This window comes from uncultured Sphingomonas sp., from assembly GCF_964250165.1.
In the GTDB taxonomy this organism is placed as follows: domain Bacteria; phylum Pseudomonadota; class Alphaproteobacteria; order Sphingomonadales; family Sphingomonadaceae; genus Sphingomonas.
On the sequence record NZ_CAXUEK010000014.1, the window covers coordinates 1 to 55,011 of the forward strand.

Genomic DNA, 55,011 nt, shown 5'->3' on the forward strand with positions numbered 1-55,011 from the left:
GATGAGCAGGACGGCCGACCGCTCCAGCGGCCCGCCTGCCAGCGTCGACCAGAGCAGCCAGGCGATCGGGACCAGGATCGCGAGCGACCCCGCCGCGACGATGCCGATCGGCAGGTCGCGCTCCTCCAACGCCAGCGTCTCGCCGGCACCGCGCGCGCGGCTCGCCGCCAGCGCGGAGCGGATGCCGCCGATCACCGGGCCGGCGATCCTGAGCAGCGTCCACACCGCCGCGACGCCGATCACGCCCGCGCCGAAGAAGCGGATGTCGGCCTTGAATACCGTGTTGGCGAGCGCCTCCGCGGTCGCGCCTGCGGCCGGGTTGCGCGCGGTGAGCACGGGCAGCAGCAGCCACCAGCCGGTGACGAGCCCGACGAACTGCGCCAGGCCCACCGAAAGCCCGACGAGATGGCCGACCCCGAACAGCGCGAAGGAGAGGCCGCCCGACACGCCGGTCGCGCCCGCGCCGGTGCGGAACCAGATCGCCGCCTCCTCGACCGCGAGCCTGGTCTTGGTGAACAGCGCGAAGCCGGCGGAGACGAGGCTGCTGGTCACGAGCAGGCGCAGCCCCGCGGCGCTTTCCTCGCCGCCCTCGCGGCTGGCCGAGCCGACCTCCAGCACCTCGGCGGCGGCGCGGCCCTCGGGATAGGGCAGGTCGGTGTCCACCACCAGCGCACGGCGCAGCGGCACGGAGAACATGACGCCGAGGATGCCGCCGGTCGCGGTGATCGCGGCGGTCGTCACGAACGGGAAGCCGTGCCACCAGCCGACGATCACCAGCCCGGGCAGCACGAAGATGATCGCCGCCAGCGTGCCCGCCGCCGACGCGATCGTCTGGACGATGTTGTTCTCCAGGATGGTCGAGTCGGGAAACAGCCGCAGCACCGCCATCGAGATCACCGCGGCGGGGATCGAGGTGGCAAAGGTGAGCCCGACCTTCAGCCCGAGATAGACGTTGGCGGCGGTGAACAGCAGCGTGATGAGCCCGCCCAGCAGGATGCCGCGCAGGGTCAGCTCGGCGGGGGACGGCGTGGTGGCGGCGTTCATGGCGGGAGCATGGCGGAGCGCGGGCCGGGAGGAAAGCCTCGCCGCATCGGCCACCGCGCGTTTACCGGATGCGCACCCTTTTGCGGCTACCGTGCGGCCATGGTGCCCAAAAGCAACGCTCTTCCCCAATGGCTCGCCGCGGATCACCGGACGGCGGCGCGCTGGCCGATCGATCTGCCCGCCGAGCTGGCGGTCCGGGACCGACCAGGCGCAGTCGCGGTGCGCGTGGGCGACATCTCCGCGCTCGGCTGCCTGCTGGTCGTCGCGAACGAGGCCGTGGCGGTCGGACGGTTCGTGACGGTGGCGTTGCCGGGCCATGCCCCGCTGGAGGGCTGGATCGCCTGGTGCAAGCAGGGTCATGCCGGCGTCGACTTCGCCCAGCCGCTTGACGAGGCCAAGGTGGACGAGATCATCACGGGGTGACGGTCAGGGCTACGGCGCGATCGGCTCTCCGAACATCAGCGCGCGGACGTAGCGGACCGGCGGCGAGCCGTGGGCGAGGACGGCGTCGTTGTAACGCTGCAGATCGAAGTCGCCACCCTCGCGTCGCGCGGCATCGCGGCGCAGGTCCTGATGCTCCAGATAGCCGGTGAAATAGTTGAGCAGCTGCGTCGACGACAGCCGCGCGCGCGTCCATTTGCCCGCCGCCTCGCGCTCCTGCTGGAAGGCGCCGCGCGTCATCAGGGCCATCGCCTGCGCCTCCGTCATCCCCTCCGCATGGATGCCGATGTCGAGCAGCGTGTTGGTGATCGAGCGCAGCCGCATCTTGAGCACGGTGAGCCGGAACAGTGGATCACCCAGATAGTCGGCATCGGCCATCATCCCTTCGGCATACACCGCCCAGCCTTCGATGAAGGAGCCCGAAGCCAGCGTCGCGCGGAGGGTCGACTGGCCGGCATTGGCATGGGCGAGCTGGAGATAGTGGCCGGGCATCGCCTCGTGGACCGCCAGGTCCTGGATCATGTAGCCGTTATATTCGCGCAGGAAGGACCGGGCCTGCTCTGCGCTCCACCCGTCCGGGATCGGCGAGACGGCCACGAACGTGCCGAGCTGCTGCTCCAGCGGCCCGGGGCTGTCGCAATAGGCGACCGCGACGCCCTGCCGGAACTTGGGCATCTCGATCACCTGCACCGGATTGTCGGGGACGCCGACCAGGTGATGTGCGCGGACGAAGGCGGTCGCCCGGCGGAGCGCGGCGGTGGTGGTGGCGAGCAGCTGGTCGCGCGGGGGCGCGGTGGCGTAGGTCAGGTCCAGCGCCGCCTCGATCGCCGCCTGCTGCTCGGCCGCGCTGGGGGCGACGGGGGTCGGCGACGCGCCGGCCTTCCCGGCCAGCACCTGGCGCGCGATAGCGTACATTTGCGCGCGCGTCTCGGCGACGGCGTTCACCGCGCGTGCCTTGATCTCGGCGCGGGTGAGATTGGTGTCTAGCGCGAAGGCGAGCTTCCGGTCGTAAAGCTGCGGGCCGAGGCGGAAATCGCCCTTGGCCTGGGGCAGCAGCACCGTGTCGAGCCAGTGCTGCTGGTCCGCCACCGCCGCCTTGAGGCCGGCGAGCGCGGTGTCGAACCGGGCGGCGTCGGCGGGCGGCAGCTCGGCGCGGTGCGGGGCGAGCATGGCTTGCGCGATCTGGAGCGTGCCGGCGTTCTGGTCGGACACGGTCTTGGCGAAGATCTGCGGCACGCGCGCGGGATCGAGGCTGGCGCGCATCTGCCCGTACATGGCGGGGATGCGCTCCATCCGCGCGGTGGCGGCGCGGAGGCGGACGGGCCAGGGCGCGAAGTCGCGCGCGGCGAGGCCGTAGAGGCTGCCGGAGATGTCGCCGTTCGCCTCCTGCGGGTCCCACCGCCAGGGCTCCAGCACTTCCAGCGTCCAGAGGCGATACCGGAGCGAATGCCCGAGCAGTGCCGCGTCGACCTGGTTGTCGCGGCTGAGGCCTGCACGTGGAATCCCGGCGAGACGGGCGAGATAGCGGCGCAGCATGGCGGCGTCGCGCGCGCGGCCGACCGCGGACAGGTCGTCCACCTCGCCGTCATGGCTGTGGTCGCCGAGATGGGTGGCATAGCCGGGGTGCGCGGCGGCGAGATCGCGCAGGAAGTCGCGGCCGAGCTGGGCGAAGCGGGCGTCCTCACCCGCCTGTTGCGCGACCGGGAGCGGCGCGGCCCCGAGCAGCGGCACGGTGGCGGCGAGCAGCAGGGCGGCGAGGCTGGGGCGCATGGACGTCTCCGATCGGGTCTTGCTAAGGTGTAGCGGGTCGGGTCGCCTTCACAACCGGGGAGCGCCGAGGGGGGCAGATCATATGGCCGAACCGTTGCGGGTGGCGCTGGCAGGGCTGGGCACGGTCGGCGCGGGCGTGGTGCGGCTGCTCGACGCGAATGCGGAGCTGATCGCGCGGCGGGCGGGGCGGCGGATCGAGATCGTCGCGGTATCGGCGCGGGATCGGGCGCGCGACCGGGGCATCGACCTCGCGCGCTTCCGCTGGACCGACGACAGCGCGGCGCTGGCGCGCGACGATGGCGTCGACGTGGTGGCCGAGCTGGTCGGCGGCGCCGACGGGCCGGCGCTGACGCTGGCCCGTGCGACGCTGGGCGCGGGCAAGAGCCTGGTCACCGCCAACAAGGCGATGCTGGCGCATCACGGGCTGGAGCTGGCGGGGCTGGCCGAGGCGCAGGGCGTTGCGCTCAAGTTCGAGGCGGCGGTGGCGGGCGGCGTGCCCGTCGTGAAGGGCCTGCGCGAGGGCGCGGCGGCGAACGCGATCGCGCGCGTCTATGGCGTGCTCAACGGCACCTGCAACTACATCCTCTCGACCATGGAGAGCACCGGTCGCGAGTTCGCCGACGTGCTCGCCGAGGCGCAGGCGCTGGGCTATGCCGAGGCCGACCCGGCGTTCGACATCGACGGCGTGGACGCGGCGCACAAGCTGGCGATCCTGGCCAGCCTGGCGTTCGGGAGCCGGCCGGCGTTCGGCGACGTCGCGGTGGACGGCATCCGCCATGTCCTTGCCGCCGACATCGCCGAGGCGGCGGCGCTAGGCCATCGCGTGCGGCTGGTGGGCGTGGCGGAGGCGGACGGGCCCCGGCACGAACCGCGCCTGTTCCAGCGCGTCCACGCGCATCTGGTGCCGGTCGATCACCCGCTCGCACACGTCACGGGCGCGCTCAACGCGGTCGTGGTGGAGGGCGACTTCGTCGGCCGGCTGCTGTTCCAGGGCGCGGGCGCGGGGGCGGGGCCGACCGCCAGCGCGGTCGTCGCCGACCTGATCGACGTCGCGCGCGGTGAGTTCGGGCCGCCCTATGCGATGCCGGCGGCGTCGCTGGCGGCGATGCCGCCGGCCGATGCGGGCGAGCGGCGCGGGCGCGCCTATCTGCGTTTCGCGGTGGCGGACCGGGTGGGCGTGCTGGCCGAGATCGCGGCGGCGATGCGCGACGCGGGTGTCTCGATCGAGAGCCTGATCCAGCGCGGCCCGTCATCCGATCTTGGCGCCGACGGCGCGGTGCTCATCGCCATCGTCACGCATGAGGGCCCGGAGCGCTGCGTCGCGGCGGCGCTGGAGCGGCTGCGCGGCTCGCCGAGCCTGGTGGGGCGGCCGCTGTGGATGCCGATCCTGGGCTGATCCCTCTCCCCTGAGGGAGAGGGATTATGGTTCCAGCTTGCCGGTCGGCGCGGGTGCGTCGAGATCGATCGCCTGTCGCCTTGTCCCGTCCGCCGCACGTGCCTTGGCCCAGCGATGGTCCTTGCGCGCGTCGCCCACCGCCTTGGCGGCGGCGCCGAGCGCGCGATAGGCGAGTGGCGCCTCGGTCAGCACGGGGCAGCTGCCGATCTGCGTGGCGCAGGGCGCCGCGCCGCCGGCATTGTCGCGATAGTCGCGGCTATCGGGCTTGACGTAGCCGGGCGTGGGCGGTGCGTCGGCGGGGAGCGGCAGGCGCTCGGAATGGACGCCGTCCTTGGCGCAGACGACCACGTCCTTCGACGAGGCGGGCGCGGCGCAGGGCTGATAGAGGATCGAGAAGCGCGGCGGCGGCGCGGCGCTGGCCGCGGTCGTCGAGGCAGCCTGCGCCAGCGCGAAGAGAAGCGGCGCCATGGTGCTCAGGGCGCGAGCGGGCGCAGGCCGGCGACCCGCGTGCCGGCCGCGCCGCCCGCCGTCATCCGCACGCCCACCATGCCGCCGCCGACCAGGAAGGGCGACAGGTCCTGGAGCGGCGTGGTCCGGTGGAGCAGCCGGTCGCGTTCGGCGGCGACCGCCTCGTAGCGGGGATCGCCGGCGTCGTGCGTGAGGAAAGGCACGCGATAGCGATCGGCATGACGCAGCCCGCACACGGTCACGTCGGTCGCCGCGGCGTCGTATACGCAGCGCGGCCTCGCGACCGCGTCGCGCGCGGCCGCCATCATCGCGGCGGCGTCCGGCGCCTGGGCCAGCAGCAGTAGCGCGGGAATCGTCATGGCGATGAGGCTGCGCCCCGATTGCGGCGCGACTTAGGCGGCGATGCGCGCGACGCCCAGGCGCGGGATGTCGATGGCGGGGCAGCGGTCCATCACCACCTTCAGCCCCGCCGCTTCGGCGCGCGCGGCGGCGGCGTGATCGACGACGCCGAGCTGCATCCAGACCGCCTTGGCGCCGACCGCGATCGCCTCGTCCACCACCTCGCCGACGGCGTCGGAGCGGCGGAAGATGTCGACGATGTCGATCGGGTCGCCCAGCTGGTGGAGGTCGCGGAACACGAACTCGCCGCCGAGATGCTCGCCGGTGATCTGCGGGTTGACGGGGATGACGCGGTAGCCGTGGCCCTGCAGGAAGCGCATCACGCGGAACGACGGCCGGTCGGGCCGGTCGGATGCGCCGACCATCGCGATCGTGCGCGCGTCGGCGAGCAGGTCGCGGATGTCCTCGTCGCTGGTCAGGGGCATGGGCATTCTCCGCTTCGCGAGGAGAACGCGCTGCGGGAGGAGGGGTTCACCCGGTCGCTCGGGCGCTTGTCGGACGCCAGCGCGGTGCCGGGCGCCCACGGGTCACAGCAGCGTGCCGTGCAGGATCACCGCCGCCACGCCGAAATAGATGACGAGGCCGGTCACGTCGACCAGGGTCGCCACGAACGGCGCCGACGCACTCGCGGGATCGAAGCCCAGCCGACGCAGGCCGAACGGCAGCATCGAACCGACGAACGAGCCGAAGGTGACGATGCCGACCAGCGCCGCGCCCACCGTCACCGCGACCAGCGACCAGTGCTGCCCATAGTCATAGAGGCCCAGCCACTGCCACAGCGTGATGCGGACGATGCCGATCACGCCCAGGATCGCGCCCAGCGTCAGGCCGGTCGGCAGCTCGCGCAGCGCCACCCGCCACCAGTCGCGCAAGCTCACCTCGTGGAGCGCGAGCGCGCGGATGACGAGCGAGGTCGCCTGACTGCCCGAATTGCCGCCCGAACTCATGATGAGCGGGATGAACAAGGTGAGCACGATCGCCTTCTCCAACTCGCCCTCGAAGCCCTGCATGGCCGACGCGGTGAGCATTTCGGACAGGAACAGCGCGCACAGCCAGCCCGCCCGCTTGCGGATCATCGCCCAGAAACCGATGCGCAGATAATCCTCGTCGAACGCCTCGACGCCGCCGAAGCGATGCACCTCGGTGGTCTGGCGCTCGATCATCGCGTCGATCACATCGTCCACCGTGACGATCCCGGCGAGGTGCCCATGCGCGTCGATCACCGGGATCGCGAGCAGGTCGTATTTGGAAATCAGCCGCATCGCCTCCTCGCGGCGGTCGTTCGGGCCGATCGTGACCGGCTTGCGTTCCGGCGCGGCGGTCAGCACGTTCGCATGCGGGTCGCCGGAGATCAGCCGCCGCAGCGTCACCGCCTGCACCAGCGTGTGCTTCGCCGGATCGGTGACGTAGACCGAATACACCGTCTCGCGCGTCCGCTCGACCATGCGGATGTGGTGGAGCACCTGCGCGATCGTCCAGTCCGCGGGCACCGCCACGAACTCGGTGGTCATGATCGAGCCGGCGCTCGCCTCCGGATAGCCGAGCAGCCGCTCGACGATCGTCCGGAGATCGGGGGTGACGCCCGCCAGCAGCTCCGAGCGGGCCGGTTCCGTCAGCGAGCGGAACAGGTCGGCGGTGCGGTCCGCGGACATCGCGTCGAACAGGCGCACGGCGAGCTCGCGCGGCAGCAGCGCGATGATCTCCTCGGCATCGTCGATGCCGGGCTGGTCGAACGCCTTGACCGCCTCGTCCAGCGGCAGTCGCTCGACGATGGCGGCGGCCTCATCGGCGTCGTATGAATCGAGGGCGTCGGCGATGTCGGCGCCGCGCGCGCCGATCAGGGAAGCGGCTACGGACCCGGCATCGAAGGTCGCGTCATGGTCGATGACGTTCTGCATGGCTCACCTCGTTTGATCCGCCGCGCGCGGACCGGAGGCGAACCCCAAGGGTCAGGCCACCGACACCGCGAACGGCAAGGACGATCGACTGGTACTGTCGCTCGGCATGGATTGATGGCTCTCGGTTTGATGCGTCGCAGGCGAAGATCGCCCGCGGGCGGGGCGCGTGTGCGCTGGGTCGTCACGACTGTCAAGGACGACGAGATGAGGTCCGCAGGCGTCGACGACGATGCTCCGGCGCTGATCGGCCGCCTGCGGATCACGGCGCCTGACCTCAGTGGGCGTCGAGCCAGTCCGCGACCTGGGCCGCGATCGGCGCGAACACCGCGTCCTCTCCCGCCGCCGGGGGATTGCCGGCGTCGGAGGCGGTGCGGATGCCGATGGTCAGCGGCACGCGGCCGAGAAAGGGCAGGCCGAGCCGCGCCGCTTCCGCCTCCGCACCGCCGCGGCCGAACGGGTCGGACACTTCGCCGCAATGCGGGCAGGCATAGCCGGCCATGTTCTCCACCACGCCGATGATCGGCACGCCGGCGGTCGCGAACAGGTCGGCGGCGCGCGTGGCGTCGATCAGCGCCAGGTCCTGCGGGGTCGAGACGATCACCGCGCCGGCGGGCTTGTGCTTCTGGATCATGGTCAGCTGCACGTCGCCGGTGCCGGGCGGCAGGTCGACGATCAGCGTGTCGGCCATTCCCCAGTCGGCCTCGACGAGCTGGCCGAGCGCGCCGGCCGCCATCGGCCCGCGCCAGGCGATCGCGCGGCCGGGATCGACCAGCTGTCCCATCGACAAGAGCGGCACGCCGAAACGCGTCGGGACGGGATCGAGTCGCTGGCCCTGCGCGGTCGGGCGCGTCCCGTCCACGCCCATCAACCGCGGTTGCGACGGGCCGTAGATGTCGGCATCGACCAGTCCGACGCGCCGTCCGCCGCGCGCGAGCGCCACCGCCAGGTTGGCGGCGAGGGTCGACTTGCCGACGCCGCCCTTGCCGCTGGCGATCGCCACCAGCCGCCGTCGCGGCCGTTCGGCGGTGGCGAGCACGCGCACCTCGCCGACGCCGGGCAGCGCGGCGGCGGCGCGGATGCGCGCCTCCAGCGCCGCGCGGGCGGCGGAATCGAGCCCGGCGGCATCATAGATTATGCCGACCCGCTCGCCCTCGATCCGTACGCTCGCGCGCGCACCGGCCACGGCCGCCACCGCCGCTTTCACCTGTTCCACATCCATATGGTCCGCCTAGAGCGCCCTACTGTTTTTCACGAGGGGGCAATCCTATACTGGCGCAATGACCTCCTATTCGGGCGGACCCCGGCCGCCCCGCGTTCAGCGGATCGACACACCCAAGAGCCCGTGGGGCGATGGCGGCGGGGGCGGCGGCGGGAGCGACGGCAATGGCGGCGGCGGGGGCGGCAGCGGCCCGCGCAACCCGTGGTCGGTGCCGCCCGGCGGGCGCAAACCGCCGCAGCGCCCGACCGCGCTCGACGAGTTCCTGCGCAAGGCGCGCAATGCGGGCACCGGCGGGGGTGGCGGCTTCGGCGGCCTGCCCGGCGGGGCGAATGCCGCCGCGCTGTGGAAGATCGGCGCGGGATTGATCGTGCTGCTCTGGCTGCTGCTCACCTCGATCCACGCGATCGGACCGCAGCAGCGCGGCGTCGTCACCTATTTCGGTCGCTACGCGGGCACGCTGGAGCCCGGCTATCGCCCGACGCTGCCCGCGCCGATCGCGGCGGTGACGGTGGTGGACGTGAAGAGCAACCGGCTGGAAGATTTCCCGGAGAGCGGCGGCGAGAACCTGGTGCTGACCGGCGACCAGAACATCGTCGACCTCAGCTATTCCGTGCGGTGGACGATCGCCAACCCGCGCGACTACGTCTTCCAGATCGCCAACCCGCGCGACACCGTGCGCGCCTCGGCCGAGAGTTCGATGCGCGAGGTGCTGGCCAACGTCACGCTCGATCAGGCGCTGACCAACGGCCGCGCGCTGATCGAGGCGCAGGTGCGCGAACGGATGCAGCGCATCCTGGACGACTATCATTCGGGCATCAGCGTCTCGGGCGTCGCGCTGAAGCAGGTGATCCCGCCGCAGCGCGTCAACGAGGCGTTCAAGGACGTGACCGCCGCCCAGCAGGACGCGCAGGCCGCGCGCAACCAGGCGCAGTCCTACGCCCAGCAGAAGATCGCGCTGGCGCAGGGCCAGGCCGGCGAGTTCGACCGCATCTACGCGCAATACAAGCTCGCCCCGGAGGTGACGCGCAAGCGGCTATATTACGAGACGATGGAGGCGGTGCTCGCCAAATCCGACAAGACGCTGGTCGAGGCGCCGGGCGTGATGCCCTATCTGCCGCTCGACAAGGCGCGCCGCGCGCCCGAGCCCGAGGCGCCGGCGGGAGCGCAGCCATGACCCGCTGGCTGCGTCATCCGATCGCCGCGGTGGTCGTCGCGATCGCCCTGCTGATCGTGCTCGCCAACACGCTCGCGATCGTGCCGGAGACCGAGCAGGCGGTGATCCTGCGCTTCGAGCAGCCGGTCGGCGCGCCGATCAACCAGTATCGCCCCGGCGAGGTGTTCGGACGCACCGGCGCCGGGCTGGTGCTGAAGATCCCGTTCATCGATCGGCTCGTGTGGGTGAACAAGCGCGTGCTCGACGTCGACTACGACAACCAGCAGGTGCTGTCGCGCGACCAGCTGCCGCTGGAGGTGGACGCCTTCGCGCGCTTCCGCATCGTCGATCCGCTGCGGGCGGTGACGGCGACCGGCAGCACGTCCTCCACCGAGCAGCAGATCGTGGCGGCGCTGCAGCCGCTGCTCGGCAGCTCGATCCGCGCGGAGCTCGGCAACCAATCCTTCGCGACGCTGCTGACGCCCGAGCGCGATCAGGTGATGGACAATATCCAGCGCCGGCTGCAGCGGCTCGCCAGTCAATATGGCGTGCAGATCGTCGACGTGCGGATCAAGCACGCCGACCTGCCCGCCGGCAGCCCGCTCGACAGCGTGCTGAAGCGGATGGCGACCGCACGCCAGCAGCAGGCCGTGACGATCCGGGCGCAGGGGCAGAAGGATGCGCAGATCATCCGCGCCCAGGCCGACGCCGATGCCGCGAAGGTCTACGCCGTCAGCTTCAGCAAGGACGCGGATTTCTACGATTTCTACCGCGCGATGCAGTCCTATCGCCACACGTTCAACGCCGACGGCGCGCCGGCGGAGGGGCAGGGGTCGACCTCGATCATCCTGGCGCCGGGGAACAGCTACCTGCGGCAGTTCGAGGGCGCGGCCCGCAAGTGAGGCGCTCGATCCTCCCCGTCCCGGGGAGGATTGTAACGCTTCGCTGCGCGGCCATATTCAACCCGCATTCAGCCCCCCTGGGCGATGACATTCGTCGTTCAGGCCGACCCGGCTCAAAGACTCGAGAGGACGTCTCACCCGTGCGTTACGTTTTCGCCACCACTTCCGCGCTTCTCCTCGGCGGCGCCGCCACGGCGCTTGCGCTGCAGCCCACGTCTCCCGTCTCGGCGCAGGTCGCGCAGAACGAGCCGGGCGCGATCGCCGCCGCCGCGCCCAAGGCCGGCGCGCCGATGAGCTTCGCCGACATGGTCGCCAGGCTGCAGCCGGCGGTCGTCAACATCTCGACCAAGCAGACGATCGTGCGCCAGGCACAGGCCAATCCCTTCGCCGGCACGCCCTTGGGCGACCTGTTCGGCCAGATGAACGGCGGCGGCAACGGCGCGCCGGTGAAGCAGGAGGGTCAGGCGCTTGGCTCCGGCTTCATCATCTCGCCTGACGGGTACATCGTCACGAACAACCACGTCATCGCCGCCGCCGCGAAGGGCGCGACGGTGGATTCGATCACCGTCACGCTGACCGACCGCAAGGAATATACGGCACGCGTGGTCGGCCGTGACGCGGACTCAGATCTCGCGCTGCTCAAGATCGACGCGAGCGCGCTGCCGTTCGTGCGCTTCGGCGACTCGACGCGGGCGCGGGTCGGCGACTGGGTGGTGGCGATCGGCAACCCGTTCGGCCTGGACGGCACGGTGACGGCGGGCATCGTCTCGGCGCTGCACCGCTCGACCGGGCTGGGGCCGTACGACCGCTTCATCCAGACCGACGCCGCGATCAACCAGGGCAATTCGGGCGGCCCGATGTTCAACCTGAACGGCGACGTGATCGGCATCAACTCGCAGATTCTGGGATCGCAGGCCGGGGGCAACATCGGCATCGGCTTCGCGATTCCCGCCGAGGAGGCCAAGCCGATCATCGACACGCTGATGAAGGGCGGCAAGATCGCGCGCGGCTATATGGGCGTGACGCTGGGCGGCGCGATCGACGACGACAAGGCCGCCGCGCTCGGCATCCCCAAGAACCAGGGCGAGATCATCGCCGGCATCCAGCCCGGTGGCCCGGCAGCGCGCGCGGGGCTGAGGGTCGGCGATGTGGTGACGCGGGTCAATGGCACGGCGGTGACGCCGGACGCCAGCCTGTCCCGGTTGGTCGCCGACGTGAAGCCGGGCCAGACGGCACGGCTGGACGTGCTGCGCAGCAATCGGCCGGTGCAGGTCAGCGTCACGGTCGCGGCGCGGCCGTCGCAGGAGCAGCTGGCTGCGCTGACCGGCCAGGGCGGCGACGATTTTGCGAACGGGGACGATGATGACGGTTCGGGCGCGGCGATCGCGCCGGCGAGCAGCAACGCGCTGGGGCTGACGGTATTACCACTAACCCCTTCTATCGCGAGGCAGGTTGGCGTTGATTCAACGGTGCAGGGTGTGATCGTGGCTCAGGTCGACCCGTCAACCGATGCGGGCGGAAAGTTCAAGCGGAGCGACATCATCCAGATGGTAAACGGAACGCCCGTGCATGATGCCGCCGAGCTTGCTCAAGCGGTTGCTCAGGCGAAGGCGGCGGGCCGGACCCAAGTGCTGCTGCTTGCTCAGCGCGGTAAAGGGCCCGCACAATTCGTCCCGGTTAAGATCGCTAAGAGCTGAGGCGCGGCGCGGAAGAGAGGATAGCGTAGCTTACTCCACCCGCGCGAGCCCGGCCCGGCGTAGCGCAGCTACCACCGACGACGCGGCTTGGCCGCGTCGGGTGTGTCCAGAAAGGCCGCCGTTCGGACGCGAGCGGCGGCTTTTCGTCATGCCGGGCTTGTCCCGGCATCCACCGTCGTCCAACCTACCGGGCGCGGGCGCTGGACCGCACGTGGATGCCGGGACAGGCCCGGCATGACGGAGGTTGACGCATGGCGGACGGCATCTTCATCGGCGCGGGCGAGGCCGGCGCGAACCCGCAGCTGCTCGATTTCCGGCGCGCCAACCGGCACGGCCTGATCGCGGGCGCGACCGGCACCGGCAAGACGGTGACGCTGCAGGGCATCGTCGAGGGCTTCAGCCGGGCGGGCGTGCCGAGCTTCGTGGCGGACGTGAAGGGCGACCTGTCGGGGCTCGCCATGGCCGGCTCCGCCCAGGCGAAGACCCATGCGGCGTTCGCCGCGCGCGCCGCCGAGATCGGCGACGCCGACTGGCATTACGCCGACACGCCCGTGCAGTTCTGGGACCTGTTCGGCGAGCAGGGGCACCCGATCCGCACCACGATCAGCGAGATGGGGCCGCTGCTGCTCTCCCGCCTCATGGACCTGAACGAGGTGCAGGAAGGCGTGCTGACGATCGCCTTCCACGTCGCCGATGCCGAGAAGCTGGCGCTGATCGATCTCGACGACCTGCAGGCGATCCTGGCCGAATGCGCCAACCGCGCCGCCGAGCTGACGACGCAATACGGCAACGTCTCCAAGCAATCGATCGGCACCATCCAGCGCGCGCTGCTGCAGCTGCGCAGCCAGGGCGCCGAGCATTTCTTCGGCGAGCCGGCGCTGGAGCTGGACGACTTCATCCGCACCGACGACAAGGGTCGCGGCATCGTCAACGTCCTCGCCGCCGACAAGCTGATGGCGAGCCCCAAGCTCTACGCCACCTTCCTGCTGTGGCTGATGAGCGAGCTGTTCGAGCACCTTCCCGAGGTGGGCGATCCCGACAAGCCCAAGCTCGTCTTCTTCTTCGACGAGGCGCACCTGCTGTTCGACGATGCGCCCAAGGCGCTGCTCGACAAGATCGAGCAGGTGGTGCGGCTGATCCGCTCCAAGGGCGTCGGCATCTACTTCATCACCCAGAACCCGATCGACATTCCCGACACGGTGGCCGCGCAGCTCAACAACCGGGTGCAGCACAAGCTCAACGCCTTCACCCCGCGCGACCAGCAGGCGGTCAACGCCGCCGCGCAGACCTTCCGCGCCAGCCCGGGGCTCGACGTGGCGAGTGCCATCACCGAGCTGAAGATCGGCGAGGCGCTGGTATCGCTGCTCCAGGCGGACGGGTCGCCGTCGCCCGTGGCGCGGACGCTGATCGCGCCGCCGGAAAGCCGGGTCGGGCCGGTCACGCCGGACGAGCGCAAGGTGCTGATCGAGACCGACGCGGTGGGCGACAAGTACGATCACGCCGTCGACCGCGAGTCGGCCGAGGAGCTGCTCGCCGCCAAGACGCAGGAGGCGGCGGCCGCGGCGGCGGCGGCGCGCGCGAAGGACGACGCGGACAAGGCGGCGGCGGTGCAGGCCAAGGCGGACGCGGCGGCGGCCAAGGAGGCCGCGCGCCAGCAGGCGGCGCAGGCGCGCGTCGACGCGCAGGCGCAACGCCAGACGGCGAACAGCTGGCAGTCGCGCGCGGTGACCTCGGCGGTGCGCGCGGCGAGCTCGTCGGTCGGGCGGCAGGTGGCCAACGAGCTCGGCCGGGCGGTGCTGGGCGGCAGCGGGCGCTCGTCGTCGGGCGGGCTGATCGGCAGCGTCGGCGGTGCGGTCATTCGCAACGTGCTCGGCGGGCTGTTCCGGGGACGGTGATCCCCTGCGTCATGCCGGGCTTGTCCCGGCATCCACGCCGGGAGTAAGCCGCGCGGCCCGGGGGCCTGGCCCGACGGTGGATGCCGGCACAAGGCCGGCATGACGTTGGAGTGCGCCATGTCTCTCGACCTCGACACCGCCGCCGACTGGATCGACGATCCCGCGCTCGACGACGTGATCGCGCTCAGGCGCGCAATCCATGCCGAGCCGGAAGTGGGCCTCAATTGCCCGCTGACGAGCGCGAAGGTGAAGGCGGCGCTGGCCGGGCTGCCGCTGGAGATCAGGGACAGCACGCGCACCACCGGCTTCGTCGCCATCCTGCGCGGCGGCCAGGCGCGCGCCGGCAGCAACAGCCGCACGGTGCTGCTCCGCGGCGACATGGACGCGTTGCCGATGACGGAGGAGACCGGGCTGTCCTTCGCCTCGCGCACCCCCGGCGCGATGCACGCCTGCGGGCATGACGCGCACACCGCGATGCTGGTCGGCGCCGTCAAGGCGCTGTGCGCGCGCCAGGACGAGCTGCCCGGCACCGTCCTCTTCATGTTCCAGCCCGGCGAGGAGGGGCATCACGGCGCGCGCGAGATGATCGCCGACGGGCTGCTCGCCGATCCCAGGCCCGACGCCGCCTTTGCGCTGCACATCTCGCCCAACGCGCCGGCGGGCGTGTTCGTCGGCCGGCCGGGGCCGCTGCTCGCCTCGACCGACACGGTGTATGCGACGATCCGGGGCAAGGGCGGCCATGCCGCCATGCCGCACGACTGCATCGATCCCATTCCCGCCGCCTGCGCGGCGGTGGGCGCGCTCCAGGCGATGATCGCGCGCACCATCCCGGTCGCCGACCCGGCGGTGCTGACGATCACGCAGGTCCATGCCGGCTCCTCGCACAACATCATTCCGGAGGCGGTGGAGCTGGTCGGCACGCTGCGGACGCTGTCGCCGGCGACGCGCGAGAAGGCTCAAGCCGGCTTCCGCCGGGTGGTGGAAGGCATCGCGGCGGCGCATGGCTGCACCGCCGAGACGCGCATCGACGAGGGCTATCCCGTGACGCTGTGCGACCCGCGCGCGACGGCGCTGATGCAGACGCTGGCGGGCGAGGTCGGCGCCGGCTGGGAGGAGATGCCTGCGCCGATGATGGGCGGCGAGGATTTCTCCTACGTCCTGCGCGACATCCCCGGCGCGATGGCCTTTATCGGCGTCGCGCCGGCCGGGTCCGATCACCGCACCAATCCGCCGCTCCACAACACCCGCATGACGATCGAGGAAAGCGCGATGGCCACCGGCGTGGCGATGCACTGCGCGGTGGCGATGCGCTATCTGGAGCGGGGCTTCTGACTCCCTCCGCCGCCTGACAAAGGGCTAAGGGACGTCGTCAGGCCGCCGCCGCAAGCGGTTCGGCGGCTCCGTCCCGCCAGCCGAGCGCCGGCGCGACATGGGTCAGGATGCTCTCGATCACGTGCGCGTTGTAGTCGACGCCGAGCTGGTTGGGGACGGTCAGCAGGAGCGTATCGGCCTCCGCGATCGCCTCATCACGGCGGAGCTGCGCGATCAGGCTCTCTGGTTCGGCGGCATAGGATCGGCCGAACACCGCGCGCATGTCGTCGATGATCCCGATCTGGTCCGCGCCGTCGCCGCGGCCGAAATAGGCGCGGTCGGTATCGTTGGTCAGCGCGAAGATCGAGCGCGACACCGAGACGCGCGGGGTCCGGCCGTGGCCCGCTTCCTGCCACGCCGCGCGATAGGCGCGGATCTGGTTCGCCTGCTGGACGTGAAACGGCTCGCCGGTCTCGTCCGCCTTCAAGGTCGAGCTCTGCAGGTTCATGCCCATCCGCGCCGCCCACACCGCCGTCGCGTTCGAGGCCGAGCCCCACCAGATGCGGTCGCGCAGCCCCGCGGCATGGGGCTCGAGCCGGAGCAGGCCCGGCGGGTTCGCGAACATCGGCCGCGGGTTGGGCCGGGCGAAGCCCTCGCCCTCGAGCAGCTCCAGGAACGTCTCGGCATGCCGGCGGCCCATGTCGGCCTCGCTCTCGCCCTCGGCCGGCGCGTAGCCGAAGTGCCGCCAGCCCTCGATCACCTGCTCCGGGGAGCCGCGGCTGAGGCCGAGCTGGAGCCGGCCGCCGCCGATGAGGTCCGCCGCGCCCGCGTCCTCCACCATGTAGAATGGGTTCTCGTAGCGCATGTCGATGACGCCGGTGCCGATCTCGATCCGGCTGGTCCGCGCGCCCACCGCCGCGAGCAGCGGAAAGGGCGAGGCGAGCTGGCGCGCGAAATGGTGGACGCGGAAATACGCGCCGTCCGCGCCCAGCTCCTCCGCGGCGACGGCGAGGTCGATGGATTGCAGCAGCACGTCCGCGGCCGAGCGCGTCGCGGAACCGCGCGCGTCGGACCAGTGGCCGAAGGACAGAAAGCCGATCTTCTTCATGGCGCGATGATCCCAAATGGTTGGGCAGAACGTGGTCATCGCCGCCGTCCGGCTCAAGGGCGTCCGCGGCATCGCATCGTTTCCGCGGCAGGGCCTAACGGCGGGGACCGGCCTCGACGTCATAGGCGCGGCCGGGCTGCGCGGCGGCGAACCGGGCGGGCGGGATACCGGCTTCCGCCAGCGCCGTCACGAGGGCGAGCCGCGGCGCTTCGCGAGCTTCGTCGGTCAGCTGAAAGGTGCCCCAGTGAATGCCCAGCGCAAACCCGGCGGCGACGTCCAGCATGATCCTGACGGCTTCTTCGGGGTTGACGTGCTGCGGCGCCATGAACCAGCGCGGTTCATAAGCCCCGATCGGGATCAGCGCCGCGTTCGGTGCCCCGTGCCGTGTCCGGATGTCGCGAAAGATGGCGCCGTCACCATAGCCGGTGTCGCCGGCGAACCAGATGCTGCCCGCCGGGGTGTCGACGAAATGGCCGGACCAGAGCGCCATGCGGCGGTCGTTCACGCCGCGCGCAGACCAGTGGTTGGCGCGCGTCAGCGTCGTGCCGGCATTCTCGCCCAAGGCGATCCGGTCGTGCCAATCGCCCACGGCGATGCGGGCGTCCGGCACGGCGGCGCGGACGATCGCGTCGTTGCCGAGCGGCATGACCATCAGCGGGTCGTACGCCGCCTGCAGCCGTCGCAGCGTCGCCACGTCCAGGTGGTCGTAATGGCTGTGGCTGAGCAGCACCGCGTCGATCCGGGGCAGGTCCGCGAACGCGATGCCCGGCGCGGCGACCCGCTTGGGCCCGGCAAAGCTGAGCGGACTGGCGCGCTCCGACCAGACCGGATCGGTCAGCAGGTTGAGCCCCGCCGCCTGGATCAGCAGCGTGGCATGACCGACCGCCGTGATCCGCAGCCCGGCGACATGGGCGTCCGGCCTGGCGGGCGCGACCGGGACCGCCGCCGGCCAGGTCGCCGCGCCGCCGGCCACCTTCCAGCGCAGCACCTGCAGCAACGAGCGATCCGTGTTCGGCTCGCCGGGGTTGAAGAACCGCGTGCCGTCGAAATGGTCGCTCGGTGGACCCGAATAATAGCGGTTCGTGGGCATCGACCTGTCGCTAGAGCCGGATGACATCGCATGGAACCGGTATTCTCTTCCGTCATCCCCGCGCCGGCGGGGATCCATCCTGGCTGGCTTGCGAGCCGTGCGACGGACGGGCGACTATGGAACCCGCCCACGCGGGAATGACGGAACGGGTCAGGCCAACGCCATCCATCGTTAGCCGATCAGCTGCGCGAGCGTCACCGGCGCGAAGGCCCGGGCGTCGACGCCGACGTCGAACTGCCGCGGCAGCGGCTTGAGCCGGCCGTGGCTGTGCCCGTGCAGGTTCAGCGCGCCGCGATGCTGCCCGTTCCAGGTGCGGAACGGGTAGTGGCACAGCACGAGGTTGCGGCCGTCCACCGCCAGCTCGGCATAGGCGTGGACGCTGGCCCAGCCGGGCGCCGCGAGCGTCGCGGCCGGATCGTTGTTGCCGCGTAGCAGGTGCTTGCGGCCGTTCAGGTGGGCGAGGATGCCGGGCACGTCGCCGGCGCGCCGCGCAACGTCGCCGAGGTGCCAGACCTCGTCGTCCGCTCCGACGACCGCGTTCCAGGCCGCCGCCAGCGCCGCGTCCATCGCTGCCGTGGACGCGAACGGGCGCTTCTGGAGATTGATCGTGCGGTGGTCGCCGAAATGGGTGTCGGCGGTGAAGAACAGCGTCACCAGGGCGCCCCCGTCATGCGGTGGTCAGCGGCAGAGTGGGGGCCGCCGTCGCGTCGCTGCCGAAATTGGACACGGTGACGCCGACCAGGCGGATGCCGATCGGGGTCGGCAGCACGGAGCGCACCAGCTCCAGGCTCGTCGTCCGCAGCGCGGCATGGCCGGCGATCACGGACCCGCGGCTGCGGCTGCGGGTGATCTGGCGGAAGTCGGCGAACTTGATCTTCACCGTCACCGTGCGCCCGAACGCCTGTGCCCCGTCGCACCACGCCCAGACGTCGTCGGCCATGCGCAGCACGCCCGCCTCGATGTCCGCCGCGTCGGTCAGGTCGCGGTCGAACGTCGTCTCCGAGCCGGACGACTTGCGCTCGCGGTGCGGGTTGACCGGCCGGTCGTCCTCGGCGCGCGCGATGGCGTGATACCATCGCGCGCCGCTGCCGAAATGCTCCTCCAGAAACGCCAGCGGCTTGGCGCGGAGGTCCGCGCCCGTCTTGATCCCCAGCCGCTTCATCTTGGCGGCGGTGACCGGTCCGACGCCGTGGAAGCGGGCGACGGGCAGCGTCTCCACCCAGGCCGGTCCCATCGCCGGCGTGACCGCGAACTGCCCGTTCGGCTTGCGCTGGTCGGACGCGAGCTTGGCCAGGAACTTGTTGTAGCTGATCCCCGCCGACGCGGTCAGCCCCGTCCCGGCCAGAATGCGCGCCCTGATCTCCCTGGCCGTCGCCCAGGCGGTTTCCAGCCCGCGCCGATCCGCCGTCACGTCCAGATAGGCCTCGTCGAGCGACAGCGGCTGGATGAGATCGGTATAGTCGGCGAAGATCGCGTGGATCTGCGCCGAGACGGCCTTGTAGACGTCGAACCGGGGCCGCACGAAGACGAGGTCGGGACAGCGCCTGAGCGCGGTGACGGACGGCAGCGCCGAATGGACGCCGAATGCCCGCGCCTCGTAGCTGGCGGCGGCGACCACGCCGCGCGCGGCCTGGGAGCCGACCGCCACCGGCCGGCCCCGCAACGCCGCGTCGTCGCGCTGTTCCACCGATGCGTAGAACGCGTCCATGTCGACATGGATGATCTTGCGCGGAAGTCCGGCCGGCATCTCCGGGCCCTATCGCATCCCGAACGAACGCGGAACACCGCCTTCAGCCGACCTCCTCGACCTGCGGCAGGTAGGCGCCATAGCCCTGCGCTGCCATGTCGTCGCGGTGGACGAACCGGAGCGACGCCGAGTTGATGCAGTAGCGCAGGCCGCCGCGGTCGCGCGGACCGTCGTCGAACACATGGCCGAGATGGCTGTCGCCGTGCGTCGAGCGCACCTCCGTGCGGGTCGTGAACAGCGATCGGTCGACCAGCTCCGCCACGTTCGCCGGCTCGATCGGCCTGGTGAAGCTGGGCCAGCCGCAGCCGGACTCGTATTTGTCCGCGCTGGCGAACAGCGGCTCGCCCGAGACGATGTCGACGTAGATGCCGGGTTCCTTGTTGTACAGCAGCGCGCCCGTGCCGGGCCTCTCCGTGCCGCTGCGCTGGGTGACGCGGTGCTGCTCCGGCGTCAGCGCGGCGATTGCTGCATCGGTCTTTCGATAGTCTGCCATAGGTCCTCCTGGGGCCCGATATGGTGCCGGCGAGACGCGTCGCCACGGCGGCGGGCGAGATTGCCAGCTCCGATCAGCACCAGGGACGGAACACGAGGCACCTGCCGGCGCTTTGGCAGCCGAACGCCGCGCCGTCGCGCGACATCAGGAGCAGGGCATGGCTGACCGCCTCGACATCGACAATTCGAGCATCTTCGACAATCTGGACGAGCAGCAGGTCGAGTTCGCCGGCGAGGTGGACGGCGACGAGTACCAGTTCGCGGTCCAGTATGGCGTGCTGGAAGCGTTGAGCGGCGATGCGCCGGACGGCGACGCCGCCGACACGTTCAGGCGCTTCGCCGATCCGATCGGCGATGCCGCCCTGTCCGCGCTGGGGCGGGATCGCGGCCGGGAGCTGATCATCGTCAGCGAGAATGATCTGGATTGAGGCAATGCCGGGGGCCGAGCGTCGCGCTGGAGGCTATGCGGAGAGCTCCCGGTAGGCGGCGCCCGAGCCGCCGAACGCGACATACACCCGTCCGTAGTGGTCGGGGTCGCCCGTGACCCAGGTGATCTCGTCGCCGATGGCGAGCGGGTAATCGCCGAGCGGAACCCAGTGCTTGGCGTCGTCGTCGCTGCGATAGATCCCGAACTTGCTGTCGAGAAAGCCGGCCGCGTAGATGGCGGGGTAGGGGGCGCCCGGCGCGGGCGCCCCGAACCCGAACGCATGCACCTCCCAGAACCGGTCCACCCGGGCCCACGTCTTGCCGCCGTCGCGCGAGCGCTGGAACATGACGGCCGACTCGCCCGCACCCTGCTGTGTGCCCGGCGTGAAGAACAGATGGCCGGCATGGCCGGGAACGGCCGCGACACGCGCGTGAAACGACGTCCACTGCCCTCCCTCGAAGGCCGGATGCACCAGGGCCCAGGTGGCCCCGCCGTCGAGCGAGCGATACCAGCCGGTAAGATAGTTGTAGGCGTAGAAGGCGCCCGGCATCGTCTTGTCCGCCACGGCAATGTGTCGGTGAAAGTAATAGGCCCATCCCCAGCCGGTCTCGCCGCCGGGCGGTGGCGCCCCGGGCATGGCGCAGCGCGCCCACGACTTGCCGCCGTCCTTGGTGAACCAGGGAGTGCCGTTGTTGTTCGGGAAGATGACGTAGTTGGTCCGGCTCGCCACCGCGATCGAGCCGCCGATCTTGCCCGCCTTCAGCTCGTCGGGCACGCTCGGCAGCTGCGTCCAGCTCTCGCCGCCGTCGCTCGACGAAGAGGTCAGCTCGACGCCGTTCCAGTTCATCAGCGCCACGACGAACTTCGGGTCTTCGGGCGCGTAGTCCGCGCTCCAGCCCATGACGATCGCCGACTGGCCGTTCGGGCCGTGCTTCGCCGGGAAGCGGGTCAGATCGGCGAGCCTGAACACCGGCCGGTCCCAGGCCAGGTAGAGCGGGGCGCCGCCGGGCGGGACGAGGATGCTGTTAGAGGTCATCTGTTCGATGCCGAGCGAGCGCGACTGGAACACGACCGGGTCGGGCCGATCGGACAGGCTCGCGCGCCAGACGCCGATCCCCTCGGCGAACCACAGCGAACCGTCGCGGTCGAACCGCATGTCGCCGCTCGTCATGTAGGTCTCGTTCGTCCAGGCGAGCCAGGGGATGTCTGCCGCCTGGCGCGTCGGCACGCCCAGACTGCCGGTCCAGGTCTTGCCGCCATCGAAGCTGCGATGGATGCTGCCGCCCATGGAGCCGGCCACCAGATGACCGTCGCGGACGGGATCGACGGCAATCGTCTTGAGGTCTCCCGAGATCGCCTGCGACCAGCCGCCGTCGCGATATCCCCATAGGGCACCGGCGGTATCCGTCACCCAGACCACGCCGGCCCGGTCCACGGCCATGTGCCGGGCGGCGGTCGGCCCGCCCGCCAGCGGCGCGACGCTGTGGCCCTGATCGGCCGAGGCGAAAACGCCCGCGCCGTCGCTGTGCAGGTAGAGCCGGCGCGTCTTCGGATCGAACGCCACCCGGACGCCGCTGCGGCTGGCGGGGGCAGGTGTGGTGAGCGCCGACCAGGTCGCGCCGCCGTCCCGCGTGATCCAGGACGAGCCTTCCTGCGCGCCCACGACGACGGTGAGCGGGTCGCCGGGGTCGACGGCCATCATCCGGCCCATCATCTTGAACCCGTTGTTGCTGGAGCTGTCGGCGTAGATCGGCTGCAGGGCGGTCAGCGCGAAGCTGCCGCCCGCGTCGTCGGTCCGGTAGACGCGGTTGTTGACGCACACGTAGATCGTGGTCGTGCGCGAGGGCGCGATCGCGATCTCGAACGCGCCGCCGGCGCCGCCCGTCTCGCGGCCCCATTGCCCGGCCGGCATGCTCCTGGTGGTGAGCAGCGGCACCCAGCGGCCGTCGCGCCAGATATAGGCGCCCGAACTGTCGCAGCGCGCCACCTTCGTCCCGTCCGGCGCGATGTCGATGCCGGTCACGAATCCGCCCGCGCCCACGTTGAGCCGGCGCCACCCGTCCTTGGACGGCGGCGGTGGAGACGACGGCCAGGGTTCGGCCGGCGCCAGAGCCGGCGAAACGAGGGAGGGGGGCGGCACACGCGCCGTCGAGCCATTCAGCAGGAGCGGCACGAGCTGCACCGATTTGGTCATCAGGCTCATCGCTTGGCCTTTCATGGATAAGGGCGTGCCGATAGCGGTTTTCGCCGGGCGGATCGCCCGGAATCCAGCGGCCGTGAAGAACGGGATGTGTCCAAGGCAGGCCGCTGTGGCCCCCGTCCTATGCCGCCAGCGCGTCGATCGCGCTGCTGGCGTCCAGCCACGCCAGTTCCGCTGCTGCCACCTCGCGTTCGAGCTCGGCCCGCCGCCGCATCAGCTGCGTCGGGGTCAGCTGCGCGACCGTGCGATCCGCCGACGCCGGGTCGGCCATGGCGCGATCGATCGCATCGCGCTGTTCCGTCAGGCGGACGACCGCCGCTTCGGCGGTTTCGACCGCGCGGCGCAGGTCGCGTTCCATGCCCCGCGCTGCCGCGCCGGCCGGACGGGTCGCCTTGCGACCGGACCTGCCGGCCTTCGCGCCGTTATCGCCATCGCTCAGGATGAAGGCGATATAGTCGTCGAGCGAGCCGTCGAACTCGCCCGCGGTGCCGCGATCGACCAGCACCAGCCGGTCGGCGGTCATCTCGATCATGTGCCGATCGTGGCTGACGATGATGACCGCGCCGGTATAGGCGTTGAGCGCCTGGATCAGCGCCTCGCGCGCGTCGACGTCCAGATGGTTGGTCGGCTCGTCGAGGATCAGCAGGTGCGGCGCGTCGCGCGTGATCAGCGCCAGCGCGAGCCGCGCCCGCTCGCCGCCGGACAGCTTGCCGACGGCGGTGACGGCCTTCTGACCCTGGAAGCCGAACCGGCCGAGCTGCGCGCGCACCGCCGACTGGCTCGCGCCCTTCATCAGCACCGTCATGTGCTGGAGCGGCGTCTCGTCGCGGTCGAGTTCCTCCACCTGATATTGGGTGAAATAGCCGACGCGCATCTTGCCCGACGCGGTCATCCCGCCTTCCATCGGCGCGAGCTGCGCCGCGAGCAGCCGCGCCAGCGTCGTCTTGCCGTTGCCGTTGCGGCCGAGCAGCGCGACCCGGTCGTCCGGATCGAGCCGCAGGTTCAGCCGCTTGAGGACCGGGGCATCGCCATAGCCGACCGCGGCGAGATCGAGCGTGATGAGCGGCGGTCGCAGCGCGTCGGGATCGGGGAAGTCGAAATGGAGGGTCGGATCGTCGATCATCTCGGCGATCGGCTGCATCTTGCTCAGCATCTTGGCGCGCGACTGCGCCTGCTTGGCCGTCGACGCGCGCGCCGAGTTGCGCGCGACGTAATCCTGCAGCTTCTCGCGCTCCGCCTGCTGCCGCGCCCGCGCCGACGCGAGCTGCGCCTGCCGCTCGGCGCGCTGGCGTTCGAAGGCGTCGTAACCCCCGGGGTAGAGCGTCAGCTTGCCGCCGCCCAGATGCAGGATGTGATCGACGACGTTGTTGAGGAAATCGCGCTCGTGGCTGACGAGCAGGATCGTCGACGGATAGGTCTTCAGGAACTCCTCCAGCCACATCACCGCTTCGAGATCGAGGTGGTTGGACGGCTCGTCGAGCAGGAGCAGGTCGGGACGCGAGAAGAGCAGGCTCGCGAGCGCGACGCGCATCCGCCAGCCGCCCGAGAAGCTGTCGAGCGGCTGCTGCTGCGCGTCTTCGTCCAGGCCCAGGCCGACCAGGATCTGCGCCGCGCGGGCCGGCGCGGTATAGGCGTCGATCGCGATCAGCCGCTCGTAGACGTCCCCCAGGCGATCGGGATCGGTGCAGGTCTCGCTCTCGCTCAGCAGCGCGGCGCGCTCGCCGTCGGCGGCCAGCACGGTATCGATCGGCGTCGCCGCGCCGCTCGGCGCCTCCTGCGCCAGATAGCCCAGCCGGGTGCCGCGCGGCATGTCCACGGTGCCCAGGTCGGCCTCGATCGCGCCGGTGATCACGCGCACCAGCGTCGTCTTGCCGGCGCCGTTGCGGCCGATCAGGCCGATGCGGCCGCGCGGCGGCAGCCTGGCGGCGGCATCGTCGATGATCGTGCGCCCACCGAGGCGCACCGTCAGGCCGGAGATAGTGAGCATCGCGGCCCCATAACAGCCAATGCGCCGCCGCCCAAGCGCACCCGGCGCGCTTGCCGGAACGATGCGGCGGTCCTGCAGTCGCCGTTCCAGGTCTGGGACGGAGGGGTCCCTTGCATCGGCCGGCGTGGCAAGCCATTTATGCTGCATTGCACAAAGCCCGTCGCTTGCGCCCCTCATCGAGGTTGCAGGCGCGACGGCGAGCATCGGGATTTCATCATGCCTGCTGGGTACGACCACATCGCCAATCCGGCGCGCTTGCAGGGCGGTCAGGCACGACCGTGCTGAGCGGCCGTAGCGACACGCTCACGCCGCTCGAGGCGTTCGGCCGCAATCCGGGCGCCTTGCTGGCGTTCCTGCATGTGCCGGCCGCCTTGCCGCCGAGCGCGCCGCTGGTCGTCGTCCTGCACGGCTGCACGCAGACCGCGCGCTCCTACGACGCCGGGTCGGGCTGGACGGAACTGGCCGACCGGTTCGGCTTCGCCGTGCTGTTGCCCGAGCAGCAGCGGGCGAACAATCCCAATCTCTGCTTCAACTGGTTCGTGCCCGCCGACACGCGCCGCGGCGGCGGCGAGGTCGAATCGATCCGGGAGATGATCGCGGCGGCCACGGAGCGCCATGAGCTCGATCCGGCGCGGGTGTTCGTCACCGGCCTGTCGGCAGGCGGCGCGATGACCGCGGCGATGCTGGCGAGCCATCCGGAGCTGTTCGCCGGCGGCGCGATCATTGCGGGACTGCCTTACGGCGCCGCCTCGGGCGTGCCCCAGGCGCTCGAGCGCATGCGCGGGCACGGCCATGAGCGCGCGACGCTCGGCCGGCAGGTCACCGACGCGTCGCCCCACCGGGGGCCCTGGCCTGCCGTGGCGATCTGGCACGGAACGGCCGACCCGACGGTCGACGTGACGAACGCGGCGATGCTCGTCGAGCAATGGCGCGGCGTTCACGGCGTCGGCGCGCCGGACGTGATCGACCGCGTGGACGGTCAGGTGCATCGCGCCTGGCACGATGCGGCCGGCCGCCTGGTGGTCGAGGAGTTCGCGATTGCGGGGCTGGGCCATGGTACGCCGATCGCCACGGCCGGCGACGAGGCCTGTGGACGGCCGGGACCGCACATGCTGGAGGCGGGCATCTCCTCGACCTACCGGATCGCCGCGTCCTGGGGCATCGCGCCGGCAACGGCGCCGGCGCGGTTGCGGGCTCCTGCGGGCAAGCAGGGCCCGGCGGCCTTGCAGTCGTCTCATGCGCCGGTCCGCTTCGATCCCGGCACCACGATCAACAAGGCGCTGCGGGCGGCGGGGCTGATGAAGTCCTAGGCTGAGCCGCAATGCACGACGGATCGTTGCCAGCAGCCGAGATTTCCGCCACGCGCGGCAAGAAGGGTGATGCGCTCCCGGCGGTCCCCCTCCACATCCGACCACAAGCAAGGTACAGAATGCCCGTCATGGCAGGTTACAAGGCTCCCAGTTTCGAAGATCGCGCGGCGTCGGCGCGGGACGCAAAGCAGCGCGCGCTCGAAAAGCTCCGCGCCAAGCCGGCGCCCGATCCCGAACTCGCAGCTGCGCGCGCCGCGACCCGCCAGGCACGCGAGGCGGCGGATGCCGAGCGTCGGTCCGCGCACCGCGCGGCGGTCGAGCAGGAAAAGGCGGACCGGGAGCAGGCTCGCGCCCGGGCGCGTGCCGATGCGGAGGCGGCGGCCGAGCTGGCCGCGGCGGCGCGGCGTCCGCTGCCCCCGCCCGTGCTCCCCACCGCCGAGGAGATGAAGGCGGCGCGCGACGCGCGCTACGCCGCACGCAAGTCGCGCCAGCGCGGGTGACCCCGCCCGAGCTGGTCGGCGTCGCCGAGGTGCCCGGCGGGCCGCCGCTCAGACTCTTTCGCCGCGGCGCGGACTTCATGATCGTGCTCGACCGCAACGAGCTGATGAGCACGCGGATGAGCGGCTCGGAGGCCGCGCTGGGCACGATGACGTGCGCGCGCCTGGTCGACCGGCCCGATCCGCACCTGCTGATCGGCGGCTACGGCATGGGGTTCACGTTGCGCGCGGCGCTCGCCCGGCTCGGCCCGGCGGCGTCGGTGACCGTGACCGAGCTGGCGCCGGACGTCATCGCGTGGGCGCGCGCCCCGATGGCCGCGCTGACCGCCGGCTGTCTCGAAGACCCGCGCGTCAGGCTGGAGATCGGCGACGTCGGCGAGACGATCCGCACCGCGCGCGGCGCGTTCGATGCGATCCTGCTCGACGTCGACAACGGGCCGGACGGGCTCACCCGCCCGGCGAACGACGGCCTCTATGCCGCCGCTGGCCTGACGGCGGCGCGAGCGGCGTTACGGCCTGGCGGCGTCCTCGCCATCTGGTCGGCGGGTCCGGACCCGGCCTTTGCGCGGCGGCTGGCGCAGGCTGGGTTCGCGGTCGACGAAGTCCGCGTCCGCGCGCGCGACAACGGCAAGGGCGCTACCCACGTCATCTGGTTCGGGCGGCGCGGTTAACGCCATAGGCGGTCGGTGCCGCGGGGCTGGCCGGATCGGCTCGGGCGACGCGCTCGAGATGCGGACAGGCCATCGGGTCGACGCGAGCCGGACAGGCGGGGTCCTCATCCGCGGAGCTCATCACGCTCGCGCCGGTAAGACGTTGTGATTGAACGTCATGTAATGGTCGCTCGCGCCGTCCAAGACTAAGTCGTGACCGTGCAATGCGGGTCGAAGATCATGCGGAGGTGTGGTATTCGCGTCACGCCACAGATACTTTCGCCTCCGCGGCGTCGTTGAACGATTGGCGGACGCCTGCACAGCAGATAGCCTTCCCCCAAAGGCGCACGAACGCCTGTTGCACGGGGGAACTATCATGCAGTGGACGAAGTCGACGTTGCGCGCCGGCAGCGCGCTGATCGGGGTGACGGCGATGCTCGCGGCCGCGCCCGTGCTGGCGCAGATCGCGGTGCCGCCGCAGGATCAATCGGCGGTCGATCTCGCCCAGAACGCGCCGGACACCGCGCCGCAGACCGAAGTCGTCGTCACCGGCTCGCGCATCCGCCGCGATCCCACCGAACAGCCGCAGCCGGTGCAGGTGATCGACGAGACCGCGATCGCCAAGACGGGCCTGTCCTCGATCGCCGACGTGCTGCAGCGGCTGCCGAGCTCGTCGGGCGGCTCCAACACCAAGTTCAACAATTCCGGCAATCTGGGCAACCCGCCCGACGGCGGCGGCGTGGGCGCGGGCTCGGCCTCGATCGACCTGCGCTATCTCGGCGCCAAGCGCACGCTCGTGCTGGTCGACGGCATGCGCTACGTGAACGGGTCGTCGGCCAGCGGCATCCCGGGCACGGTCGACCTCAATTCCATCCCCGACGTGATGATCGGGCGCGTCGAGGTGCTGCAATCGGCAGCGTCCGCATTGTACGGCTCGGATGCGATCGGCGGCGTGGTCAACATCATCACGCGGTCGGGCCAGAACGGGTTCAAGGCGTCGGCGCAATATGGCCAGTTCCTGGGCAAGGACGACGGCAAGACCCAGAATTACCAGCTTTCCTACGGGCTGGGTGGGCCGCAGACCCATGTCGATGCCGGCGTGTTCTACACCAAGCAGGACGCGGTTCGCGCCGCCGACCGATCGATCTCGCAATTCCCCAATCCCGGCCAGACGAGCTGCACGGATCCGGTCGGCGGCTGTTCCAGCGCCGCGGTCGACGGGCGCATCGTCTTCAACGCGGGCAATCCGTCATTGCCGGCGGGGGGCAGCATCACCGTGCGCAATCCGCCGCTCAATGGCCGCGGCGTCTATGACCCGACGCTGGCCGGAGGCAGTTTTCGCGCGTTCACGAGCGCGGACCGATTCAACTTCGCGCCCTACAACTACTTCCTGACGCCGAACGAGCGGTACGGCGGGTTCGTCAACGCCCGGGCCGAGTTCTCGGACGCGCTGAACCTGCGCGTGAAGGCGGTGTACAACCGCCGCAACTCGCAAAACCAGGCGGCTTTCCTGCCGCTGTTCATCGGCCCTGATGCGGGTAACGGCAACCTGCTCGACACCGTCTCGATCGACGTCACCAATCCCTACAACCCGTTCGGAATCACGCTCAACTCGGGCGCGAACGGGCAGCCGGCGACCTATTCCTTCATTGCGCGGCGCCTGGTCGAGGCCGGGCAGCGGACCTACACCCAGAAGGTCGACACCATGTCGCTGACGGGCACGCTGGACGGCAAGTTCCAGCTGTTCGGTCGCACCTGGTTCTGGGACGCGAATGCCGAGGTCGGGCTCAACGACGCCCACCAGCTGTTCACGGGCAACGTGAATGCCGCGCGGGTCCAGCAGGCGCTCGGCCCGCTCTCCCAATGCACCAACGGGTGCGTGCCGCTGAACATCTTCGGCGGGCTGGGTTCGATCACGCCGGCGATGCTCGCCTATATCGCCTTTGACGAGCGCTCGCGCAGCCGACAGGAGCTGGAGGACTATACCGCCAACGTCTCGGGCGAGCTGTTCGACCTGCCGGGCGGCCCCGTCGGCGTCGCGATCGGCTATGAACATCGCCGGCAGTTCGGCGATTTCATCCCCGATCCCGTCATCCAGGCCGGGCTGGGCGCGGACATTCCCGCGCAGGCGGCGCAGGGCAGCTTCAATGTCGACGAAGTCTATGGCGAGCTTCGGCTGCCGTTGCTGAAGGATTTGCCGTTCGTGCGCTCGCTCGAGCTGAACGGCGCGGTCCGCCATTCCGATTACTCGACGTTCGGCGGCGATACCCGGTTCACGGGCGGCGCCCTGTGGAAGCCGGCCAACGACCTGCTGCTGCGCGGCTCCTATGCCCAAAGCCTGCGCGCGCCGTCGATCGGCGAGCTGTTCGGGGCGCAGTCGCGCTTCGACCAGCCGCTGTCGGATCCTTGCACGAATGTCGCGGGCTCGCTGTACCGGACGTCGGCGGCGGTGCGCACGAACTGCACGGCCAACGGGGTGCCGGCGAACGGCAGCTACCAGGAGCCGCAGGGCGGGCAGCTCCCCGTGCTCACCGGCGGCAACCGCGCGCTGCGTCCGGAAACCGCGCGCACCTTCCTGTTCGGCGGCGCCTACAGCCCGGCCTGGGCGCGCGGCGGCGCGCTGCGCGCGCTCAGCCTGGAGGTGAACTATTCCGACATCAAGGTGAGCGGCGCGATCGCGTCGATCGGGGCCGACGTTCTACTTAGCCGCTGCGCCCTCACCGGCGACCCCCTCAGCTGTTCGGCGATCCGGCGCACGCCGGCCGGGTTCATCTCGGCGATCAACGGCATCCTGCTCAACACCGGCGGCATCAGCACGCGCGGCATCGACGCCACCTTCAACCTGCGCACCGCCGAGACCGGCGTCGGCGCGTTCGGCCTTTACGCCTCGGGCAACTACCTGCTCGCGTATAAGGAGGACGTTCCCGCCACGACGGGCACCACGACGACCAGCTATCTCGGGACGGAGCGCGGCAGTCCCGACCAGGCCTATCCGCATTTCAAGGGTCAGGCGACGCTCGATTGGACGATCGGTCCGATCACGGTCAGCGCGACCGGGCGGTACATCGACAACGTGATCGAGATCCAGAACGGCAACGCACTCGACCAGCGCTTTTACACCGACGGCCAGGTGCAGTTCCGGCCGAGCTGGCTGGACCGGCGTCTGGCCTTCACGCTCGGGGTGAACAACCTGTTCGACCAGGACCCGCCGGCCTGTTTCAGCTGCAGCCTCAACAATTACGACCCGACGACCTACGATGTCCCGGGCCGGTTCGGCTACCTGCGGGTGTCGTTCGGGCTGTAGGGCTGCGGGGAGGCAGCGGCTGACTCGATCCGGTGTGGAGCCGGAACATTCACTTCGTCATGCCCGCGCAGGCGGGGATCCATACTGGCTGGCTTCGCGAGTCTTGCCGAAGAACAGCGACTATGGGTTCCCGCCTGCGCGGGAATGACGGCACCGGGTCAAGTTAATGTCATCCCACCGCTAGCCACGACCCCCGATGGCGGTGAGATCGCTGATCCGATCGACCGCGGGGCAAAGGTCACGCCGATGCCGCCATGGGCGGCGCCGTCGATCACACGGGTTGAAGCTGCCCGTCGATCCAGCAGGCGGAGATCCTGTCGCCGCCGTCGATCGCAATCATCGAGGCACAATAGCCCGGCGCGATGCGGCCGAGTCGCTCGTCCAGTCGGAGGAATGCGGCGGGATGCTCGCTCGCCATCGCCAGCGCGGCCGGCAGCGGCACGTCGAGCGTCGCCACCGTGCGCCGGACCGCGTCCAGCATGGTCAGGTCGGCGCCCGCGAGGACGCCGTCCTCGTCGACGAGACGGCCGCCCTCGGTCGCGATCGGGCGGCCGTTCAGCAGGAACGCGGGTCGGTCGCCCCCGGTCGGCGGCATCGCGTCGGTGACGAGCATGAACCGGTCGACCGGCTTGCACCGCAGCGCCAGCCGCAGGGTCACCGCGTCGACATGATGCCCGTCGACGATTAGCGAGCACCAGACGCCCTCGTGATAGAGCCCGGCCCCGACCGCGCAGGGATCGCGGCTGCCGAGCGGCGACATGGCGTTGAACAGGTGGGTGAAGCCGGTCAGCCCCGCCGCCACGCCGTCGCTGATCTCCGCGAACGTGCCCGCGGTGTGACCGGCCGCGACGATCACGCCCGCTCCCGCCAGCCGCCGGATCATCGCGGCGCCGGCGAGCTCGGGCGCCAGCGTCACCAGCGTGCGGCCGCGGCCGAGCGAGGTGAGAACGCCGATCCCCTCCTCATCCAGGTCGCGGATCTTGTGCGCGGCGTGGATGCCCTTGCGTGCGACATTGATGAACGGCCCCTCGATATGAATGCCGAGCACGCCGGGCACGCCGGCCTTGATCGCGGCGTTGACCGCGGCGATGCCGGCGCGGATCACGTCGAGATCGTCGCTGATGAGGGTGGGCAGGAAGCCCGTCGTCCCGAACGGCCGGTGCGCGGCGCCGATGCTGCGAATCGTCTCGACGCTGGGCGCGTCGTTGAACAACGCATCGCCGCCGCCATTGACCTGGACGTCGATGAAACCGGGCGCGAGCACCGCACCGCCGAGATCGTGGCGCGCGACGCCGCCAGGGACCGTCGCTGCCGGGAAGACGCCGGCGATGCGGTCGCCCTCGACCAGCACCGCCAGCCCGTCCGCCAGCGCTCCGTCCGTCAGCACCTGGGCATTGCACAACGCGAACATCAGACGGTCTCGGTCACCTTCCTGAGCAGCGGCGGCCGATCCGGATCGTGGCCGCGCCGCAGCGACAGGGCGTCGGCAGCGCGATAGAACGCCTGAACCGCGAGAATGGGCGCGGTCCGCGGGTCGGCCGGGGGCAGCGGCAGCGCGGTCGCGCCGCGGGCGGGCCTGCCGGCGACCAGCACCGGCGCGCCCTGCGCGACCATGTCCTCGACGAGCGCGTCCGTCGCGGGCGCGGCCTCGTCCTCCTGACGGATCACGAGGAGCGGAAAACCGGGGCCGATCAGCGCCATCGGCCCGTGGCGCACTTCGGCCGCGCTGAAGGCTTCGGCATGGAGCCCGCAGGTCTCCTTGAGCTTCAGCGCGATCTCCTGCGCTGCGCCGAAGCCGGGGCCGCGGCCGATCACGTACAGCCCGCGCGCGTCAGCCAGCGCCTCGACCAGCGGCGACCAATCGCTTGCCCAGGCCGCGCGCAACCCGTCCGGCAAGGCGTCGAGCGCCGCCGCGAGAACCGCGTCCTGCGTCCAGGCGGCGACCAGCGCGGCGGCTGCGGTCATGGTGGCGAGGAAGGATTTGGTCGCGGCCACGCTCCGCTCCGCGCCGGCGTGGAGCGGCAGCACCGCGTCCGCGAGCCTGGCGAGCGGCGAGTCCTCGACATTGACCAGCGCCAGCGTGCGCGCGCCCACCTGCGCCGCCGCGCGCAGCGTCGCGAGCAGGTCCGGGCTCGCGCCGGACTGCGACAGGCCGATCGCCAACATCGCCCGCGCGATCGGCGCCTGGTGGTAGACCGACGCAATCGAGGGCGAGGCGGAAGCGACGAGCACGCCCGCGCGGGCTTCCACCAGGTGCTTCAGATAGGTAGCGGCATGGTCCGAGCTGCCGCGCGCGCACGTCACCACGACGGGCGGCGGATCGCGCCGCAACCGCGCGCCGATCGCGGCCACCGCGTCGCGGTTGGCGGTGAGCTGGCGCGCGATGACGTCCGCCGCTTCGGCCGCCTCGGCGAACATCAGCGTTGCCGCCCAGCTCATCGCGTCGTCAGCTCGGCGACGAAGTCATAGGCGTCGCCGCGATACCAGCTCTGCGTCGCCTCGATCGCGCAACCGTCGTCGAGGAAGCCGCGGCGCTCGATGAACAGCCCCGGCGCGCCTTCCGCCACGCCCAGCAGCTCCGCCTGTTCGCCCGTGAACAGCACGGCGCGCAGCCGCTGGAGCGCGCGAGGGCCGGTGCCCGGCTGACTCCAGCGCCTGGTATAGCGAGTCACCGACCGCTTCGACGCCCGGCAAGGCCCAGCCGGGGATGGCGCTGTGCTCGATCGCCATCGGCAGCGCGTCGGCGATGCGGATGCGGCGGAAGCGATAGACCGGCGCGCCGGGGCTGAGGCCGAGCATCAACGATTCGTCGGGCGTCACGCCTCCCTCGCCGCGCAACAGCCACTTGCTGGAGACGTCGCGCCCGCGCGCGGCCATGTCCTCGGTGAACGACGAGAGCTTGGCGAACTGCTTCTCGACGCGCCCGGCGACGAAGGTGCCCGCGCCCTGGCGACGGATCAGCAGCCCGTCGGCGACCAGCGCGTCCAGCGCCTTGCGCACGGTAATGCGCGACACGGCGAAATCGGTGGCGAGGTCGCGCTCGGCGGGCAACGGCTCGGCCGGCCGCACGACGCCCTGTTCGATCGCGTCGCGCAGCCCTCGCGCGAGCCGCTGGTGCAGAGAGCCACGCGCGGCATCTCGGCCGAGACATCGGCAAGTTTCCCGACAAGAACGTGGCCGAGGCGCTGCAGCCCGTGCCCGGCATCGTCATCAACCGGGAGTTCGGCGAGGGCGAGCGCGTCTCGTTGCGCGGCACCGCGCCGAACCTCACCAAGACCCTGGTCAACGGCCATGACATCGCCACCGCGGACTGGCTCCTGCTCGACCAGCTCTCCGGCACCCGCTCGTTCAACTACCTGACGGCGCCGGCCGAGATCGTCGGCCAGCTCGACGTCTACAAGTCGCCCGAGGCCGACGTGGAGGAGGGCGGCATCGGCGGCACGATCAACGTCCATACCCGCCACCCGCTCGATCTGCCGCGCTGGTTGATCAACGCCTCGGCCCAGGCCGCCTATTCGCAACTGTCGGACAAGGTCGACCCGCAAGCCTCGGGGCTGGTCAGCTGGAAGAACCAGGACGAGACGTTCGGCGTGCTGATCGGCGGCGTCTACCAGAAGCGCCGCATCCGCCGCGACGGCCTCGAGATCCTCGGTTACCAGCCCGCGACCTCCACCTCGGGCCAAACCGGGCAGATCGGCTCGCTGATCGGCTCGGCGCTGTTCCAGCAGGAGCGCGAGCGCTACGGCGGCAACGCCGAGTTGCAGTTCAAGCCCAGCGACAATCTCGAGATCGTCGCGACCGGCCTCTATTCGCGCTTCAACGCCAACAATTCGAACCAGAACTACCTCGCCTGGACGTCCAACGCCCTGGGTGGTGGCGGCACGCTGAGCAATGCGACGCTGGTGGACGACACCTTCGTCAAGGGCACCGTCACCTCCTCGGGCGGCGGCACGACCGGGCGCGCGGTGGTCTATGACACCTTCTATCGCGAAGCCTATGCCGAGACCTATTCCGGCGACCTGGACGTCACCTACCACACCGGCTCGGAGGGCGTGCTGCACCTCAAGGGCGGCTATACCCGCGCGGTCGGCCAGACCGGGCGGCAATTTCTGGACGAGGGCGGGGCGCCGGGCGCGTTCACGTTCGACATCACCGGTCGCGTGCCGCAGGTGAGCTTCGCCGGCGTGCGGCCGACCGTGCCCGATGACCTGGCCTATGACTTCTCCAACATCAGCACCGTCGTCGACATCGACAAGGAGAAATACGCCTATGCAAATTTCGAGCAGCCGCTGGAAGGCGCGCTGTCCGCCATCAAGATCGGCGGCAAGTACATCGATCACAATTTCTCCGGCTCCCTGCTTCAGACCACCTACGCACCGTTCTTCACCGGGCTGACCTGCGGTGGCCGCGCCTGTCTTTCCTCCGATTTCGCCAGTGGCCTGTTGCCGAGCGACTATCTCCAGTACATCGCGCTGCCGGGCACGCTGACCAGCTACTACAATGTCGACGTCACCAAGGTGCGCGACATCCTCTCGGGTCAGCCCGCCGCCAACCGCGTGGAGGTGATCAACCCGCCATCCAACTATGCGGTGCACGAGAAGTCGTATGGCGGCTACGTCATGGCCAAGGTCGGGCAGCCGGACGTGCAGGGGCTCCACGCCAATATCGGCCTGCGCGTCGTGCGCATCGAGCAGACCTCCACCGGCTTCAATCTCGGCGTCCGGGCGACCACGCCGGGCGCGCAGACCAATGCTTTCGGCACCTACGCGCCAGTGCTGGTGAAGCGGACCTACACCGACATCCTGCCGGCGCTGAACGTCTGGTTCGATCTCAGCCCGCAGGCGATCCTGCGCTTCGGCGCGGGGCGGACGATCGCGCGGCCGGAATATACCGACATCGTCCCCAGCGTGAACCTGAATCCGGGCGCGCTGACCGGCAGCGGCGGCAACCCCAATCTCAACCGCTACGAGTCGGACGACGTCAACCTCAGCCTGGAATTCTATCCCGACCGGGAGACGATCTTCGCCGGCGCGGTCTATTACAAGCAGATCGCCAGCTACATCGTGAACCGCACCGACCAGAAGACCTTCCCGATCCAGACCACCACGCCGAACCTGGCGCGCTGCACGCGGGCGGCCGGGTTCGTCGCGGGCACCAACCCGCTCTACAACTGCCTGTTCGACATCAATCGACGCTCGAACGGCTCGGGCGGCCACAATTTCGGCGTCGAGGTGCAGGCGTCGCGCAAGATCTGGGGGCCGTTCGGCGCGATCGTCAACTATACCTATTCGGACGCCAAGTCCGATGCCGGCGATCCCATCCCTGGCAATTCCAAGCACTCGCTGAACCTGACCGGGTATTTCGAAAATGATTGGCTGTCGCTGCGCGGCTCCTACAACTATCGCTCGGCCTTCTTCATCGACATCGATCGGGCGTCGCCGCTCAACCAGGGCAAGACGGAGTCGCTCGACGCGTCCGCCAGCGCGAAGCTGACCCGCTGGCTGGCGCTGACCGGCGACGCGGTGAACCTCACCGACGCCAAGATCTACCAATATTCCGGCACGACGACGCGCTTCCGCGCGCTCTACGACAATGGCCGGACTTTCTATGCGGGTGCGCGGGTGAAGTTCTGAGCCTCGCCAAGCGCGCGGCGGAGCGGCATGGGGTGGCGATGCGATCAGGTGTCGCCGCTCTGCTGCTGCTCGCCGCGCCGGCCGCGGCGGCGCCGCTGCTGCCGACGCCCGCCGCCATGCGAACGACCGGTGCCGGTTTCGCGCTCGCGGGCGCGCGACTGGCGACGAGGGACGCGGGCGCGGCCGAGGCGGGCACGCAGCTGAGCGTCCTGCTGGCGAGGGCCGGCGTGCGGCTCGGCAGTGGCCCGATGGCGATCCGCTTCGTGCGCACGCCCGGCCTGCCGGCGGAAGGCTATCGCCTGACCACGGGGCCCGCGGGCGCGACGATCACGGCGTCCACCGATGCGGGCCTGCTCTACGGCGCGGTGACGCTGTGGCAGCGCGCCGATCACGGCCGCGTGCCCGGGGTCGCGATCGAGGACTCTCCCCGCTTCGCCTGGCGCGGGCTGATGCTCGACAGCGCGCGGCACCTGCAGTCGGTTGGCTACATCCACCGCCTGCTCGACGCGATGATGGCGTCCAAGCTCAACCGGCTGCACTGGCATCTGGTCGACGACCAGGGCTGGCGGCTGCCAGTGCCGGGCTGGCCGCGGCTGACCAGCGTCTCGGCGTGGCGACGGCCGGCGACCGCGCCCGGCGCGCCGCCGCTGCCGGTGGAGGGCGGCTTCTACACCGCGGCGCAGGTTCGGGAGATCGTCGCCTACGCCGCGGCGCGCGGGATCACGATGGTGCCGGAGATCGAGATGCCGGGCCACGCGCTCGCCGCGATCCGCGCCTACCCGCGGCTCGGCATGGGGGTGACCATCCCGCCCGGGACGGAGGGCGACTGGGGCGTGTTCCCCTGGCTCTACAACACCGACGACGCGACCTTCGCCTTCCTGCAGGACGTGCTGGGCGAGGTCATGCGCCTGTTTCCCGGCCGCGACATCCATGTCGGCGGCGACGAGGCGGTTAAGGACCAATGGCGCGGCTCGCCGCGGGTCCAGGCGCAGATCAGGGCGCTCGGGCTCAAGGACGAGGACGCGCTGCAGGGCTGGTTCACCGCGCGGATCGGCCGCTACCTCGCGGCGCACGGACGGCGGCTGATCGGCTGGGACGAGGTGCTCGAAGCGCCGGGGGGAATGCCCGCGGATGCGGCGATCACCTCGTGGCGCGGCGTCGACGGGGCGCTCGAGGCCGCGAAGAGCGGTCACGACGCGATCCTCAGCCCGGCGCCGACGCTTTATCTCGACAATCGCCAGGGCGAGGGTCCGGAGGAGCCGCCCGGACGTGGCAAGCTGGTGACGCTCGCCGACCTGCTGGCCTTCGATCCGGTGCCGCCGGGCCTCTCGCCCGCCGAACGACAGCACATCCTGGGGCTGCAGGCGAACCTGTGGACCGAGCATGTCCGCACCGATGTCTGCGCCGCCTGGATGACGTGGCCGCGCGCGCTGGCGGTGGCGGAAACGGGCTGGGCGGGTGCGGCGAAACGCACCCCCGCGAGCTTCGCGGCGCCGCTGCTGGCGCAGGCGGACCGGCTGGCATCGCTCGGCATCCAGGGCGCCGACAGCGCCTGGGCCGTGACGGCGCGGCTCGACCGCGCGGGACAGGGCGTCCGGGTGACGCTGGCCGACCGCGCCGGGCTGCCGATCCGCTACACGCGCGACGGCAGCGCGCCGACCGCCGCCGGCCGCGCCTATTCGGACCCGCTCGCGCTCTCGCCCGGCGAGCGGCTGCGGGCGGCGGCGTTCCTCGGCGCGCACGCGCTGCCCGGCGGCTATGACGCGCGGCCGACCGTCACCGCCGCGCTGACCCGCACCAGCCGCGAGCTGAGCTTGTGCAGCGACGCGGTGGCGCTGGACCTCGAAGACGATTTCCCGGCCACCGGCCCGCGCGCGCATTTCCTGCTCGACGTCTTCAATCCGTGCTGGCGCTGGAACGGCGCGCCGCTGGCCGGCGTCCGCGCGGTGGCGCTCAGCGTCGGGCAGGTGCCGTTCAACTTCCAGGTCGGGGCCGATCGCGACCGGATCCGGTTCCGCCCGCCCGCCACGTCCGCGGGCGAGATGGAGGTGCGCGACGGCTGCGGCGGACCGCTGCTCGCGACGCTGCCGCTGGGCCCGGCGACGGCCAACCCCGGCGTCACACGGCTGCAGGCGCCGCTCGCCTCGCCCAGGCCGACCGCGGACCTCTGCATCACCTACACCGCGCACGGGGTCGATCCGCTCTGGGCGGTCGAGCGCATCGAGCTGCTACCGTGAACGAGGTCGTGCTCCACGCGCCGTTCGCGGGCTGGCTGTCGACGCTGGACGAGGTGGCGGACCCCGTGTTCGCCGACGGGATGATGGGCGAGGGGCTGGCAATCGATCCGCTCGACGGCCTGCTCCGCGCGCCCGCCGACGTCGAGGTGGTGAGCGTCCCCGCCAGCGCGCATGCGGTGACGCTGCGGCTGGCGAACGGCGCGGAGCTGCTGATCCATGTCGGGCTGGATACGGTCGCGCTCGCCGGCAAGGGCTTTGTAGCACAGGTGCGGGCGGGGGATCGCGTGGCGTGCGGCGATCCGCTGCTCGCGGTCGACCTCGACGCGGTCGGCCGCGCCGCGCGCGATCTGGTGACGCCGCTGGTCACCCCGGGCGAGGGTGTGCGCGTCACGATCGACCGGCCCGGGCGGCTCGTCGCCGCCGGCGATCCGGTGGCACGGGTGAAGCCCGCGATCGTCGAACGCACGGCGGCGGCCGGCGAGGCGGTGGAGCGGTCGATCGCGGTCATCGCCCCGCATGGGCTCCACGCCCGCCCCTCCGCGCGCGTGGCCGCGCTGCTCAAGCCGTACGCGGCCACCGTCGAGCTCGCGCTGCGCGACCGACGGGCGAATGCCCGCAGCACCACGGCGCTGCTCGCGTTGGGCGCGGGCAAGAACGACCTGCTGACGGCCCGCGCGCAGGGGCCGGACGCGGCGGCAGCGCTGGACGCGCTCGCGGCGTTCGCGGCCGAGCGCTTCGGCGACCCGGCGAACCTCGCGCCGGCTGGGCCCATGCCGCGCTCGGCCGGCGTGACCGCCGCGCCGGGTCTGGCGATCGGCCGCATCCATCAGTTCCGCCCCGCACCGGTGGAAGCGCCCGAACAGGGTCAGGGCGTCGCGCATGAGACGGCGGCGCTCGCCGCCGCCCTGGCCGCGGTCGCGGCGGCGCAGGGCGGGCACGGCGCGGCGGGCGAGATCGCCGAGGCCCATCGCGCGCTGCTCGCCGACCCCGAGCTGCTGGCGGCGGCGCACGCGCGGATCGCGGCGGGCAGGAGCGCCGGCTGGGGGGGCGCGCGGCGCTGGACGATGCGGCTGCGGCGCTTCGGGCAACCGGCGACGATCGCCTGCGCGAGCGCGTCGCCGACCTCCAGGATGTGGCGCGGCAGGTGCTGCTGGCGCTCGGCGGCGCGGCGGCGACGCTCCCGCCGCTGCCGCCCGATGCCATCCTGGTCGCGGCGGACCTGCTGCCCTCGCAGTTCCTGGCGCTCGATCGGACGCGGCTGGCCGGGATCTGCACCGCCGCGGGCGGGCCGACCGCGCATGTCGTGCTGCTCGCCGCCGCGGCGGGCGTACCGATGGTGGTCGCGGCCGGCCCGGCGGTGCTGACGCTCGCCGACGGTGGCGAGGCAATCCTGGACGCCGACGCGGGCGCGCTGGTCGCACACCCCGATCCCGGGCAGCTCGCGCAGGCCGCGGCGCGGCTCGCGGCCGCGGGCGAGGCGAAACGCGCCGCCGTGCGCAATGCGCAAGCCCCGGCCGTGACCGCAGACGGGCATCGCATCGAGGTCTTCGCCAATCTCGGCTCGCTCGCCGACGCCGCCGCCGCCGTGAGCGCGGGCGCCGAGGGCTGCGGGCTGCTGCGCACCGAGTTCCTGTTCTTCGACCGCGCCGACGCGCCGGGCGAGGACGAGCAGCGCGCGCTCTACGCCCGCATCGCCGCGACGCTTGGCGATCGGCCGCTGATCGTGCGCACGCTCGACATCGGCGGCGACAAGCCGGTGCCCTATCTCCCGTTCCCGCCCGAGGAGAACCCGGCGCTGGGCGCGCGCGGGCTGCGGCTGTCGCTGGCGCGGCCCGATCTGTTCGCCGTCCAGCTACGCGCCATCCTCGCGGCCGTGCCGGGCGCCGTGCCGCATCCTGCTGCCGATGGTGAGCGAGGTGGGCGAGCTCCGCCGCGCCCGCGCGGCGCTGGACGAAGCGATGGCGGCGATCGGCCGAACCGAGCCGGCGCAGCTCAGCGTGATGATCGAGACGCCGGCGGCGGCGCTGCTCGCCGATCAGCTCGCGGCGGAGGCCGATTTCCTGTCGGTCGGCACCAACGACCTCACCCAATATACGCTGGCGGCCGATCGCGGCAACGCCGCGGTCGCGGCGCTGGTCGACGCGCTGCATCCGGCGGTGCTGCGGCTGATCGCGCGCGCGGCGGAGGCTGCGGCCGCGCACGATCGGCCGCTCGGCGTTTGCGGCGGCCTCGCGTCGGAGCCGCGCGCAGCGCCGCTGCTGGTCGGGCTCGGGGTCACCGAGCTGTCCGCCACGCCGGCGGCCGTGCCCGCAGTGAAGGCGGCGGTGCGCGCGACGACGCTTGTCCCCGCGCGCGCGCTCGCGACCCGGGCACAGTCGGCGCGCTCGGCGGGCGAGGTGCGGGGGCTGCTGGGGGAAGAGCCATGCGCGCGCTGATCGACCGTCTCCAGCCGCTCGGCCGCGCGCTGATGCTGCCGATCGCGGTGCTGCCGGTGGCGGCGCTGCTGCTTCGGCTGGGCCAGCCGGACCTGCTGTCGATCCCGTTCGTCGCGGCGGCGGGGCAGGCGATCTTCGATAATCTCGGGCTGTTGTTCGCCGCCGGCGTCGCGGTGGGGCTGGCGCGCGAGAACCATGGCGCGGCGGCGCTGGCGGGGCTGGTCTGCTACCTGGTCACGACCGAGGGGGCGAAGCCGCTGCTGCACGCGCCGGCCGACCTGCCGGCCGCGGCGGCCGACCTGCAGCTTGCGGCGTGGCGGGCCAAGGAGATCGCCAAGGCCAGCGTGCCCGCCGGCATCGTCTCGGGCCTGGTCGCGGGCGCGCTCTACAACCGCTATGCCGATATCCGCCTGCCCGCCTATCTCGGCTTCTTCGGGGGCCGGCGCTTCGTGCCGATCGCGGCAGGGCTGGCGGGGATCGCGCTGGCGCTGGCGTTCGGGGGCGGCTTTCCGCTGTTCGAGGCGGGTGTGGACGCGCTCAGCCGTTGGGTGGTGGCGGCGGGGCCGCTGGGGCTGTTCGCCTATGGCGTGCTCAACCGGCTGCTGCTCGTGACCGGGCTGCACCACATCCTCAACAACATGGCCTGGTTCCCGGTCGGCGACTTCCATGGCGCGACCGGCGACCTGAAGCGCTTCTTCGCGGGCGATCCGGGCGCGGGCGGGTTCATGGCGGGCTTCTTCCCCGTGATGATGTTCGGGCTGCCCGCCGCTTGCCTCGCCATGTACCGCGCTGCCCCGCCCGCGCGGCGCGCGGGGGTCGCGGGCCTGTATCTCAGCCTCGGGCTGACCTCGCTGCTCACCGGCGTGAACGAGCCGATCGAGTTCACCTTCCTGTTCCTCGCGCCCGCGCTGTTCGTGGCGCACGCGGTGCTGACCGGGCTAGCAATGGTGGTGATGGACCTGCTCGGCGTGAAGCTCGGCTTCGGCTTTTCGGCGGGACTGCTCGACTATTTGCTCGATTACGGGCTGGCGACGCGGCCGCTGCTGCTGCTGCCGGTCGGCGCGGTCTATGCCGGGCTGTATTATGGGCTGTTCAGCTGGGGCATCCGTCGCTTCGACCTGAAGACGCCGGGCCGCGAGGCGGTGGCGGGCGCGGTGGAGGCGGTCTTGCCCGGCGACCGCGCCGTCGCGTTCGTCGCGGCATTGGGCGGTGCCGACAATCTCACCTCGGTGCACGCCTGCACGACGCGGCTGCGCCTGCTGGTCGGCGACTCCGCGCGGCTGGATCGGGACGGGCTGGCGCGGCTCGGCGCGCGCGGCGTGCTCGATCTCGGTGGCGGGTCCGTGCAGGTCGTGGTCGGGCCGGAAGCCGACCAGCTGGCGACTTCCATCCGCCGCGCCGCAGGATCGACGGCCGGTCTGTCCGGCGCACGTGCGGGCTCGGTCCGCCGGGAAGACCCGGCCGAAACCGTCCCGCTCAGCGCCTTGCGGCAGGCCTTGCGCGATGCTGGTCCCACCGACCGGTTCGTCCGCGGCAAACGACTGATCCTGGAGGGTTGCGACGTGTCGGCAGGAACATGCTTCACCGATCTGGCCGGAGTGCGCGCCGCGGCCTGGGTCGGATCAAGCCTTCACCTGCTGATCGAGGCTGACGTCGATCCGGATCTGCTTGGGTAGAGCGCCGGCCTTTGATCCGCCGCATCGGTCGCGCGACGGGCAGGAGCGACATAAACGTCGTGACCGTCCGGCGGAGGCTCGCTGCGGTCCCGCCGCACGGCGTGTCGGGGGTGCTCGTGGTGGGGGGAACGGCATGCGTGGGTTCAAGAGGGCGGCCTCGTGGCTGATCGGCGTCGCGACGATAGCGACGGCAGCGCCGGCATGGTCGCAAGCGCAATCCGCCGATCCGACGACGAACCCTGCGGACGCCACCGACGACAATACGGCCGTCGTCACCGCCCAGCGCCGATCGGAGAACGCGAGACGCATCTTCCCGCGCTTCTACATCCGCGGACTCGGCAACATCCACTTCTATCTCGGCGCGTCCCAGCCCGTCGAGGTGATCCAGGACGACGTGGTCGAGGAGCATGTGGTGCTCAAGTCCAACCCGGCCTGCGATATCGCGCAGATCGAGGTGCCCAAGGGGCCGCAGGTCTCGCTGTTCGGGCGCAACACGACCGCCGGCATCGTCAAGTTCGACAGCGCCCAGCCGACCGGGACGTGGCAGGGCCAGGGCTCGGTCAGCTATGGCCGCTTCAACAGCGTCAAGGCGGACGCGGCGTCGGCGGTCCGCTGAACCGGGACGGCACGCTCAGCTTTCGCCTTGCCGGCCTCTACCAGCACCGCGACAACTGGATCAGCAACATCTACGCCGGGCCTTCGGACGACGGCACCGTGCCCGGTCACATCGACACGTCGAACTACCGCGCCGGCATCTACAACGATCCGCGCGTATTCGGCGTGATGCTCAGCGGCTCGTTCCGCTGACAAGCTCCCTCCGGACGCATCCAACGCGCCGCCGCGTCGTTATCGGGGGCGAACCGATGACGGAGACGTATTCGTGGCGATTTTCAACAAGGACATGGTCGAGCTGGCGACCAGGAACACGCATTTCCAGCAGGAGGTCTATCTGGACAAGAACGTCCAGATCGTCCTGATGCACCTCCAGCCCGGCGAGGACATCGGCGCGGAGACGCACCGGGCGGATCAGACCACCTTCTTCGTCGCCGGCGAAGGGCGGGCCGAGCTCGACGGACATGGCACCAAGGTGGGCGTCAATCACATGCTCGTGATCCCCCAGGGCACGCTCCATAACATCACCAACACCGGCTCGGCGCCGCTCAAGCTGTTCTCGGTCTACGCGCCGCCCGCCGAGCCGGCCGGCGTCAGCTTCAAGACCAAGGCGGAGGCCGAGGCCGCGGAGCATGACCATGGCGTGATCGGCAAGGCGGTGGATGCGGCCAAGGACGCGCTGCACAAGGTGACCGGCTGAGCCTCGCGCGGCCGGTAAAGGGGTGACGGAGCGGGCGTTTGCGCCTATCTGCCGGGCCGATCGTGCCCGCCCTCCACGCCCTCGCCAATCCTGCACGCTTCCTGAGGCTCGCCCGGCCGCTGACCCCGATCCTGGGCTGGACGGGCGCGGCGCTGCTCGCGATTGGCTGCTGGGCCGGGCTGGCGCTGACCCCGCCCGACTATCTGCAGGGCGAGACGGTGCGCATCCTCTACATCCATGTGCCGGCCGCGTGGCTCGGCATGGCGGGATGGAGCGGGATCGCGGCGGCGAGCCTCGCGCAGCTGGTCTGGCGCCATCCGCTCGCCGCGATCGCCGCGCGCGCGATCGCCGCGCCGGGCGCGCTGTTCGCAGGGGTCTGTCTGGTCACCGGTTCGATCTGGGGGCGGCCGACCTGGGGAACGTGGTGGCAGTGGGACGGGCGGCTGACGTCCATGCTGCTGCTGTTCTTCGTCTATCTGGGCTGGATCGCGCTCGCCCGCGCCGACGCCGAGCGCGGCGGCGACGGTCGGGTGCCGGCAGTGTTCGGCGTGGCGGGCACGGTGCTGCTGCCGATCATCCGCTATTCGGTGGTGTGGTGGAACACGCTGCACCAGGGACCCTCCATCGGGCTGACGAGCTCGACCATCGATCGCGCCATCCTGTGGCCGCTGCCCCTGACGCTGCTCGGCTTCACGCTGCTGTTCGCCAGCATCGTGCTGATGCGGATGCGCGCCATGCTGGCCCGCGCCCGGACCGAGGCGCGGTTGCGACGGATGACGCGCGCATGAACCCCTGGCCGTTCGTGATCGCTGCCTACCTGCTGACGTTCGTCGCGGCGGGGGGCCTGGCGCTGGTCAGCTGGCTGGCGATGCGGCGCGCCGAGAAATGACGGCCAAGAACCAGCGCCTGACGCTGGCGCTGCTCGCGGTCGCCGCGGTGATCGCGGCGGCGCTGCTGGCCCTGTCGGCGCTGAAGGATCAGGCGGCGTTCTTCTACTCGCCCTCGGACGCGCGGCGCGACGGGCTGCCGGTCGGGCGTGCGGTGCGGCTGGGCGGGATGGTCGCGGCGGGATCGGTGCGGCACGCGCCGGATGGCGTGACGGTTCGCTTCGTCGTCACCGATGGGCAGGCCTCCACGCCCGTGACCTTCGCCGGCATCGTGCCCGACCTGTTCCGGGAGCGGTCGGGCGTCATCGCGGAAGGCGCGTTCCGTCCCGACGGGGCGTTCGTCGCGACCGACCTGCTCGCCAAGCATGACGAGAAATACATGCCGCCGCCGCTTGTCCAGACCGCCGCGGGCGCGATGCACGAGACCAAGACGCTGCGCCGATGACGGCCGAGGCGGGATTGGCGGCGCTGTGGCTGGCCGCGGCGTTGGCCGCATTGCAGGTGATGCTGGCGGTGGTCACGATGCGCCGGCCGGACGGGGCGCGGGCGGCGTTGCTCGCCTCTGCCGTCCGCCCGGTCGCGGTGGTGCAGGGCCTATTGGCGGTGGCGGCGATGCTGTCGCTGATCGCGTGCTTCGCGAGCTCCGACATGAGCGTCGCGCTGGTGGCGGAGAACAGCCATTCGGCCAAGCCGATGCTCTACAAGGTCGCCGGCGCGTGGGGGAATCACGAGGGCTCGATGCTGCTCTGGGTCACCATCCTGGGGCTGGCGGGCGGCGCGGTGGCGTTGCTGGAGCGGAGCCTTCCCGAGCGGACGCTGGTCGCGACGCTGGGCGCGCAGGCGGGGATCGCGCTCGGCTTCTACGCCTTCCTGCTGTTCGCCTCCAATCCGTTCGCGCGGCTCAGCCCCGCGCCGGTCGACGGCCAGGGCCTGAACCCGCTGCTGCAGGACCCCGGCTTGGCGTTCCATCCGCCGACGCTGTACATCGGCTATGTCGGCATCTCGGTCGCCTTCTCGTTCGCGGTCGGCGCGCTGGTGACGCGCGATGTCGGCCCGGCGTTCGCGCGGGCGATGCGGCCCTGGGTGCTGGGCGCGTGGATCTTCCTGACGCTGGGGATCACCGCGGGCTCCTATTGGGCCTATTACGAGCTCGGCTGGGGCGGCTGGTGGTTTTGGGACCCGGTGGAGAACGCCTCGCTGATGCCGTGGCTGGCGGCGACCGCGCTGCTTCACTCGGTGACGGTGCTGGCGACCCGCGACGGGCTGCGGGCGTGGACGGTGATGCTGGCGGTGGTCGCCTTCTCGATGAGCATGATCGGCACCTTCCTGGTCCGCTCGGGCATCCTGACCAGCGTCCACGCCTTCGCCGTCGATCCGCGGCGCGGCGCGTTCATCCTGGCGCTGCTGGCGCTCTATATCGGCGGCGCGCTGGCGCTGTTCGCGGCGCGGATCGGCACGGTGCGGCAGGGCAACACCTTCGAGGCCGTGAGTCGTGAGGGCGCGCTGGTGGTCAACAACCTGCTGCTGTCGGTGATCCTCGGCGTGGTGCTGATCGGGACGCTGTATCCGCTGGTCGCGGCCGGCTTCGGTGTGCAGCTGTCGGTCGGCGCGCCGTTCTTCGATCACGCGGCGGGGCCGATCGCGCTCCTGCTCGTGATGGCAATGGCGGTGGGGCCGCTGCTGCGCTGGCGGCGCGACGAACCCCGCGCGGTGCTGGCGCGCGTGACCTGGCCGCTGGCGGCGGCGCTGGCGACGGCCGCGGCGCTGATCGCGGCGGCGCATATGGGCCTGCTGCCGCTGGTCGGGCTCAGCCTCGCCGCCGGGTTGGCCGTGGCGAGCCTGGCGCCGCTGTGGGGCCGTGACCTGCGCCGGACACCGCTCTTCACCTGGGGCATGGCGGTGGCGCATCTCGGCATCGCGGTGAGCCTGGCGGGGATGGCGTGCGACAGCGCCTTCACCACCGAGCGGCTGGTCGCGGCGCGAGTGGGGCAGGCAATCGCGGTCGGTCCCTACACGGTCGTGCTGCGCGGCATCTCGCCGGTGATCGGGGAGAACTGGTCGGCGCTGCAGGCGCGCCTGGATGCGGCGCGCGGCGACGATACGCTCGCGCTCTATCCGCAGCAGCGCTTCTTCGCCGATCCGCCGACGACCACCAGCGAGAGCGCGATCCACACCGCGCTCGACGGCCAGCTCTACACCGTGCTGGGCCAGGCGGGCGCGGACGGGCGCTGGCAGTTGCGGCTGTGGTGGAAACCGTTCGTGACGCTGATCTGGGCGGGCGGCGCGCTGGTGGCGATCGGCGGCGCGCTGTCGCTCGCCGGCCGCTGGCGGCGCGAGCAGCGGGCGCGGTGGCGCGATGCATGGGCGTGAGGGGAGGGGCGTGAGACCGACGCTGCTGCGCTGGGTCCCGCTCGCCGTTTTCCTGGCGGTGCTGGGGGTCGTCACGGCCGGACTGTGGCGGCCGGCGGACCGGACGGTGCGCTCGGCGCTGATCGGGCGCACGCTGCCCGCCTTTCGGCTGCCCGGGCTGCTGCCCCGTCGCGCGGGGCTGACCGACGCCGACTATCGCGGCGGGCCGACGCGGCTGGTCAACGTCTTCGCCAGCTGGTGCGTGCCCTGCGCCGCCGAGTCGCCGCAGTTGATGCGATTGAAGGCCATGGGTGTGCCGATCGACGGCGTCGCGATCCGCGACACCGCGCCGGCGATCGCCGATTTCCTGCGGCGCTACGGTGATCCCTATGACCGGCTGGGGGACGATCAGCAGAGCCGCTTCCAGCTGGCGCTGGGCTCGTCGGGCGTCCCGGAGACGTTCGTGGTCGCAGGCGACGGCACGATCCTGGACCAGCATGTCGGCGACATCCGTGCCGACGAGGTCGAGCAACTCGCGCGCCTGGCCGGAGTGCGGCCGTGAGGCGCATCGTGGTGGCGCTGGCACTGATCGCCGCGCCGGTCGCGGCAGACACGAACCTACCGCCACCACCGCTCGCCGATACGCAGCTGCGCGATCCGGCGGCCGAGGCCCAGGCCAGGGCACTGATGGAGACGCTGCGCTGCCTGGTCTGCCAGGGCCAGTCGATCGCAGATTCGGACGCGGACATGGCGGCGTCGATGCGCGCGCTCGTGCGCGAGCGGATCGCGCGGGGCGAGCGGCCCGAGGCCATCCGGCGCTGGCTGGTGGCGCGCTACGGCGATTACGTGACCTATGATCCGCCGCTGGGCGGGGCCACCGCCGCCTTGTGGGCGGCGCCGTTGGTGCTGCTGGTGCTGGGCGGCTGGCTGGCGCGAGGCAGCCTGCGACGGGGGCGGTGACGTGTCTTCGTCATCTCCGCGAAAGCGGGTCCGTTCACCCGATGGCGTATAGCGTGGGACGATAACGGATCCCGCCTGCGCGGGGTCGACGGCAAAGCGCGTCGGACCGGTGAGGCAGCTTACTTCGCTGCCGTCTCCTGCGCCGCGCGGTTCGCCGCCGCCGTCTCGTCCGCGCTGTCGTCGACGGTCGGTGGGGTCGGCGCGACCAGGCCGTCGGCGCCGATCACCGTCACCTCGGTGCCGACGGTGGTGATGGCGTAGAGCTTCTTCGCGAATGCCGTGGGCACGCGGATGCAGCCGTGCGAGGCGGGAAAGCCGGGGTTGCGCCCGGCATGGATCGCCACGCCGTCCCAGGTCAGCCGCTCCATGAACGGCATCGACGCATCGTCGTAGAGGTTGGAGCGGTGATCCACCTCCTTCTGGAGGATGGTGAAGCTGCCCGACGGCGTTTCATTGCCATCCTTGCCCGTCGACACCGCCGTCGCCGCGACCAGCGTCTCGCCGCGATAGACGTAGAGCCGCTGCTCGCCGATGTTAACGACGATGCGCACCGGCGCACCATCATCCTCGTCGCCCCACACGAATTGATTGGGGCCCAGCGTCGCCGCTGCCGTCTCGACCGCGGCCGTGCTTGCCGCGCTGCTGGCCGACGCGGGGCTCGCACCCACGACGAAACACGCTGCTCCGGCGATGGCCAGGAGCGCCCTTGCGCCGTAACGCATGTCCATTCCTCCGTGCCCCCCGAACGCGCGGACATGCGAATCGTGCCATGACCCCAGCGTTCGCAGGCGCGGTCTGCTGCGCCGAACGGCGGCAGGCGTGCGCCGGGCTGCGCTGCGGCTTCACCAATCCGTCGTCCGTTTCTGCTACAGCAACGACTGGCGAACGGGGTTTTTCGTTGATGGTGCAAATGCTTGAGACGACCACGGGCCGTCGGACGGTGGTCAGGACCGGGCTGATCCTGGCGGGCGCCATGGTCGTACCCGGTGCGGTCGCCACCGCCCAGCGGCTGACGCAGGCGGCGCTCAAGCCGGCATCGCAGCCGCCGTTGCCGATGGTCGCCGCCCGGCCGCTCACCTCGCCGCGCGTGGTGCGGCCCGAGCTGTTCCGCCGCGCGCTGGCGGCGCTCGACGCGCATCGCGGGCGCGTCGCCGATCACGATCGCATCGCCATCGCCGATTTCGCGGCGGCATCGGCGGAGAAGCGCCTCCACCTCGTCGATCTGGCGAACGGGACCAGCCAGTCGTTCCTGGTCGCCCACGGCGCCGGCTCCGACCCCAGCCATACGGGCTGGCTGCATCGTTTCTCCAACGACGCCGGATCGAACGCCTCGTGCGAGGGCGCGTTCGTGACGCAGGACTATTATGTCGGCAAGCATGGCCGATCGCAGCGATTGGTCGGGCTCGACGCCACCAACGACAACGCGCTCGCCCGCGCCATCGTCGTCCACGCCGCCTGGTATTCCAACCCGGACATGATCCGCACGCACGGGATGCTCGGCCGGAGCCAGGGCTGCTTCGCCGTCGGCGAAAGCGATCTCGACGAAGTGTTCCGGCGGCTCGGGTCGGGCCGGATGATCTACGCGGCCAAGGTCTAGGTCCGCACGCGGCCGAGCGCGCGCCGGCCGCCGCCGACCAGCCCCGCCAGCGCCAGCGCGTCCGCGCCGGCATAGCCCAGCCCCAGATGCGGCGGGCGCACCGCCAGCACGTCGGCCAGCGTCAGCGCGCCGCTGCGCAGCCCGGCGCGACCGATCCTCGCCCAGCGCCGGGCGGTTTCCCATTTGATGAGCCGTCGCGTCGCGGCGTCCGGGCGATGGGTGGCGAGATGATCCGCCTGCAACCGCCCGATCAGCAGGCCCAGCTCGGCCAGCGCCGCGCGACCGGGGACGGCCTCGCCGCCCATGACGTGGCGCACCAGCAGCGCCGCCGCGCGCGGGGCGGCCTCGCCCAGCGCGGCGTGGCGCTCGGCCATGATCGCCTGGGCGTTGGTCGACATCAGGTGCTGGAAGCGCTTGGAGATCCCGCCGGGATGCTGACGGTAGAGCATCAGCGGCTCGTCGAGCCGCGCGATCGCGCCGAACGGACGTAGGCGCTGGTACAGGTCCAGGTCCTCGGCATAGAGCCGCTCGGGCCGGGTGAACGGCAGGAGCTGTCGCGCGACCTCGGCGCGCAGCATGACGCTGGACCAGGCGAGCGGGTTCTCGATCGCCAGCAGCCAGTCTATGAGGCCCGGCGTGGTCGCGACGGGGTAGGCCGACGGCGATACCGTCTCGCCGCGCAGCACCTCCACCTGCGTGCCGACCAGCGCGCAGTCGGAATTCCCGTCGAGATAGGCCACCTGGCGCGCCAGCCGCTCCGGCCGGCACAGATCGTCCTGATCGAGCCCGGCGATGTAACGGCCGCGCGCCTCGGCGACGCCGCGATTGCGCGCGTGGACCGGGCCGCCGTTCCGCGCGAGCGGCACAAGGCGGACGCGCGGGTCAGGCCATGCCTCGACCAGCGCGCGCGTGCCGTCGGTGGAACCGTCATCGACGACGATCACCTCGAAATCCGTGAAGGTCTGGCGACGCAGGCTGTCGAGCGTCGCGGGCAGCCAGGCCGTGCCGTCATAGGCGGCGGTGACGACGCTGACGGTGGGGGCCGCCGCGCTCACGCCGCGACCCGCTCGGCCCCGCAGAGCAACTGATCCACGATCATCATGCCGACGTCATTCTGCCACAGCCACAGCCCGTTGGCCTGACCGGCGAAGCTCGCTTCGCCGCCCAGCCTTCCCCAGGGCACGAAGCCGGCGGCGAGGCCGATGCCGTAGGCGTTCGGGACGGGCGTGTCGTCCGCGGCCACGATGCGGCAATGCCGGTCGACCAGCGGCGCGCCGTCATCCGCGGCGAGGCGCAGCCGCCGGCCGGTCGCGTCGGCGAGCGGCAGTGCGACGGGGCGATAGCCGAGCGCGGCGATCACCAGGTCCGCCTCGCGCAGGATGGCGCGCGCCGTCGCGTCGTCATCGCCGGTCAGCCGGTGCAGCGCGACGCGCGGATCAGGCGCGCGACCGTCGACGCCGAGCATCCGCAGCACCAGCTCGCGCGCCTCCAGGCGGAAGCCCGCCAGGCGATAGATGAAGCCGGAAACGGGGCAGACGTCGTCCGGGCCCCAATCGGTGAAACCCTCGGCCAGCGCCGCCTCCGCCGACGGGTAGAAGGGCCGCAGCGGGCGGCGGTGGAGCAGCGTGATCGCGCCGGCGCCGAGCGGCAGCGCGGGCTCGCCCTTCAGCAGCAGCGCGACCGTCGTGAGCGCGCTGGTCGAGCCGCCGACCACCGCGATGCGTGGGCTCCGCTTGCCCGCGAGCAGGTCCGCGACCTGCGCGGCGCCCCCGCGCGCCAACACCCCGTCGGACTGGAGCAGCCGGCCCTGTGTCAGCGCGATCAGCGGCGCGCCAGCGACCTGTTGGACGGCGAGCCGTTCGAGCGGCTGGCCGCCGCCGGTCGCGATCACCAGCGCGCGCGTCCGGCGCTCGATGATCGTACTGTCGGCGAGGCGCCTCAAGCGGAGCGTCCACAGCCCGTCATGGCCGAGGCGCGCCACCAGCGCCTCCGTGCCGGTCAGCACCTCGGCACCCCTCGCGCGGGCGAGGTTGGCCAGGCGTTCGCCCGTCTCGCGCAGGAGCACGCCGACCTGGGGGAGCGGTACGCCGAGCCTGCCCGCATGCGCCGCCACCGCGCGCGCCGCAGGATGATCGGCGAGCGCGGCCAGTTCGGCGTGCGGGTTGTCCCTGACCGCGCTCAGAAAGGTATCGGCAGTCGAATCGGAGGTGATGGCGTAGCCGCCGAGCCGGCCGCTGCCGACGCCCGCGTCGCGCTCGACCAGCAGCAGCCCGTCCGCGAGCGTCTCCAGTCGCCCGTGCTTCGCGGCGGCGGTAAGCAGCGCCGTGCCCGCCGGCCCCGCCCCGACGATCGCGACGTTGGCGATCGGCAGGGCGGGGGGACGAACGATGGCGCGGGGCCGCCGGTCCGCCGCGGCGCAGGCGCGCCGGAGCGTTTCGGCGGCACGATGCGCGTCGGCGGGGGTCATCGCGTCGGTGACGGGCAGCGACAGGATGCGCGCGGCGACCGCGTCGGCGACCGGGGTCGGCTCGATCAGCGCCTGCGCGCGGATATAGGGCTGTTCGCCCAGATGCGGGCTGAAATACTGGCCGGACCCGACGCCCTCCGCCGCCAGCGCCGCCGTGATGGCCGCACGGCGGCAGGCGAGATGCGGCGGCAGCAGCACCGGCATGAACTGGCGGGCCCGCCGCACGCCGTGCACACGCTGGAGCTCGAAGCCGTCCAGCGCCTCGCGATACGCCGCCTCGATCGCGGCGCGCGCGTTCGCGACCGCGTCCAGCTCGGCGAGCTTCGCCCGCGCGGCGACCGCCAGCACCTCCGGCAGCTTGGCGTTGAGGCCGGGCAGCGTCGCGCTGCGGCCGCCCTCGAAGCCGAAATTGGCCATCGCCCGCAGCCGGGCGATCAGCGCGGCGTCGCCGCTATGGACCAGTCCACCTTCGCCGATCGCGAAGGTCTTGGTGGCGTGCATCGATCCCACCACCGCGAACGGCGCATCGGCGCCGAAACCGTTGCCGTCCGCGTTCAGCGTCCCGAGCGAGGCAGCGGCATCGATCACCACGCCGATCCCGCGGCGCCCGGCCCAGTCGCGGTAGCGATCGAGCGCGATGGCATCGCCGAACGCCGCATAGGGCAGCAGCGCGGTCACGCGATCGCCATGGGCCTGGAGCGCGGCTGCCTCCGCGGCGGCGTCCGCCGCCCAGCCGTCCGCGTCGATGTCGACGATCAGCGGCGTCAGCCCCGCCCAGAGCGCTGCCTGCGCGGTGGCGGCGAAGGTCAGCGCCGGCATGATGCACAGCCCGCCGCGTGGCGCGGCATCCTTCAGCGCGATCATCAGCCCCAGCGTGCAGTTCGCCACCGCCAGGCTGGCGCCGACGCCACCGTACAGCTGCGTGGTCGCCTCGGCCTCGAACGCCCGCACCTCGGGGCCGTGATTGGAGAAGATGCCCGATCTCTCCACCCGGCGCAGCGCGTCGCCCAGCTCGCTCAGGCGCGGCGGGCGCGCCGCGATGAGGGGCAGGGGCGGCATGTCGGACGCATGGCCCGAACGTCCCTAATTTTAGATTACGCAGGTCCGCGCCATCAAGCGCGAAATGGTGCCCAGGGACGGGGTCGAACCGCCGACACTGCGATTTTCAGTCGCATGCTCTACCAACTGAGCTACCTGGGCACGGGAGCGCGAGCGGCGCGTCTAGTCAGCGCCCGGCGGGTTGTCCAGCCCGTCCTCGGCATCCGGCGAGACGGGCAGCCGATAGCCGTCGGACAGCCATTGCAGCAGGTCGCGGTCGCGGCAGCCGCGCGAGCAGAAGGGACCGTGCGCCGGGACCGCGGGCTTGTCGCAGATCGGGCAGGTCGGCGGCGCAGTCGTCTTCGGCATTCACGCACACTCCAGGCGGGGGGTGACGCCCGTGCGCCGCGCCAGTTCCGCCAGCCAGTCCGGCCGCGTTTCCAGCCGGGCGAGCACGGCGGCGGGCAAGCGGTGCGCGGCGGGCGCGCCGGGGGGCTCGCGCTCCAGCCGGCGCAGCGCCGCGCGCGCGCCCGCGCCGATCGGATCGGCACGCAGCAGTTCGGGCAACGACGCGCGCAGGCGGGGTCGAACGACCTGGAGGAAGCCGAAGCCGTTCATCGCGGTGCGCTCGAACGGCGGATCTAGGGCGGCGTCGAGCGCGGCGGCGACCGCCTGGCGTGCGGCCTTGCCCGCCAGCGTCGGGAAATCGATCCCGATCGAGCCGGCGATGCCATGCCGCCGCACCGCACGCCCGATCGCGACGGCCGCGCGGACGGCGAGCGGCTCCAGCGGCGCGGCGCCGTCGACGTCGAACAGCGTCATCGCAGGCGTCGGCGTCATCCGCAACGCGCCGCCCGGAAAGGCGATGTCGCCCGTGCGTGCCTCCTCCAGCAGTTCGGACCAGCCCGCCTCCTCCAGCGCGTCGGGCTCATGCGCGGCGAGCCGGCGGACGGGCGGGCCGGCGAGGCGGTCGAGCAGCGCCGGGCCGGGCCGGGGGGCTGCGTCGGTCACGATCACGCGGGCGGGCTTGACGCGTCCGGCCTCGGCGATCGCCTCGCGCGTGACCTCCACGGTGAGCCCCGCCCCCTCGGTCAGCCGCGGCGGCGTTTGCGCGAGCAGCGCCTCGATGCCGTCGGCGAGCCGGACGCGCCCGGTCGCGCGGTCGATCAGGCGGGCGGGCGCCATCGTGCCGACCGGGAGCGTCCCCTCCGGCTCGATCGCCGCCGCCACGATCGCACCATCCTCGATCAGCGCCGCGCGCGCTTCGCCGATGCCGGCCTCGTACAGCCACTCAGCCAAGCGCGAGCCCCGCGGCGCGGAGCAGCGCGCGCGTCTCGAACAGCGGCAGGCCGATCACGCCCGAGTGCGAGCCGGCGAGGAAGCGCACGAACGCTTCCGCATAGCCCTGGATCGCATAGCCGCCCGCCTTGCCCAGACCCTCGCCGGTGCCGACATACGCGTCGATCTCCGCCGGCGAGAGCGGCTTGAAGGCGACGATCGTGTCGGCGAGCCGCGTGCGGGTGCGGCCGCTCGCGTCGATCACGCACACCGCCGAGAGGACATGGTGCCGCCTGCCGGAGAGCCTGGCGAGCAGGTCGCGCTGCACGGCCTCGGTCTCGGCGGGCGGCAGGATGCGGCGGCCGAGCGCGATGCAGGTGTCGCCGGCCAGCACCGCCTCCTCGGGTGCGCGCGCGACGGCCTCCGCCTTGGCGATCGCCAGGCGCAGCGCATAGGCGCGCGGCAGCTCGGCCTTGCGCGGCGCTTCGTCGACCGCCGGCGCGGCGATCCGCATCGGGACGACGCCGAGACGCTCCAGCAGCTGCAGGCGACGCGGGGAGGAGGAGGCGAGGACCAGCTGCACGGGCGCTCCGGCCCGCGCGGCGATCAGGACGGGCCGGGGCCGCCGCGGCCCGGCATGAAGCGGTAGCTGATGCGGCCCTTGGTCAGGTCATAGGGGGTAAGCTCGACCAGCACCTCGTCGCCGGTCAGCACGCGGATGCGGTTCTTGCGCATCT

46 protein-coding genes, 1 tRNA gene and 4 pseudogenes are annotated in these 55,011 nt (G+C 71.6%); 26 read left to right on the forward strand and 25 right to left on the reverse strand.

All coding sequences use genetic code 11. The annotated features are described in order from the left end of the window. A partial coding sequence (locus tag ACFE64_RS04695) for an OPT family oligopeptide transporter (protein WP_375391302.1) occupies window positions 1–1,044 on the reverse strand: 1,044 nt, incomplete at its 3' end. Window positions 1,045–1,143: 99 nt separating this feature from the next. Here ACFE64_RS04695 and ACFE64_RS04700 point away from each other — a divergent pair. Then, window positions 1,144–1,467 carry a PilZ domain-containing protein gene (locus ACFE64_RS04700; protein ID WP_375391303.1) on the forward strand — a complete coding sequence of 108 codons (324 nt, stop codon included), beginning with the start codon at window positions 1,144–1,146 and terminating at the stop codon, window positions 1,465–1,467. Between the two features lie 9 nt (window positions 1,468–1,476). Here the strand turns inward: ACFE64_RS04700 and ACFE64_RS04705 are convergent, their stop codons facing one another. Continuing rightward, window positions 1,477–3,255, reverse strand: a complete 1,779-nt coding sequence (locus tag ACFE64_RS04705; RefSeq protein WP_375391304.1) for a DUF885 domain-containing protein — start codon at window positions 3,253–3,255, stop codon at window positions 1,477–1,479. Window positions 3,256–3,337: 82 nt separating this feature from the next. Between ACFE64_RS04705 and ACFE64_RS04710 the strand changes: the two genes are divergently transcribed. Then, window positions 3,338–4,651: a homoserine dehydrogenase gene (locus tag ACFE64_RS04710; protein ID WP_375391305.1), complete on the forward strand. Its 1,314-nt coding sequence runs from the start codon at window positions 3,338–3,340 to the stop codon at window positions 4,649–4,651. A gap of 24 nt (window positions 4,652–4,675) precedes the next feature. On the opposite strand, the gene ACFE64_RS04715 is transcribed toward ACFE64_RS04710, so the two are convergent. The 5 genes from ACFE64_RS04715 to ACFE64_RS04735 form a co-directional block, all read right to left on the reverse strand. Continuing rightward, on the reverse strand, window positions 4,676–5,119 hold the full coding sequence (locus ACFE64_RS04715; RefSeq protein WP_375391306.1) for a hypothetical protein: 444 nt from the start codon (window positions 5,117–5,119) through the stop codon (window positions 4,676–4,678). 5 nt (window positions 5,120–5,124) lie between these two features. After that, window positions 5,125–5,478 (reverse strand): hypothetical protein, encoded by a 354-nt coding sequence (locus tag ACFE64_RS04720; protein ID WP_375391307.1) that lies wholly within the window; start codon window positions 5,476–5,478, stop codon window positions 5,125–5,127. 33 nt (window positions 5,479–5,511) lie between these two features. Next, entirely contained in the window at window positions 5,512–5,943 is a 432-nt protein-coding gene (locus ACFE64_RS04725; RefSeq protein ID WP_375391308.1) for a CoA-binding protein, read from the reverse strand. Window positions 5,944–6,045: 102 nt separating this feature from the next. Beyond that, a complete protein-coding gene (mgtE, locus tag ACFE64_RS04730; protein ID WP_375391309.1) occupies window positions 6,046–7,416 on the reverse strand; it encodes a magnesium transporter in 1,371 nt (456 codons plus the stop codon). Window positions 7,417–7,690: 274 nt separating this feature from the next. Beyond that, window positions 7,691–8,635, reverse strand: coding sequence for an Mrp/NBP35 family ATP-binding protein (locus ACFE64_RS04735; RefSeq protein WP_375391310.1), 945 nt, complete (start codon window positions 8,633–8,635; stop codon window positions 7,691–7,693). A gap of 58 nt (window positions 8,636–8,693) precedes the next feature. Here ACFE64_RS04735 and hflK point away from each other — a divergent pair, with 58 nt between their 5' ends. The 5 genes from hflK to ACFE64_RS04760 all read left to right on the forward strand — a co-directional run bounded on the left by hflK (window position 8,694) and on the right by ACFE64_RS04760 (window position 15,614). After that, window positions 8,694–9,809, forward strand: a complete 1,116-nt coding sequence (gene hflK, locus ACFE64_RS04740; protein ID WP_375391311.1) for an FtsH protease activity modulator HflK — start codon at window positions 8,694–8,696, stop codon at window positions 9,807–9,809. Beyond that, window positions 9,806–10,690 carry a protease modulator HflC gene (gene hflC / locus ACFE64_RS04745; RefSeq protein WP_375391312.1) on the forward strand — a complete coding sequence of 295 codons (885 nt, stop codon included), beginning with the start codon at window positions 9,806–9,808 and terminating at the stop codon, window positions 10,688–10,690. The genes hflK and hflC overlap by 4 nt, the downstream gene beginning before the upstream one ends. Window positions 10,691–10,830: 140 nt before the next feature. Next, window positions 10,831–12,387, forward strand: a complete 1,557-nt coding sequence (locus ACFE64_RS04750) for a Do family serine endopeptidase (protein WP_375391313.1) — start codon at window positions 10,831–10,833, stop codon at window positions 12,385–12,387. Window positions 12,388–12,638: 251 nt separating this feature from the next. Beyond that, window positions 12,639–14,282 (forward strand): helicase HerA-like domain-containing protein, encoded by a 1,644-nt coding sequence (locus ACFE64_RS04755; protein WP_375391314.1) that lies wholly within the window; start codon window positions 12,639–12,641, stop codon window positions 14,280–14,282. A 117-nt stretch (window positions 14,283–14,399) separates the two neighbouring features. Further along, window positions 14,400–15,614: a M20 family metallopeptidase gene (locus ACFE64_RS04760; RefSeq protein ID WP_375391315.1), complete on the forward strand. Its 1,215-nt coding sequence runs from the start codon at window positions 14,400–14,402 to the stop codon at window positions 15,612–15,614. 37 nt (window positions 15,615–15,651) lie between these two features. On the opposite strand, the gene ACFE64_RS04765 is transcribed toward ACFE64_RS04760, so the two are convergent. From ACFE64_RS04765 to msrB, 5 genes are all read right to left on the reverse strand, one after another. Further along, on the reverse strand, window positions 15,652–16,701 hold the full coding sequence (locus tag ACFE64_RS04765; RefSeq protein ID WP_375391316.1) for an LLM class flavin-dependent oxidoreductase: 1,050 nt from the start codon (window positions 16,699–16,701) through the stop codon (window positions 15,652–15,654). A gap of 94 nt (window positions 16,702–16,795) precedes the next feature. Continuing rightward, window positions 16,796–17,791 (reverse strand): MBL fold metallo-hydrolase, encoded by a 996-nt coding sequence (locus ACFE64_RS04770; protein ID WP_375391317.1) that lies wholly within the window; start codon window positions 17,789–17,791, stop codon window positions 16,796–16,798. Between the two features lie 171 nt (window positions 17,792–17,962). Next, window positions 17,963–18,445: a metallophosphoesterase family protein gene (locus tag ACFE64_RS04775; RefSeq protein ID WP_375391318.1), complete on the reverse strand. Its 483-nt coding sequence runs from the start codon at window positions 18,443–18,445 to the stop codon at window positions 17,963–17,965. Window positions 18,446–18,458: 13 nt separating this feature from the next. Further along, entirely contained in the window at window positions 18,459–19,538 is a 1,080-nt protein-coding gene (dinB, locus tag ACFE64_RS04780; protein ID WP_375391319.1) for a DNA polymerase IV, read from the reverse strand. Between the two features lie 43 nt (window positions 19,539–19,581). Next, window positions 19,582–20,031 carry a peptide-methionine (R)-S-oxide reductase MsrB gene (msrB, locus tag ACFE64_RS04785; RefSeq protein ID WP_375391320.1) on the reverse strand — a complete coding sequence of 150 codons (450 nt, stop codon included), beginning with the start codon at window positions 20,029–20,031 and terminating at the stop codon, window positions 19,582–19,584. 157 nt (window positions 20,032–20,188) lie between these two features. Between msrB and ACFE64_RS04790 the strand changes: the two genes are divergently transcribed. After that, window positions 20,189–20,458, forward strand: a complete 270-nt coding sequence (locus tag ACFE64_RS04790) for a DUF1488 family protein (RefSeq protein WP_375391321.1) — start codon at window positions 20,189–20,191, stop codon at window positions 20,456–20,458. Window positions 20,459–20,491: 33 nt separating this feature from the next. Here ACFE64_RS04790 and ACFE64_RS04795 read toward each other — a convergent pair whose 3' ends face one another. Both ACFE64_RS04795 and ACFE64_RS04800 read right to left on the reverse strand, forming a co-directional pair. Continuing rightward, window positions 20,492–22,660, reverse strand: a complete 2,169-nt coding sequence (locus ACFE64_RS04795; RefSeq protein ID WP_375391322.1) for a WD40/YVTN/BNR-like repeat-containing protein — start codon at window positions 22,658–22,660, stop codon at window positions 20,492–20,494. A gap of 118 nt (window positions 22,661–22,778) precedes the next feature. Next, window positions 22,779–24,644: an ABC-F family ATP-binding cassette domain-containing protein gene (locus tag ACFE64_RS04800; protein ID WP_375391323.1), complete on the reverse strand. Its 1,866-nt coding sequence runs from the start codon at window positions 24,642–24,644 to the stop codon at window positions 22,779–22,781. A gap of 278 nt (window positions 24,645–24,922) precedes the next feature. Between ACFE64_RS04800 and ACFE64_RS04805 the strand changes: the two genes are divergently transcribed. The 4 genes from ACFE64_RS04805 to ACFE64_RS04820 all read left to right on the forward strand — a co-directional run bounded on the left by ACFE64_RS04805 (window position 24,923) and on the right by ACFE64_RS04820 (window position 30,405). Further along, window positions 24,923–25,954 (forward strand): alpha/beta hydrolase family esterase, encoded by a 1,032-nt coding sequence (locus ACFE64_RS04805; protein WP_375391324.1) that lies wholly within the window; start codon window positions 24,923–24,925, stop codon window positions 25,952–25,954. Window positions 25,955–26,082: 128 nt separating this feature from the next. After that, window positions 26,083–26,454, forward strand: coding sequence for a DUF6481 family protein (locus tag ACFE64_RS04810; protein WP_375391325.1), 372 nt, complete (start codon window positions 26,083–26,085; stop codon window positions 26,452–26,454). Then, a complete protein-coding gene (locus tag ACFE64_RS04815) occupies window positions 26,451–27,122 on the forward strand; it encodes a spermidine synthase (RefSeq protein WP_375391326.1) in 672 nt (223 codons plus the stop codon). Before ACFE64_RS04810 ends, ACFE64_RS04815 begins: the two co-directional genes overlap by 4 nt. Before the next feature lie 355 nt (window positions 27,123–27,477). Continuing rightward, window positions 27,478–30,405 carry a TonB-dependent receptor domain-containing protein gene (locus tag ACFE64_RS04820; protein ID WP_375391327.1) on the forward strand — a complete coding sequence of 976 codons (2,928 nt, stop codon included), beginning with the start codon at window positions 27,478–27,480 and terminating at the stop codon, window positions 30,403–30,405. A gap of 271 nt (window positions 30,406–30,676) precedes the next feature. On the opposite strand, the gene nagA is transcribed toward ACFE64_RS04820, so the two are convergent. The 3 genes and pseudogenes from nagA to ACFE64_RS04835 all read right to left on the reverse strand — a co-directional run bounded on the left by nagA (window position 30,677) and on the right by ACFE64_RS04835 (window position 33,525). Further along, entirely contained in the window at window positions 30,677–31,816 is a 1,140-nt protein-coding gene (nagA, locus tag ACFE64_RS04825; RefSeq protein ID WP_375391328.1) for an N-acetylglucosamine-6-phosphate deacetylase, read from the reverse strand. Continuing rightward, a complete protein-coding gene (locus ACFE64_RS04830; protein ID WP_375391329.1) occupies window positions 31,816–32,844 on the reverse strand; it encodes an SIS domain-containing protein in 1,029 nt (342 codons plus the stop codon). The genes nagA and ACFE64_RS04830 overlap by 1 nt, the downstream gene beginning before the upstream one ends. Then, window positions 32,841–33,525, reverse strand: a pseudogene (locus tag ACFE64_RS04835) (GntR family transcriptional regulator). The gene ACFE64_RS04830 and the pseudogene ACFE64_RS04835 overlap by 4 nt, the downstream one beginning before the upstream one ends. A 29-nt stretch (window positions 33,526–33,554) precedes the next feature. Between ACFE64_RS04835 and ACFE64_RS04840 the strand changes: the two are divergent. The 13 genes and pseudogenes from ACFE64_RS04840 (at window position 33,555) to ACFE64_RS04900 (ending at window position 47,894) form a co-directional block, all read left to right on the forward strand. After that, a complete protein-coding gene (locus ACFE64_RS04840; protein WP_375391344.1) occupies window positions 33,555–36,038 on the forward strand; it encodes a TonB-dependent receptor in 2,484 nt (827 codons plus the stop codon). Window positions 36,039–36,076: 38 nt separating this feature from the next. Further along, on the forward strand, window positions 36,077–38,275 hold the full coding sequence (locus tag ACFE64_RS04845) for a beta-N-acetylhexosaminidase (RefSeq protein WP_375391330.1): 2,199 nt from the start codon (window positions 36,077–36,079) through the stop codon (window positions 38,273–38,275). An 8-nt stretch (window positions 38,276–38,283) separates the two neighbouring features. Next, window positions 38,284–39,639 carry a glucose PTS transporter subunit IIA gene (locus ACFE64_RS04850; RefSeq protein WP_375391345.1) on the forward strand — a complete coding sequence of 452 codons (1,356 nt, stop codon included), beginning with the start codon at window positions 38,284–38,286 and terminating at the stop codon, window positions 39,637–39,639. Next, window positions 39,525–40,091: pseudogene (locus ACFE64_RS04855) on the forward strand (putative PEP-binding protein); the annotation flags it as partial. The gene ACFE64_RS04850 and the pseudogene ACFE64_RS04855, both read left to right, overlap by 115 nt. A gap of 79 nt (window positions 40,092–40,170) precedes the next feature. Then, on the forward strand, window positions 40,171–40,710 hold the full coding sequence (locus ACFE64_RS04860) for a putative PEP-binding protein (protein ID WP_375391346.1): 540 nt from the start codon (window positions 40,171–40,173) through the stop codon (window positions 40,708–40,710). Continuing rightward, window positions 40,698–42,386, forward strand: a complete 1,689-nt coding sequence (gene nagE, locus ACFE64_RS04865) for an N-acetylglucosamine-specific PTS transporter subunit IIBC (RefSeq protein WP_375391347.1) — start codon at window positions 40,698–40,700, stop codon at window positions 42,384–42,386. Before ACFE64_RS04860 ends, nagE begins: the two co-directional genes overlap by 13 nt. A 133-nt stretch (window positions 42,387–42,519) precedes the next feature. Then, window positions 42,520–43,109: pseudogene (locus ACFE64_RS04870) on the forward strand (TonB-dependent receptor plug domain-containing protein); the annotation flags it as partial. Window positions 43,110–43,266: 157 nt separating this feature from the next. Then, window positions 43,267–43,698 carry a cupin domain-containing protein gene (locus ACFE64_RS04875; protein WP_375391331.1) on the forward strand — a complete coding sequence of 144 codons (432 nt, stop codon included), beginning with the start codon at window positions 43,267–43,269 and terminating at the stop codon, window positions 43,696–43,698. A 62-nt stretch (window positions 43,699–43,760) separates the two neighbouring features. Next, window positions 43,761–44,486, forward strand: a complete 726-nt coding sequence (gene ccmC / locus ACFE64_RS04880; protein WP_375391332.1) for a heme ABC transporter permease CcmC — start codon at window positions 43,761–43,763, stop codon at window positions 44,484–44,486. A gap of 97 nt (window positions 44,487–44,583) precedes the next feature. Next, window positions 44,584–45,030, forward strand: a complete 447-nt coding sequence (ccmE, locus tag ACFE64_RS04885) for a cytochrome c maturation protein CcmE (RefSeq protein WP_375391333.1) — start codon at window positions 44,584–44,586, stop codon at window positions 45,028–45,030. After that, window positions 45,027–46,955, forward strand: coding sequence for a heme lyase CcmF/NrfE family subunit (locus ACFE64_RS04890; RefSeq protein ID WP_375391334.1), 1,929 nt, complete (start codon window positions 45,027–45,029; stop codon window positions 46,953–46,955). The genes ccmE and ACFE64_RS04890 overlap by 4 nt, the downstream gene beginning before the upstream one ends. Further along, window positions 46,942–47,496 carry a redoxin family protein gene (locus ACFE64_RS04895; protein WP_375391335.1) on the forward strand — a complete coding sequence of 185 codons (555 nt, stop codon included), beginning with the start codon at window positions 46,942–46,944 and terminating at the stop codon, window positions 47,494–47,496. Before ACFE64_RS04890 ends, ACFE64_RS04895 begins: the two co-directional genes overlap by 14 nt. Then, window positions 47,493–47,894, forward strand: coding sequence for a cytochrome c-type biogenesis protein CcmH (locus ACFE64_RS04900; RefSeq protein ID WP_375391336.1), 402 nt, complete (start codon window positions 47,493–47,495; stop codon window positions 47,892–47,894). The genes ACFE64_RS04895 and ACFE64_RS04900 overlap by 4 nt, the downstream gene beginning before the upstream one ends. Before the next feature lie 119 nt (window positions 47,895–48,013). Here the strand turns inward: ACFE64_RS04900 and ACFE64_RS04905 are convergent, their stop codons facing one another. Further along, window positions 48,014–48,616: a L,D-transpeptidase family protein gene (locus ACFE64_RS04905; RefSeq protein WP_375391337.1), complete on the reverse strand. Its 603-nt coding sequence runs from the start codon at window positions 48,614–48,616 to the stop codon at window positions 48,014–48,016. A 188-nt stretch (window positions 48,617–48,804) separates the two neighbouring features. Here ACFE64_RS04905 and ACFE64_RS04910 point away from each other — a divergent pair, with 188 nt between their 5' ends. Then, window positions 48,805–49,491 carry a murein L,D-transpeptidase catalytic domain family protein gene (locus ACFE64_RS04910; RefSeq protein WP_375391338.1) on the forward strand — a complete coding sequence of 229 codons (687 nt, stop codon included), beginning with the start codon at window positions 48,805–48,807 and terminating at the stop codon, window positions 49,489–49,491. Here ACFE64_RS04910 and ACFE64_RS04915 read toward each other — a convergent pair. From ACFE64_RS04915 to ACFE64_RS04945, 7 genes and pseudogenes are all read right to left on the reverse strand, one after another. After that, window positions 49,488–50,546, reverse strand: a complete 1,059-nt coding sequence (locus tag ACFE64_RS04915) for a glycosyltransferase family 2 protein (RefSeq protein ID WP_375391339.1) — start codon at window positions 50,544–50,546, stop codon at window positions 49,488–49,490. The two genes, ACFE64_RS04910 and ACFE64_RS04915, sit on opposite strands and share 4 nt — an antisense overlap. Continuing rightward, window positions 50,543–53,017, reverse strand: a complete 2,475-nt coding sequence (locus ACFE64_RS04920) for a DegT/DnrJ/EryC1/StrS family aminotransferase (protein ID WP_375391340.1) — start codon at window positions 53,015–53,017, stop codon at window positions 50,543–50,545. The genes ACFE64_RS04915 and ACFE64_RS04920 overlap by 4 nt, the downstream gene beginning before the upstream one ends. 65 nt (window positions 53,018–53,082) lie before the next feature. Then, window positions 53,083–53,158 (reverse strand) — tRNA-Phe (locus ACFE64_RS04925). A gap of 21 nt (window positions 53,159–53,179) precedes the next feature. Beyond that, window positions 53,180–53,365 (reverse strand): DNA gyrase inhibitor YacG, encoded by a 186-nt coding sequence (locus tag ACFE64_RS04930; protein ID WP_375391341.1) that lies wholly within the window; start codon window positions 53,363–53,365, stop codon window positions 53,180–53,182. Beyond that, the gene (locus ACFE64_RS04935; RefSeq protein ID WP_375391342.1) at window positions 53,366–54,295 is read right to left on the reverse strand and encodes a ribonuclease; all 930 of its coding nucleotides are present in this window, start codon (window positions 54,293–54,295) and stop codon (window positions 53,366–53,368) included. After that, window positions 54,288–54,857, reverse strand: coding sequence for a Maf family protein (locus ACFE64_RS04940; protein WP_375391343.1), 570 nt, complete (start codon window positions 54,855–54,857; stop codon window positions 54,288–54,290). Before ACFE64_RS04940 ends, ACFE64_RS04935 begins: the two co-directional genes overlap by 8 nt. Before the next feature lie 23 nt (window positions 54,858–54,880). Then, window positions 54,881–55,011 (reverse strand): annotated as a pseudogene (locus tag ACFE64_RS04945) (translation initiation factor IF-1); the annotation flags it as partial.

Coding starts and splice junctions, on each gene's coding strand:
- ACFE64_RS04700 (WP_375391303.1), top strand. CDS start 1,144: ATGGTGCCCAAAAGCAACGCTCTTCCCCAATGGCTCGCCGCGGATCAC.
- ACFE64_RS04705 (WP_375391304.1), bottom strand. CDS start 3,255: ATGCGCCCCAGCCTCGCCGCCCTGCTGCTCGCCGCCACCGTGCCGCTG.
- ACFE64_RS04710 (WP_375391305.1), top strand. CDS start 3,338: ATGGCCGAACCGTTGCGGGTGGCGCTGGCAGGGCTGGGCACGGTCGGC.
- ACFE64_RS04715 (WP_375391306.1), bottom strand. CDS start 5,119: ATGGCGCCGCTTCTCTTCGCGCTGGCGCAGGCTGCCTCGACGACCGCG.
- ACFE64_RS04720 (WP_375391307.1), bottom strand. CDS start 5,478: ATGACGATTCCCGCGCTACTGCTGCTGGCCCAGGCGCCGGACGCCGCC.
- ACFE64_RS04725 (WP_375391308.1), bottom strand. CDS start 5,943: ATGCCCCTGACCAGCGACGAGGACATCCGCGACCTGCTCGCCGACGCG.
- mgtE (WP_375391309.1), bottom strand. CDS start 7,416: ATGCAGAACGTCATCGACCATGACGCGACCTTCGATGCCGGGTCCGTA.
- ACFE64_RS04735 (WP_375391310.1), bottom strand. CDS start 8,635: ATGGATGTGGAACAGGTGAAAGCGGCGGTGGCGGCCGTGGCCGGTGCG.
- hflK (WP_375391311.1), top strand. CDS start 8,694: ATGACCTCCTATTCGGGCGGACCCCGGCCGCCCCGCGTTCAGCGGATC.
- hflC (WP_375391312.1), top strand. CDS start 9,806: ATGACCCGCTGGCTGCGTCATCCGATCGCCGCGGTGGTCGTCGCGATC.
- ACFE64_RS04755 (WP_375391314.1), top strand. CDS start 12,639: ATGGCGGACGGCATCTTCATCGGCGCGGGCGAGGCCGGCGCGAACCCG.
- ACFE64_RS04760 (WP_375391315.1), top strand. CDS start 14,400: ATGTCTCTCGACCTCGACACCGCCGCCGACTGGATCGACGATCCCGCG.
- ACFE64_RS04765 (WP_375391316.1), bottom strand. CDS start 16,701: ATGAAGAAGATCGGCTTTCTGTCCTTCGGCCACTGGTCCGACGCGCGC.
- ACFE64_RS04770 (WP_375391317.1), bottom strand. CDS start 17,791: ATGCCCACGAACCGCTATTATTCGGGTCCACCGAGCGACCATTTCGAC.
- dinB (WP_375391319.1), bottom strand. CDS start 19,538: ATGCCGGCCGGACTTCCGCGCAAGATCATCCATGTCGACATGGACGCG.
- msrB (WP_375391320.1), bottom strand. CDS start 20,031: ATGGCAGACTATCGAAAGACCGATGCAGCAATCGCCGCGCTGACGCCG.
- ACFE64_RS04790 (WP_375391321.1), top strand. CDS start 20,189: ATGGCTGACCGCCTCGACATCGACAATTCGAGCATCTTCGACAATCTG.
- ACFE64_RS04795 (WP_375391322.1), bottom strand. CDS start 22,660: ATGAGCCTGATGACCAAATCGGTGCAGCTCGTGCCGCTCCTGCTGAAT.
- ACFE64_RS04800 (WP_375391323.1), bottom strand. CDS start 24,644: ATGCTCACTATCTCCGGCCTGACGGTGCGCCTCGGTGGGCGCACGATC.
- ACFE64_RS04810 (WP_375391325.1), top strand. CDS start 26,083: ATGGCAGGTTACAAGGCTCCCAGTTTCGAAGATCGCGCGGCGTCGGCG.
- ACFE64_RS04820 (WP_375391327.1), top strand. CDS start 27,478: ATGCAGTGGACGAAGTCGACGTTGCGCGCCGGCAGCGCGCTGATCGGG.
- nagA (WP_375391328.1), bottom strand. CDS start 31,816: ATGTTCGCGTTGTGCAATGCCCAGGTGCTGACGGACGGAGCGCTGGCG.
- ACFE64_RS04830 (WP_375391329.1), bottom strand. CDS start 32,844: ATGAGCTGGGCGGCAACGCTGATGTTCGCCGAGGCGGCCGAAGCGGCG.
- ACFE64_RS04845 (WP_375391330.1), top strand. CDS start 36,077: ATGCGATCAGGTGTCGCCGCTCTGCTGCTGCTCGCCGCGCCGGCCGCG.
- nagE (WP_375391347.1), top strand. CDS start 40,698: ATGCGCGCGCTGATCGACCGTCTCCAGCCGCTCGGCCGCGCGCTGATG.
- ccmE (WP_375391333.1), top strand. CDS start 44,584: ATGACGGCCAAGAACCAGCGCCTGACGCTGGCGCTGCTCGCGGTCGCC.
- ACFE64_RS04890 (WP_375391334.1), top strand. CDS start 45,027: ATGACGGCCGAGGCGGGATTGGCGGCGCTGTGGCTGGCCGCGGCGTTG.
- ACFE64_RS04895 (WP_375391335.1), top strand. CDS start 46,942: ATGCATGGGCGTGAGGGGAGGGGCGTGAGACCGACGCTGCTGCGCTGG.
- ACFE64_RS04905 (WP_375391337.1), bottom strand. CDS start 48,616: ATGCGTTACGGCGCAAGGGCGCTCCTGGCCATCGCCGGAGCAGCGTGT.
- ACFE64_RS04910 (WP_375391338.1), top strand. CDS start 48,805: ATGCTTGAGACGACCACGGGCCGTCGGACGGTGGTCAGGACCGGGCTG.
- ACFE64_RS04920 (WP_375391340.1), bottom strand. CDS start 53,017: ATGCCGCCCCTGCCCCTCATCGCGGCGCGCCCGCCGCGCCTGAGCGAG.
- ACFE64_RS04930 (WP_375391341.1), bottom strand. CDS start 53,365: ATGCCGAAGACGACTGCGCCGCCGACCTGCCCGATCTGCGACAAGCCC.